Origin of the sequence: Flaviaestuariibacter flavus (assembly GCF_004337505.1) — a bacterium.
GTDB classification, from domain to species: Bacteria; Bacteroidota; Bacteroidia; order Chitinophagales; family Chitinophagaceae; genus Flavisolibacter; species Flavisolibacter flavus.
Map to the genome: position 1 here is coordinate 55,556 of NZ_SJZI01000009.1, position 47,879 is coordinate 103,434.

Below are 47,879 nucleotides of genomic sequence, written 5' to 3' on the forward strand. Positions count from 1 at the left end.
TTTATGATCCAGGTAGGCTACACCCAGTGGGCCGGCCGTCCGGATACCATCAGCACCACCGGCATTCCCCGCTCGCTCAACATCTATTTTATGCTGGCCTTCCCCTTCCGCACCAACCCGCACTGGAGCGCGGCCATTGGCGTAGGCGTTGGTTCCGATAACATTTACTTCAAGAACACGGATATCCGCATCCGCGACGTGGATACCCGGATCAAGTTCATTGACGTTTCCAACACGCAGCACTACAAGAAATACAAGCTGACCACCGATTACCTCGAGGCACCTGTGGAACTGCGTTTTTCGAGCCATCCCAACGACGACAACCGCAGCCTCAAGTTTGCGCTGGGCGCCAAGGTTGGCCTCCTGCTCAATGCCAAGACCAAGGGCAGGACCCTGCTCAACGGCAGCGGCGACACCATCAACGAATACAAGGAAAAAGAGGTCAGCAAGAAGTTCTTCAACCGACAGCGTCTCGTGGCCACCGGCCGCGTATCGTATGGTCACTTCGGCATCTTCGCCACCTACCAAGTGTCGCAGGTGTTCAAAGAGAACATGGGCCCCGACGTTCACCCCTTCACGATCGGCGTGGCGCTCTCCGGCCTCTAAAGTCCCCAAATCTCCCAATGGGGAGGCTTACAAAAGACCGGATCGCCTAGCGATCCGGTCTTTTGTTTTGAAGTACCTTCTTTAGGAATGATTCGTGCATAAAAGAATGTTAGTCCTGGGTGTCCGCCGGCTGGCGGAGCACAGGGGCTTTATATTTGTCCAATATGATCGATAAGCAGAATAAGATTGGAAAAGAAGAGCAGGCGGTGCTGGTTGGCGTGGTGCAGAAAGAGCAGAACGAAACCCAGGTGAACGAGTATCTCGACGAGCTGGCTTTCCTGGCGGAGACCGCCGGCGCGGTGACGGTAAAGCGCTTTATCCAGAAGCTGGCCCGCCCCGAGCCCAAGACCTTTGTAGGCAAGGGCAAGCTGCAGGAGATCGCCGAATATGTGCGTACCCACGGCGTGGAGCTCATCATCTTCGACGACGAGCTTACCGGCGCGCAGATCGGCAATATTGAAAAAGAAACCAAGGTGAAGGTCATCGACCGCTCCGACCTTATCCTCGACATCTTTGCCCGCCGCGCCAAAACGGCCCAGGCCAAGGCGCAGGTGGAGCTTGCCCAATACCAATACATCCTGCCCCGCCTCCGCGGTATGTGGAGCCACCTGGAACGCCTCGGTGGCGGCATCGGCACACGCGGTCCGGGTGAAACGGAGATAGAGACCGACCGACGGATTGTGCGGGAAAAGATCTCGCTGCTCCGCAACCGCCTCAAGGAGATCGACAAGCAGGCCTTTACCCAGCGCAAGGAGCGCGGCGAGCTCATCCGCGTATCGCTCGTGGGCTACACCAATGTGGGCAAGAGTACCATCATGAACCTGCTGAGCAAGAGCGAGGTGCTGGCCGAGAACAAGCTCTTCGCCACCCTCGATACCACCACGCGGAAGATCGTGTACGAAACAACGCCCTTTCTGCTCAGCGATACGGTGGGCTTTATCCGCAAGCTGCCCCACCATCTCGTGGAAAGCTTCAAAAGCACGCTCGATGAAGTGCGCGAGGCAGACATCCTGCTGCACGTGGTCGACCTGAGCCACCCTCAATACGAAGACCAAATGGGCACGGTGAACAAGACCCTCCAAGAGCTCAAGAGCTTCGAAAAGCCGACGCTGACGATCTTCAACAAGCTGGATGAATACGTGAAAAAAACTTTCGATCCCTGGCTGGAGGAAGATACGAAAGCAGAGATCCTCCGCGACCTGGAAGAGCGCTGGCAGCGCGCCACCAATGGCAACGCGCTGTTCATCTCGGCGCTGGAGCGGACCAATATCGAGAAGCTGCGCGAAGTGATCCTGAGCAAGGTGCGCGAGCTGTACCGCGTTCGCTACCCTTACAAAACGGAATTTTTCTACTGATGGCGCTGCAATGGGTGAAGATTGCCGAGGCGCCGGATGAGTTGCTGTTCAATGACCGCGACCTGGCCGAGATCGAAGCCGCCGGCCGCTCTTTCTGCATTGCCCGTCACAACGGGAAGCTCTTTGCCGTAGCACCCAAATGCCCGCATGCTTCGGGACGTTTTGTGCACGGCTTCATCGACGGCGCGGGCAACGTGGTGTGTCCGCTGCACCGCTACAAGTTTTGCCTCGCTAACGGTCGGAATATCAGCGGCGAAGGCTATTATCTCAAACACTGGCCCCTGGAAGTGCGCGAAGACGGTGTGTTTATCGGGATAGAGGGTGGTACCTTCGCATCATGGTCCTGACCCGCCGACTGGACAAGCCCCGACGCCTTTTTCCCGTTGCCGCCATTTTCTGCGCGGGCATTATCGTCCTGCTCTGGACCGCCATTTTTCAACAACAACGTTCGGCGCGCGCTGCGGCCATAGCGGCTTCCGAAGGACGGAGCGACAACCTGGCCGTTTCGCTGGAGCAGTACGCCATCCGCACCATTCACAATGCCGACGCGCTCCTGCAGCTGGTGCGGCTTGAATACACGCGGGTCAACGGTCCCGTGGACTTCGACCACCTGCGCAACGGGGGCCTTATCGACGCGGCCTTTGTACAAGGCATCGCCGTCCTCGATGCGCATGGCCGCATGGTTGCCGGCGACAGCAGCATGCGCCAAAGCATCGGTATGGACCTCTCCGACCGCGAGCATTTTACCTTTCACCGCGACCGTAAAAACGACACGCTGTTCATTGGGAAGCCGATTTTTTCGCGCACCATCAACAGGATCGTCATTCCCATCAGCCGCCGCCTGCAAACGGCCGACGGGCGCTTTGCAGGCACCGTTGCCGTGCAGATCGAGCCGCGCACCTTTACCGAGTTTTATGCCCATGCCCGCATGCGTCCCAACGATATCATGTCGCTGATCTCGCTCGATGGCATCACTTATGCGCGCCGCACCGGCACCCGCGAAAGCCAGGGTGAGGACATCAGCAAGAGCCCGCTGTTCAGCTACGTGGCGCGGCAGCCGGTGGGCAGTTATTTCGCGCGCGACGCCATCCGTGGCATCCCCACCTATTTCAGTTACCGCAAGCTCGAAAACTACCCGATGATTGCCACCGTGGGTGTTTCGGAAATCGATGTACTCGCCGAGTACCGCGTGATGTCCCGCCGCGAAAACTGGTTTGGCGCCCTGGTGAGCACGCTGGTGCTGCTCTTTACAGGGATGGTGGTGATTACCCTGCGCCAGCGCAGGTATAGCATCAATGCCATCCGCAAGGCAGCGCAGGCACACCGCCGCGAGCAGCGTCGCATGCAGCGCCAGATGACGCAGCAGATCATCGCCGCCCAGGAGCGGGAGCGGGAGGAGATCGGCCGCGAGCTGCACGACAACGTCAACCAGGTGCTTACTACGGTGAAGCTGTACCTGGAGCTGGTGCAGTCGGAGCCGGCGCAGGGCGCGCGCCTGCTGCCGCGCGCGGTGGCCTACCTGCAGCAGTGCATTTCGGGCATCCGTACCCTCTCGCGCGAGCTTTCGGCGCCTACGCTCGGCACCCGCTCCATTGTCGACTCCATCGCGGCGCTGGTGGAAATGGTGGGCGAAGGCGGGCGTCTCGATATCCGCTTCGACCACGAACATTATAAGCGGGCGATGCCCAAGGAGCAAAAGCTGGCGCTGTACCGCATACTACAGGAGCAGCTTAACAATATCCAGAAGCACGCCGGGGCAAGCGAGGTGCTCATCACCCTCGACCAGAATGCCAGCGAAACGATGCTCCGCATCCGCGACAACGGCAAGGGCTTCGACCCGACGGCGCGCCGGGCGGGCATCGGTATCAACAATATCCGCAGCCGGGCGCGGGCCCTGGGTGGCTCGCTGCGCATCGAAACGGCGCCCGGGCGGGGCTGCACCCTGCAGGTAACGCTGCCGCTGCCGGCCGAGGCCGAGGAGCCAAAAGGGAATTCAATGGCTCAACACTAAGGTTTCTCCATTAACGCGAGAAAAAAGTCATCTGTAGGGAAAACCATTTTTTTCGCATTACGTATGTTTAGTGTGGTTGCAGCAATGCGGCCGCGATCCAGATCCACGAAAAGCCGTCCGATCCTTTGAAAACCGTCCAGATCCTTTAGAAAACCAATCCGATCCTAAGAAAAACGCATCCGTATCCTGAACAAAACCATGTCCGTATCCTGAAGAACCAAAGATCCAAGCCTTAGAAAAACCAGATCCGATCCTGAAAGACCATCCTACCTTAAGGAAACCTAAAACCTGAACAAACACCGATTCCGACTCCGAAATTGATCCCCCGGCAGCGCCGGGGGATCCTTGTTTCTGGCCAGGGCCCGCTAGTGTCGCACGGCGCCGGCGCCGGCGGGCGGCCAAGTGCCTGTGGTCAAAGCTTTTAGAAAAAAAATTCTCAGCAGATGGCGTCTGTTTTTGCAGAATCCCCTATTTTTGCTGTCCCGAAACGGGAAGGCAGGCTCCACTGCCGGAACGAGGTAGGGAAATTCCTCCTTAGCTCAGTTGGTTAGAGCATCTGACTGTTAATCAGAGGGTCTCAGGTTCAAGTCCTGAAGGGGGAGCCTCACTAGACAAGCCCACATATTGTGGGCTTTTTTTATGTGTTCGTCGCCCGAAACCCGCGCCCCGCTTGCTTATCAGCGCGAAGAGGGGGTTGGAGCCTATGGTTTGAAAAGTTTTTTTCGAATAGATCAATTTTTCGGGGAACATCAAACCAATCAGCTGTTGCTTCAGGAGCAGGTTGCTCTCCACGTAGAGGTTGTCCAGGTTGGTAAAAAACTTCCCGGCGAAGGCCAGCAGGTCGGCCAGGTCGCTGTTTTCGCGCGACAGGCTGCGCAGCTGGCTTTCCAACTGGCTCACGATCGGTTCGTAGCGGTTTTTGATGGCTTTGTAGTCGGCCGGATCGATGGTGCCGTCCAATAGGAGTTGCTGGGCCTGGTTGAGGCGTTCCTTATTCTTCTCGATCTCCCCTTTCAGTTTTGCCCGCTCCTTTGCGGCACTTTGTCCGTCGCTGCCGTACAGCGAAGTGGCGAAGTATTCGATGGCATTATGGGCCACTACATTCAGCCTGATGTTCTGCAGCATTTTGGCAAAGGCCGCATTAGCCTCTTCGGCATGGAATCGCTCGCCGCACTTGGGGGTGCAGTGGTAGTAATAGTACATGCCGCCGTTTCCTTTCGAGGTGCTGCCCGTCAATTTGCGGCCGCAGCGCGCGCAAATCAGGTGCCCCCGCAGCGGAAACTCTTCCCGCGGTCGGTGTGACACAGGCCAGTTGCGCCGCTTCTTCGCCATGACGATCTGTACTTCGTCAAAGAGTTCTTCGCTGATGAGGGGTTCGTGGAGGCCCTTCACGACCATCTCCGGCTCGTCTTTGTAAGCGGGGATAACCATCCGGCCACAAAAGGTCGGGTTCTTGATCATCATGTAGAAATTCCCGCGCGAGACGCCAAGCCCTCGGCGCATCGCCTCCTTGCGCACCACCTCGCCGCTGGAGATGCCTTTGCAGATCTCTTCGAAGACCCATTGGACGATCGGTGCCTTTTCGGAGGGTACGATCACCGGTTGGTTGCGTTCGTTGCGGGTATTTCGATAACCTACGGGCGCACCACCCATCCAACGGCCTTCTTTCCGTGCCCGCCGCATGCCCGCCACGGTGTTCAGCGCCCGGCGGTCGTTCTCCACCTCGGGCGCGGCCAGGTAAAAGGCCAGCATGATTTTGTTTTCGGGGATGTTCAGGTCGAGCGGCTGCTCGATAGCCTGGGGCTCGATACCCAGCTTGTTCAGGGTATTGATCATGCCGTAGGCGTCGCCGGCATTGCGGGAGAAGCGGTCCCACTTGAGGAACAAGAGCAAGTTGGCGAGCTTCTTTTCTTTTTTGAGGCGGCCCAGGAGCTTTTGAAACTGAGGCCGCTCAAAGGTTTTGGCCGAATGGTCTTCGCGGTAGAAGTCGACCACTTCGATCTGCTGCAGGGCGCAATATTGTCGCAGGCGTTCTTCCTGGTGCTGGAGGCTGAAGCCGCGGTCAGCTTGCTCGTCGGTACTTACGCGGACGTAGAGGATGGCTTTCTTCTGTGCCATGGGTAGTATTGTTTAAGTCCACAACCGGGGCGCGGTGCCGGAAATCCAGCATGTAGAAGTCGTAGTAGATCCTGGTTAGCTTATACAGGAAGTCGCGCAGCTGCAGCAGTTCATCGTCGGTATAATCATACTCCTTTGCTTTGAACAACTTGCGGCATTGCTCTACGCTTGGCAGGCTTTCATACAGATCTTTGGATTTCGAGGCACCGGCTCCGGTTGTCATATTGTTTACAGATCTAAGTTATAAACGATTGATTATCAATTAGTATTGTGTTTTACGGGCGGGTTGTTCTCGCCCCTTTTGCATAACAACTAAATGCAAAGGCAAACCTAGAACAGCAGGAAAACTTGCTTTCCAGTTTGGGTCAGTTTATGGCTGTTTTTGCAGGATAATGTCAAAAGTTGTCAGTTTGGGAGCGAATTTTCCCTGCTTTTCCCGATTTCCGGAAACACGGAAAAGGATTGCCATAGGCACATAAAAAGCCATAATTGATGACCATCAATGATTCGGTCATGTAGCAATAATTGTGGAGGAATTGCGGAGCAATTAGGGAGGCATCGGAAAAGATTAGGGAGCATTATAAGAGCGTGCAATAATCAAGACCCAAAACAATGATTCTCCTATAAACCAGTTCGTAATCCTTTCCAAAACAGCGTTTATACAAGTCAAAAGCGCCATATTACCGGAATATTCTCAAAATTTAGCTACTTTGGCTTCCTACCAAGCCAACTGCCTCAAAGCGAAACAAACTAACTGCAATTCTTATGGCATCTTTTGTCAATGACACCCGCATCAACGTCATCCTGGAAGAAATGATTCAGGAAGCCGAAGACCTCCTGGTTCTCTATTGCCCCTATTTTAAGTTACATGATCGTCTTCGGGATAAACTTCGCCTACGCAAGGATGATGACCGGCTAAAGGTGACAATCGTATTCGGAAAAAATGAAGACGATCCATCTCGAAGCCTGAACCGGGAGGATTTTGAGTTCCTGCAGTCATTTCGCAATGTGGAGATCGCTTACGAAAAAAGACTTCATGCAAAGTATTATGCAAATGAGAAACGCGGGTTAATCACCTCATTGAACCTCCACACCTATTCACAAAACAACAATATTGAGGTAGGCGTTGAATTCAAAACCAAGAATCTTCTGAAGAAGATGACCAGTGACGTACTCGGCAACGTAACCTCAATCATCTCCGACACCGAGGACCTGGCCACAGAAGCGAGCGAGTTCTTTTACGATATCTACCAGAATGCCGAAAAGATTTTTGTACGAGAGCCTCGATATCAGAAGGGTTTATTAGGCCTCACAAAATCCTACAGCCACTCAGAAGTCATTGTTGATCGCACAGAATGGTTTTACGAGCAGGTGAAACCAAAAGAACAAATCTCCGCGCGAACACCAATCGGATTTACAACGCATCGCCAAGAGAAGCCGGAACCCATGTTGGAACGAGGGTTTTGTATCCGGACTGGCGAAAAAATTAGCTTCAATCCGGCAAGACCACTTAGCCGTGGGGCTTATCAAAGCTGGGCTAAGTACAGTAATCCGGATTTCGGAGAGCGCTTTTGTCATTCGTGTGGCAAAAAGTTTAGCACCTCCGTGCGATATCCTCTGTGTTCTGCTTGTAACTAATAGTGTATCCCGTTTTTTGACACGTAAAATGTATTTGTTGTGGTCGACCTCATTATTCCTCTAATGCTGTTCATGGCTTGGACCTTATTCAGCGTTCTCTATATACGTCGCTATAAAGCCAGCCATCTGAATCATGATCAAACTGTACAAAAAAGCTTTTGGAACAATCAATACATTTTTGATTCGATTCCACCTGTCTTTCCAACACTTGGAATATTCTGCACCGCGTTAGGAATTACTATTGGAATATGGAACTTCAAGACTGAAAATATTCAAGGAAGTATTCCTGAACTATTAAAAGGCCTGAGGCTCGCCTTCGTTGCAACAATGGCTGGAATCTTTGGACTGATTGTCTTTCAAAAAATAAACGCTGTTATTCAAAAATCAATTGATGATCACCCCTCTAGGCCAAGGAAGCAGACCGATGAGTTAACCGCCCTATCCGAACTCAGCCATTCGATGAACGAGATGAAGGTTGAAAATAGCCAGAACCTTGAAAGACTTATTGCTACTGTGTCTAATGAGTTAGAGTCCAAAGTCCAATCAATGCTATCATTAGTTCATGAAGATATTAAACAGCTGAAAATAGGGGTGTTTCAAACGAATGATGTAATTCAAAGTACCAACGTCCAAACGCATAAAATCTTATATGAGAGCTTTGACAAACTAAATGAGCAGTTAGGGTTCTTAAGAACAGAGCAGTTTAATACCGGTGAAAAAGCGAACAAGAATACCGAGCAGATTATCAAGGCAATGTCCGAGAACAATAAACTTGTGAGTAGAAAGTTTGAAGAGTTTTCCGAATTACTTGCAAAGAATAACACGGAAGCCCTAGTTGAGGTGATGAAAGCAGCAACCGAAGATTTTAACTCCCAAATGGGTGAACTCATTGATCGGTTAGTCAAAGAAAATTTTAAGGAGCTGAATGCGAGCGTTCAAACCATGAATGCATGGCAAAAAGAGAATATGGAACAAATCAGCGCTTTGACTGAAAATTTCACAAAAACAACGCAGGCGTTCTCTATTTCGGCTACTACTTTGAAAGAGGTCGCGAGCAAAACAGAACAACTCGTAAAAGAGGAAGGGAAACTTGGAAGAATTGTAACTGAGCTCGAGAAAGTCTTAATGAAAGATGGGCAACTTCAAGAGGTAACCACTAAGCTTTCGACCACTGTGGATACCTTGTCAAACACAACCGAGAAATTTGAAGAAACCACTTCTAAACTAAACGACTGGATTCGAAAAGAACGAAACTTCAAGGAGTCTGCGGATGTTCTAATCTTGAAACTGGAAGAGTTCCGTGACTTCAATGGAAATGTGTGGGATAATTATCGAATGGAAATGCAGAAGGCGGTTTCTATTGTGAAAGAAGCGAGTACACACTTGCGTGGGGATCTAGAAAACATCAATGCAGAATTCTACCAAAGGTTAAATGACACTCTGACCAATTTAGACGGCTGTATTCAAAGGTTTATGGTCGGTAACCGATAATTTATGAGCGCCAAAAAAGAAAGTTTCTGGATTCCGTACGCCGACTTGATGACGGTTCTCATGGTCATATTCATGTTTATTTCTCTTGCTTATATGGGACTAGTTCAAGTTCAAAAGAAAGAGCAAGACAAGATTTTCGAAGAATACAAAAAAACAAAAGAAGACTTGTACAATGAACTGCAGACAACATTCGCAAACGACTTCAGGAAATGGAATTTAGAACTCGACCGTGACCTGTCAATCAAATTTACTAACCCAGAAGTTCTCTTTCCATCAGGGAAATCAGATGTAACACCAAAATTCCAAGAGATTCTATCAGATTTTTTTCCGAAATACCTTTCTATTGTACTGAAGGAACGATACAAAGACAAAATTGCAGAAATTAGAATAGAAGGGCATACTGATGATGTACCGATTCATGAGAGTAACGACCCTTATATCGACAATGTGAAACTTTCGCAAGACCGATCACGGAGAGTATTGCAATTCTTAAGATCGCTAACATCTTACCGTCAATTATCACGAAACGACGAGCAGAGACTTCAATACTGGTTAACAGCGAATGGATTGTCTTTTGGTCGCACGTTAGATGACGATAAGAAATTCACTCAATTTTCAGGCAAACCTATTGACAAAGTAAAATCGAGACGGGTTGAGTTTCGTATTGTTACAACAAGTGATGTTCTCGTGGAAAAAATTATTAAAAGGATAAGCTAATATGAGCCTATACGCCTTTGAAAATCTCGCTCTTAAGCTAACCGAACTTGGCTATCCGGACGTGGAGACCTCAAGTGTTCGCATCATGCGTCGCGATTTAACTTCAGAAGAGCGTGCTGGAAACTTAAACTTTGATGTTGACGGGATTTATTTCACGATTGATGGTCAAACTTATAAAGGTTACATGTACCTCAAATTTCCTGACATCATTAGATACGGATTGCCAAAATTTCACATCACCAATTGTGCAACTATCGACAAGCAGCGCGCCAATGGCAGTTTCGACGGTCGTTATTTCTGGCATAATTCGAATGTAGTTAGTCTTGAGGACAGATCAACACATCAGGTATTTGAAGAGGTTGAACTAAGCCTTTGTGGCAACTGTCGACAGCAAGCTGGAGTGCAAGAATTTACGACAACAGGAGGCTTTTTTGATTTAAATTATGAAGAAGAGACAACGCTGAACCAAGATGTGGAAGTTGATTTATTTGGCTATGTTCTTAATTGGGAAAAAATTAGCCGAGCTTATCGTCAAGCTAAAGAGTATACCTGTGAATCTTGTGGATTACAAATAACGGTGGCGGCAGACAAGCGGTTTATCCAGACTCATCATCGTGATGGAAACAAGCTTAATAACGCACCTCTTAATTTACAGTGTTTATGTGTCTTGTGTCATTCGCAAGTCGATCAACGACACGAGGAAAACTTTCGGCGACGGCGTTCTCAGAAGGAAATCGAAAACTTCGTAAACAAATATCGAGAACAACTAACTGCATGAGGAAATCAATATATCTCTGATCTTTAAAGAAGATTTTAAATCATATGTTCGAACAAACCTTCAAAAACATCGACGACATTCTCCACAAAGACGCGGGCTGCGGCTCCGAGCTCGATTACGTGGAGCAAACCTCCTGGATTCTCTTTCTCAAATACCTCGACGACCTTGAAAAAGACCGCCGGACAAAAGCGGAACTCGCCGGAAAAGAATACTCAGAGATCATCGACAAAAAGTTCCGTTGGAGTACCTGGGCAGCACCCAAGACTAAAGATGGCAAACTGGACCACCACAAAGCCCTAGGCGGTGACGACCTGCGCGACTTCGTGAACGGGCAGCTCTTTCCCTACCTCCAGAAATTCCGGCAAACGGCTACCGGCCCCGATACCATTGAGTACAAGATCGGCGAGATCTTCACTGAGCTCAAGAACCGGCTCCAGAGCGGTTATAACCTACGCGAAGTCATTAACCTAGTGGATCAACTGCGCTTTCGCACCTCTGCTGAGAAGCACGAAATGAGCCACCTCTACGAGGGTAAGATCCAGAACATGGGCAATGCCGGCCGCAACGGCGGCGAATATTATACGCCCCGCCCGCTCATTCGCACCATTATCAAAGTGGTGGCGCCCGACCTGGGGCAGACCATTTATGACGGCGCATCCGGCTCGGCCGGCTTCCTTTGCGAAGCCTTTGAATACCTGAAGGAGCGCCACCCGAAGCGCACTGTTGCGCAGGACAAGATGCTGCAGTCCAAAACCTTTTACGGAAAGGAAAAGAAAGCACTGGCGTACGTTATCGGCACCATGAACATGATCCTCCACGGCGTGGAGGCGCCCAATATCGTGCACACCAACACGCTGAGCGAGAACCTGGCCGACATCCAGGAGAAGAATCGCTTTGACATTGTGCTGGCCAACCCGCCTTTTGGCGGAAAGGAGCGCGCCGAGGTGCAGGAAAACTTTCCCATCCGCTCCTCAGAAACGGCTTACCTTTTCCTGCAGCACTTCATTAAAATCCTTCGCGCGGGTGGCCGGGCCGGTATCGTTATCAAAAATACCTTTCTGAGTAATACCGACAACGCGTCCGTTGCCCTCCGGCGCCACCTGCTCGAAAGCTGCAACCTCCACACGATCCTCGACCTACCCGGCGGCACATTTACCGGCGCTGGTGTAAAGACGGTAGTGCTCTTCTTTGATAAGGGAGCACCCACCCGCAAGATTTGGTACTACCAGCTGGCGCCCGGCCGCAACCTGGGCAAGACCAACCCACTTAATGAAAGGGACCTGGCAGATTTTGTAAAACTGCAGCCCACGAAAGCTAGCAGCGAAAACAGTTGGACGGTGAAGATTGCCGACGTTGATACCGCGGCCTATGACCTGAGTGTGAAGAACCCGAACCGGAAAGAGGAAAAACAGTTGAGAGAGCCAAGAGAAATACTGGAGGAAATGAAATCCCTGGATGAGGAGACAAATGATATTCTTAACTCGTTAATAGAGATGATATGATGGAGGGGTGGGTTAAAGGCCGTCTATCAGACCTGTTCGAGATTAAGCCTTCGAAAAGCGAGGCAAAGGATAGTCTTTCTAATAAGGACTTTGTAAGTTTCTTACCCATGGAAGATTTGGGAGTAGCGACAAAGTCAGTAACGGCAGTCAAAGAGAAGCAACTAAAAGATGTCATAGGAAGTTATACATATTTTGCTGACGGTGACGTCCTATTGGCAAAAATCACTCCTTGCTTTGAAAATGGGAAACTTGGCATTGCTGAAGGGTTAAAAAATGGCGTTGGATTTGGATCAAGCGAATACATCGTCTTCCGTCCCAAAAGCAATGTTATTGCGGAATACCTGTTTTATTTTTTGTCGCAACCGCGATTCCGCGAAGAGGGTGCGCAAAATATGTCCGGGGCAGTAGGGCATAAAAGAGTATCGAAAGAGTTCATTGAAAACTTCGAACTACCTTATCCCCAGTCAATCAATGAACAAAAACATATCGTCGCCACCCTCGATGAAGCCTTTGCCGCCATCGACAAAGCTAAAGCCAACGTGGAAAGGAACCTGCAGAATGCGCGGGAGCTTTACAGCGTCTCGCTAAATCGCGATTTCAATGGAAGTCAGCAACTCGGCGAATTGGTTAATTTGTGTACGGGAAAACTCAACGCCAACGCTGCAAATGAGGGGGGCGAATTTCCATTTTTTACTTGCTCACGTGAGGTGTCGCGTATCGATACTTATGCTTTTGACTGTGAAGCAATATTATTGGCAGGAAATAACGCCGTAGGTGATTTCAACGTCAAGCATTATAAAGGGAAGTTTAATGCTTATCAGCGAACCTATGTGATAACTATTAAGCCGAAAGTTGAGCTTGATTATAGGTTTCTCTTTTATCAAATGGAAAGAAGCTTGGCAAATTTGAAAGAAAAATCAGTTGGTGCGGGTACAAAATTTTTAAAACTTCCTGTAATCCAATCTCTTGAAATATTGTTTCCGACTTTGAAAGAGCAGAAGGATTTCGTTAGATCATTGTACGCCATAGAAAAACATACCAAAGACCTAATTAGAGTCTATAAGACAAAGCTAGATAAGATGGAAAGTCTTAAATCTACTTTACTCAACGAAGCCTTCTCCGGCCAACTCACCACTCCCAAACTCGAACTCGCATGAACGAAGCCGAAACCCGCGCGGAACTCATCGACCCGCAGCTCAAAGAAGCCGGCTGGGACAGCAAGGCGGACCCTGAGGTGAAGGTACACCGCGAGTACCACCTTACGGCCGGAAAGATCCGCGCGGGCGGCGGGCGCGAAAAGCCACTTATAGCCGATTACCTGTTGGCGTACCGGGGCCGCAAGTTGGCCGTAGTGGAGGCCAAGAGCGATGAGCGTGTGGTGGGCGAAGGCGTGGCACAAGCAAAGGCTTATGCGCTCAAGCTGCAGCTCGATAACGCTTATGCAGCCAACGGCAAGGAGATTTACTACATCAACCTTGATTCGCCGCATGAAGGCACCGTGCCAGACTTTCATTCCCCACAGCAACTTTGGGATAAAGCCTTCCCAACCACCAACGATTGGCAGGACAAGTTCGACGAGCAGCCCGCTGAGGACAAAGGCGGTACCATGGGCGGACGCTTTTACCAGGAGCTGGCCGTGGAGCGCGCCCTTGATGCCATTGCGCAGCGTAAGGACCGCATCCTGCTCACGCTCGCCACTGGTACCGGTAAAACCTTCATCGCTTTTCAAATTGCTTGGAAACTGTTTCATACCCGCTGGAACCGCCAATACGACGGTGCCCGCCGTCCCAGAATCCTGTTCCTCGCGGACCGAAACATACTGGCCAACCAGGCCTTTAATGCCTTTTCAGCTTTCCCTGAAGATGCCCTCGTGCGCATCAAACCCAACGAGATCAAGAAGCAGGGCCGGGTGCCCATCAATGGCGCCCTCTTCTTTACCATCTTCCAGACCTTTATGAGCGGGAAGGATAAGGAAGGCAATCCTGTTCCTTACTTTGGCCAGTACCCACCCGATTATTTCGACCTCATCATCGTAGACGAATGCCACCGTGGCGGCGCCAATGACGAAAGCACCTGGCGCGCCATCCTCGAATACTTCGCGCCAGCCGTGCAGATCGGCCTCACCGCCACGCCAAAGCGCACCATCAACGCCGACACCTACAAATACTTTGGCGAACCCGTATTTATCTACTCGCTCAAAGATGGCATTAACGATGGTTTCCTGACGCCCTTCAAGGTGAAGCAGATTCGCACCTCCCTCGACGAGTACACCTATACCTCCGACGATAATATTGTCGAAGGTGAGATCGAAGAAGGCAAAACCTACACCGAAAAAGACTTTAACAGGACAATTGAGATAGTTGCCCGCGAGCGCAAGCGCGTGGAAATCTTCATGGGCCTCATCGACCGGAAAGAGAAGGCAATTATATTCTGCGCTACTCAGGAACACGCCGCCCTCGTGCGCGACCTCATTAACCAAGTCGCGAGGAACCCGAACCTGCTTTACTGCGTGCGCGTTACTGCCAACGACGGGGAGCTCGGAGAAGGTTACCTCCGCGACTTCCAGGACAACGAAAAGAATATTCCCACCATCCTCACCACTTCGCAAAAGCTTTCCACGGGTGTCGACGCCCGCAACGTGCGCAACATCGTGCTATTGCGCCCCGTCAACAACATCGTAGAGTTTAAGCAGATCGTTGGCCGGGGCACCCGTCTCTTTGACGGCAAAAACTTCTTTACTATCTACGATTTCGTGAATGCCTCTGAGCGCTTCAACGACCCGGAGTGGGATGGCGAGCCTATCGAGCCGGTAGAGATCGACCCGAAGCCAAAGCCCGACCCGGTCGAGCCTGAACCCAATGGCGTTGAAGATCCTCCGGGCGGTTACGAACCGGTGCCACGCCCTAAGAAAGTAAAAGTGAAGCTGGCTAATGGTAAAGAAGTGCAGATCAGCCATCAGGTTAGCACCACCTTCATGGGTCCAGACGGTAAGCCTATGAGCGTACAGGAATTCCTAAACAGCCTATATGGCAAGCTGCCAGAGCTGTTCAAGAGCGAAGAAGAGTTACGCCGCATCTGGAGCAACCCCATGACCCGCAAAGTGCTTCTGGGTCGCCTTGCAGAAGCCGGCTTTGACCGGGACGCCTTTGCTTCCCTGCAAAAAGCAATCGATGCGGAGCATTCAGACATTTTCGATGTGCTGGAGTTCATCTCCTATTCCCGCACACCAATTACACGCGAAGAGCGCGCTACGGCCGCTAAGACGAATATCCACGCCCTGCTTTCTCCTGAACAGCGCGAGTTCATTGATTTCGTATTGCACCAGTATGTGCAGGCCGGGGTGGACGAGTTGGACCAGGAACAGCTACCACACCTTCTGGAGCTCAAATACAATGAAGTAAGCGAGGCGGCTGAGCGCCTTGGTGGCGTGGCACGAATTCGCGAGTTGTTTGTTGGGTTTCAAAAGGAATTATATTCAAATAGAACCGCCTGATACTAAAAAAATCATTTTGATATGGCTGCTTTAAAGTCCTTAAGTGAAATATTCTCAAACACACTTTACCGTATTCCAGATTACCAACGAGGTTATGCATGGACGCCCAACCAGTTAAAGGACTTTTGGGACGATCTACACAACTTACATGAATCAAAACAGCATTACACCGGAGTATTAACGGTAAAGCTCGTACCGTCAGAAATTAGTCTCTCGGATAAATGGAATGAGGAACATTGGCTTTTGAAAGAGAGGGGCTACAAAGCATATTATGTAGTTGATGGTCAACAGCGACTGACGACGTCAATTATCTTCATTCAATCATTGGTAGAGGTAGTTGGCTCCTTGCCGCAAAACCGAGACTTGCATGAGTCGGATATTTATATTGGTTCCTATTCGATAAAGGACATTAGAGAAACTTACTTGTTGATAAGTAAGCCTCCACATAATATTATCCGGACCTATAAATTTGGATATGAAAGTGACAACCCGAGTTTTCGCTTTCTGAGATATAGAATTTTCAACGAGGACAATAGCGGAACAGTAGATGAGACGTTTTATACGCTGAACCTTGAGAATGCGAAAAAGTTTTTCAAAGAAAAGCTTCGGGGCGTTTTGACACATAGTGGCGAGGATGATGTCGTAGAGCTCTTCAGGAAAATGACTGTCAACTTCAGATTCAACGTCTATGAAATAGAAGAGGACTTTGATGTATTTGTTGCATTTGAAACAATGAATAACCGTGGGAAAAAACTATCCAACCTCGAACTGCTCAAAAATCGCCTGATTTATTTGACAACTTTATACGAACCACATGATCTGAAAGAAGACGACCGTATTTCGTTGCGAACTAAAATAGATGATGCTTGGAAGGAGGTATATTATCAATTAGGTAGGAACAAAAATTATCCATTGAACGACGATGATTTCCTCGTTGCCCATTGGATCATGTACTTCCAATACTCCAGACAGAAAGGTGACGATTATATCAATTTCTTATTGAATGACCAATTCACCCCTAAAAACATTTTTGATAAGATTGATATTCCGGTCTATGACTTGGAAGGATTTGAAGTGTTGTCGGAAACCGAAGATGACGGAGACGAAGATACTGTTGAAGATGAAGACACAGCTACAGTGCGAGGAGCGAAACTTAGGCCGAAAGAGATTGAAGACTACGTTAACAGTCTTAAATCGGCAGCAGTGCATTGGTACAACTCTTTCAATCCAGTGGGCAATAGTCAGCTTAAAGCAGATGAGCAACTGTGGATTGACAGGCTGAATCGTATAGGTATTTCTTACTTCCGCCCTCTCGTCACTTCTTCATTTTTGAATGATACAATTGAGGTAAAAGATCGGATAAAACTATTCAAAGCGATTGAACGATTAATTTTCATCGCTTTCCGCCTAAAAGGTGCTTTTTCGAATTATCGTAATAGCGAATTTTATCGCGCTGCTCGTCTGTTACGTAAAGGCGAATGGACTGTTGACGCAGTCATCAATTTGTTAGATATACGACTTGGATTCAGCTTCTATTCAAATGAGGGTGAAACAGCAAAATGGTTTGACTATGGATTTTTCAAAAAATATGTAGATAAACACTTTCAAAATGGAGGCGGATTCTATTGGTGGAATGGCCTCAGATATTTCCTTTATGAATATGAAATGGACTTAGTTCGGCATCGTGGCAGCCAAAAGATTGATTGGTCCTTATTCGTAAAGAATGAAGGTGATAAAGTATCCATCGAACATATCTTACCCCAAACGCCCACCAAATCGTGTTGGAAGGCAATTTTAAAAGGGCATACAAAAAATGAAATCAGCCGACTGCAAGGCACGCTAGGAAACCTACTACCATTGTCTCGAAGCATCAACTCGAGCCTTCAAAATGACTGCTTCGACGAAAAGAAAGTGGCGAAGTTAGATGAGAAAGGGAATCAAGTGCGGATGGGCTATCACAATGGGTCTCACAGTGAGATCGAAGTTTCGATGAAACCAATATGGTCCGCTAATGAGATAATGGAAAGAGGGATTGATATGCTCGATTTTATGGAACGCCGTTGGGACCTTCGATTTGAATCAGTTAATGATAAACTTGAACTATTAAACATCAGTTTCCTAGTCAAAGAGACTACAGAATAACAAAAAAGGCTCCTTGTAATTCTGTAGTTAATGTAAATATTCTATCAGTTCATTGGGACCTTATAAAACGTTAGATTTTGAGCATTAATCGGGCCATAGGCGGACGTATGACCCCGATATAAAATAACTTAAGACATCAAACACTGAAGATGAACGTTGGACATTACTTGCATTTTACTACGGAGTTCATAGAGAAAATAAAAAACGATCCTAAGAAAGGTCTGGTATTTAACAAGCTAGAAGAAATCCGAGCAATAGATAAACCAGAGGGGTTAAACTCTATTGACTCGTATTCAAAAGGTATACTGGTTTTAAAATTTGTAAAGGGAAATACCTGTCGAACGATTATCGAACCTCAATGGGTCGACATCAACGGATCAAAGGTCAGCGTTTACTTCGTGCGAGACTTCGTATCGAAAAAAAGCTTTGACTATTTCTGGGGCACCATCATTCATCCTCAACTCACCAGCGGCGAATGGTTATCCAAGAACCCGTTGCCATCGTTTGAAGTTGAGACCTTTAAAGCGAAATTTCAATCTCGACTCGAAGAGACACATAACCTTCCAAGTTTACCGCCTGACATAACTAGTTGGATACAGGACTTTAAGATCAAGATTGACTTTGACGTTTATGAAAGAGAAGCTTGGGTCAATTATACTAGTGATCGAACATCGGAAAACGGTCTGCAAGAGAAGTATATCCTCTTTTTCAGAGATACTATAAAAGCTGTCTTAAATAACGAAAGTGAACTATCAAAGGTCAAGATCGAATGTATTGACGACGACAATAAAGTATTTACAGCGATTCATGAACCATTTGAAATAGGTATTATATACAGCGACTTCTCCGATGTTGCCGGCAAACGCGTCGTTGTAATACATGATGGGGCAATAATAAAAGATCAGCCCCAGCGTTGGCAAAACGCCATAGAAAATATTGCGAAGAGGAAACATCCCATTCGGCCCGACCTACTTGAGATAAGCAAAGATGCATTTCGAGCATATCCGAAATGGATCATTACAAATGATAACGAAGATCTGTGGATAGCAATACAGCGCTACGAAGGCTCGCACAACCTCTCCTTGTTACCTGAACAGGTTGAATTTCTTAATAATTTCAAGTTTCCTGCATATATCAACGGACAAGCTGGAAGTGGAAAGTCGACCATGCTGTATTATCTTTTCGCTAATGTGTTCTTCTATAAGGTACTCGGCCAATTTACCGGTAACATTATTTTCTTAACTGAAAATGAGAATCTATTAGATAAGACAGCTCAGGCAATTATAGGTCTGCTAAGTAGCAACCCAGAATATAGCGTTGGTTTTACATTGGAGGAAAGGGATAACGCAAGAGCGTATTTTACATCGTTTAAAAATTATCTATTAGATATTTTACCCGAGGAAGAGCGTGAAAACTTCACCGAAAACAAATATTTAGATTTCGCGAGATTCAAAGATATATTCAACGAATCTCCATCAATATCAAAACGGTACTCAGCTGAAGAAGTATGGTTTGTTTTCTCCACATATGTTTATGGCTATTATGAGATAGAGATTGTTGACACTATAGATAAATATACCGATGACAAAAATGGCATCCCGTCTAAATTTAGAATCGTTGACAATGATAGCTTCTCAGATATTTTAAAGCTATACCATAGCTTTTTCCGCAAGCTACATGAAGATGGCTTTTGGGACAAGACGAGAATTGTAAGAAAAATTCGAACGTATTACCCGTCAAAACTTCCAAAGCAATATGTAGTCGTCTTCTGCGACGAAGCGCAGGACTTTACTCGAATCGAATTAAGATTGATTTTACAGTCGTCATTATTCACCTCATATGATTTGAGTGAAACTGATCAAATTCCTGTAGTATTTGCTGGAGATGCATTGCAGACAGTAAGCCCTACAGGATTCTCAGATACGCGTCTACATCAGATGTATTTTGACGCATTTAGTGAAGCGAAGTTCAAATATGATAAGACCAGGTCAACCTACAACCCGGAGTTCAATTACAGATCCTCACAGCCTATAGTTAGGCTTGCTAACGTAATACAGAATTTTAGAATGAAAGCACTTGGCGAAGAAAATGCCATAGCGCAAAAATCGAAAAGGGTGAATCTTAGCGCGACCATACCAATTCTTCACTCGAAGGAATGGGTTGAACAAGAACCAAACACTGAAATTTTTATAAAAAAATTCAAGTTTAAAACTTTCATAGTTCCTGTCGACTTGAATGAAGAAAATGAGTATCGACAGAGTCAAAGACTGCTTTCGAATGGAGAAATAACTGATGTGAAAAGCAGTATCGACGCCAAAGGGGCTGAATATTCTCAGGTTGTTGTATTCGGATTTGGCGAATATTTTCTTAAGGAATTTCAGACTTTGACTTGGACCGCCGAATATGTTGACTTTAAAAAGCGCTTTTTCTTCAATAAACTTTACGTAGCAATAACGAGAGCACAAAACGAACTTGTCATTATTGATTCACGCGAATCAATCGATAAGTTTTGGAAGCCCCTACTATCACCTCCAAATAACTTTGAGGCTTGGGAAATCTACGAGGAAATAAATGAGATCCTCCCGATTGAACCTCACACAGGACTTGAATCCATTTTAGAGAGTACGCCAGATGATGCGTTACTCAACGCAAAACAGGACATGGAGCAAGGAATCAGCGACTCGAATATCGGCAGACTTGTAGTTGCCTCGAACGTTTTCCTTATGTTAGGTAAAGTAAACGAGGCTAATAATTGTCTCGGGTATAAAGAAAAAATTCGGAAACAATGGATTAGAGCCGGTTCTCACTTTGAAAAGGCACAAAACTATGAAGAAGCTTCTGACTGTTATTTCCGCGGTAAATCTTGGGAAAATTTCAAAAGAACAACAAGAGTTCGGCAAGGGAACAAACAAGAGGTGAGGGCCATTATTACCAAGTTAATGGAAGATATTCCTTGGACAAAAGATGATGTTTCGAAAATTTATGAACTCAGAAATATCATAAGTGATACAATTTCAACTATAGACTGGTACAACGAGTTTAGCAACAAGTTGACGGTATGGATTTCTGGAGTAAAAAACATAGAAGAAAAAAGAAGTGTTGCATTTGTTCTGGAAAGCTTCGTGAATGAGAATGACATTCAATTGTGGAAGTTGGTAGGACAATTGTACTTTGAATCCAAACTCTACAATAACAGTATAGAAGCTTGGGAGAAGATTGTAAACGTCTCGGAAAAGCCAAATTACTTCCCTGACTATGTAAAAGCTCATTTGCTAAAAGCGGATGATGAAAATAACGAAATTGATAAAATACTTTGGTCAGGGCGCTTACTTAGCTTGAAGATTTCAGAGGGCGAATCAGTTAGTGCTAGCAAACAGATTTTGAGCGGGTTTGAACAGTCTCGTGACACGTTGTTCAGCCATCCGATAAAAACGGAGCTAATTCAGCACGTTTTCCACGCTGCAACAATTCTAAGCAACTATGATTTAATTAGCGAGATCGGGCCTCGTCTAGAAAATGAATTCAAAGATGCCCAAAGGTTGGCTGAGATCTTATCTACAATGATTTTTACCTGTCGAGACGAATTTGTTTGTGGATTTTTAAAAGAAAGGTGGGCAAAGGCAAAATACAGACAGATGATAAACGAGGCCATTGACAAAGGGCTTGCTTTAGAGCGCATTAATATTGAATTTGATAGTTTTCAATTTCCTTTTCCTCAATCGAATGGACACTGGACAATTGATGAATTAAATGAAATCCCGGATAGGATCGAGGTTTTAACCAGCTCACCGCCGCATCACTTTAAATCAATTACAATTAAAAACTTTAGACGTTTCGGGGAATTGAAGATTGCGAATATTGGCCAATTCAATATTATAGTAGGCAATAATAACAGTGGTAAAACGTCATTGCTGGAAGGGCTATTGTTTTCGCATGAACCTGATGTCTTTTTAGAAAATGCTTTATATACATTCAAACAACGAAACAATACATCAACATATGACCTTAAGGATACAAGAACTCTCCTGAATGCAATCATTAATCAAATATCAAAGAGTGAAACACTGGAATTTACTATTGCAGACGGAAGACGTTTTTGGTCATATGAGGTGAGAAATCCATCGAACCTCGAACTATCCGAAATAAAAGATATAAAAGATTCAGATCCTAGGCTTTTTATCGGTATCAAGGAAAAGAGAAGCAGAATCAAAATTAGCAGTAGAATAGATCACATTTCTTTTGACCTAAATCAAGCGTCATCGATAAGAAAGATTCCCTTTATCCCTTTTGGAAAAGGGTATTTAGATAAGCTGTCTGAAGTATACTTTGACGAGGTCGGCTCTAAACGTAGTGTAAGGGAGCATTTTGTTAGACATATGTCTACATTCATCCCAAGGATAGTAGATATATCCATCGAACCGAATAGCAAAACGATTCTTATAGGTGAAAGCGATGGAAACGTCGAAACCTCAATGCCCCTTTACGATTATGGAGAAGGAGCAAACAAGCTATTTAGAATACTTGTTCAACTATACGCAGCAAGAGACAACAAATTGATGATAGATGAAATAGACGCAGGCATTCACTATTCCAAGTTCGAAGAATACTCGCGGATCATCCTTGATGTCGCATTAGAGTTGAATGTCCAAATTTTTGCTACTACCCACAGTGAAGAATGGTTAAAAGAATTTTCAGAAAGTGTTAGGAAACATAACAACTTAAAAATTAAGGATCGAACAAGGATTATAACCTTAGAACGGCATGTCAAGAACAAAAACATAGTCCCTGTTGTACGTGAATTCTCCGGCTTCGAGTATGCTATGGATAACAATTTCGAACTTAGAGGTCATAAGCTATGAAGCAGTTAAGGATTTATGTTGAAGGAAAGGGCGATTTAATTTTTATTGGTCATCTCATTGCGGAGCAATTCAACATTAATATAACTACTGACCTAAATAAGCTTAAAGGTGTGTATTCGAATGAAGTATACGAAATAGAAATTCATACGTTCTCTCCTAACACAGGACAGGGCGGAATTAGCAATAAAAGTTTAAGAAGTCTTGTCGATACTATAATAAAACCAAATAACGAATTAGGTTTGGAAAATGTATTGATTTTAGATACCGATACACCAAACCATAAAAATCCTGCCGGTGGGTATGTAGAAAGGAAGTCCTATTTAGACCAACTTCTGAATGGTCTGGATGTGAAGTACTTTTTAATTCCAAATAATTCTGACGACGGAAATTTAGAAAGCTTATTGACTGAATGTATTAGTGATGGAGGAAAGCAGTTTTATTCATGCCTGTCCTCATATGTGTCATGTTTAGAGCAAATTGCAGAAAATAAACCGAAAGGCATCCGCGAGATTGAGTGCTTCGATAAAACAAAACTAGATTGGTATACATATATGATGCTAGGCAAAGTAAACAATAAAGAAGGCAGGGATTATCTTAAACAAGATTTGTGGGATTTAGATAGACCGTGCTTAGACAAATTGAAAGAATTTTTAAATGAAACCCTTTCTCCATGACAATTCACATTCTGGAGCCGCGGCTATATTTTTAGGTTGAAGCCTGCTCATGAAACCACAGAAAGACTTACGACAAACGCGAGGATGGATACAAAACCGTTCGAATGATTAAACCGCGTATCATATGATTTCTCCTGTACACCAAAGCGCAATCTCTAGCTTTCAAACAAGCATGTCATTGTGCGACTTCTTCCAGTTGCTCGCTAAGTAAATATTAAAGCAGAGTACGGTGATATTGCAAACTGAAAGTTAAGAGAAACTCCCGTATTCGGCTATGCAAATTGACGCTATTGCATCACTCTAGAAGGCGCACACTCCGCAATATAAATCTGGTTAAATACCATTGCAGCTTCACTGAGATCGTCTCCCTATCTATTGATGGACCGCGCAGTATAGAACAGATCAAAGGAGTATCCGATAGTGGCGATGCAGAAGGATCCTTGAGCGAACAGAAGTGTTCACCCGATTAGAGCAAACTAGTGCTACACCGACAGAAATTCTGGTTTGCCTAATTACAGAACAAGGATCTGACCATGCTGGTGTCCCAGTGGCATCAAAAGAAACGATGGACAATCAGACCTGCAGCTTGTGTCGATGTAAGCACAGGTAATCAAGATTTCCCTTGGAAAACGCTTTTACCCGCTCACTCCCTGTAATCCCGAGCTCGTCATAGTTTGTTCGGAGTAACGATTCTGAAAGAATGATTTTCCCCGAGTCTTCAAAACTGATTAGGTGTCGGTCGAATAACGCGTCATAATTCGGCGATAGCAAGATGCCGTTGTTTACGTCGAGGCGTTGGTCATTGGAAGCTTTGTTCCAAGGAACAATATGCGATGCTATCAAAATGTCCTTTTTATTATAGCCCGTCACGGCACATCGAAACTCCCAGCGGTATAATATGCTTTTCCGGTACGCACCTTGTCCCACCCGTGATGTCACCAGACCCTTGCGCTCGGTTTCATTGGGCTTATTCCAGTCTAAAGCCGCATCGTACTCGGCTGCATAGCTGCCTGCGGAAAGGTCTTTAGGGTACTCAAGCTGTTTCCCCACCCGCTGAAAAAAGAATTTGATCGCGGTTCTGTCCTCTCCATCTCGGTCTGGAGCAATAAAAAAGTCAAACTCGCGCAACTCAACCTCGGTTTCAAAGATAACGTGGCTGCGGAGGGGTGCTTCGGTAAACAGGAAAATGCGTTTTCCGCTTTTCATATGGTCACGCAGCGCCAGGTTCCCTTTTATAAACTGCATGTCGGACTGCTGCCCCTCGCCGGTATAGGAGAACACATCCCGGTTTTCCCATTGGTCTTTATAGCCGTGCTGATGCCCGGACTTTCCCGAAAAAATAAAGATATAAGGATAGCGAGCTGAAGCAGCTATGCCACCCTGCCGGTTGCCGCCGTACTGATCGTGAATCAATGAGCGTTTGTAGATTTTATGAATTTCGAATGGTCGGTCCACAATATGCCAATGGTTCGGCACCTGGAAATTAGTCAGGAAAGTTGAGAAGTGCCTTTAGATTTGAGAAGCGGATGCTGCTTTTTGTATTGATCACTTATCGCATTCAACCAGTATATAGCTAGTGCTTCTTCCTCCAGCTTGTTCTTTCATTAACACTCCTTTTCCAACCAAGTCCTGAATATCCCTCCCTGCTGTGTCCTGCGAGCACTTTGCCATCTTCGCCCATTTGGACGAAGTCATCTTGCCTTCAATACCGTTTAGCATTCTGTCCAGCATCAGGCGCTGGCGCTCATTCAGCGATATTCCAGCATACCGTTCCCAGAACCTGGCCTTCATCAGCACATTCGCCAGCAGGTCATTCGTGGCCAGCAGCGCCCGGTCGAGGCAGCCGAGAAACCATTCTAGCCAGGGCGTAATATCCAGCCCACCCTTCTGCGTGGCTTCCAGGATCGCGTAGTAATCATTCCGTTCCTTACGGATCTGCGCCGACATGGAATAAAACCGCTGCGGACTTTCATCTGCTCGGGCCAGCTGCAGGTCAGCGATTGCCCGGGCGATGCGGCCATTACCGTCTTCAAAAGGGTGAATGGTCACAAACCAGAAATGTGCGACGGCGGCTTTCAGTACCGGATCGATATCAGAAGCTCCGTTAAACCAGTCGAGAAAAAGTTTCATCTCCTGTGCCGCCTTGCTCGCTTCGGGTGCTTCGTAATGTACCTTCTCTTTTCCAATAGCACCGGATACCACCTGCATTGGGCCTTTCGCGCCCGTGCGCCATTCGCCTACCGTAATGCGGTGCATACCGCTCCTTCCCGTTGGGAAGAGTGCCGCCTGCCAGCCAAAGAGGCGTTCGTCGGTAAGTGGCGCTGACGAATTCTGCGTGGCATCCAGCATCATATCCACCACCCCTTCCACATTCCGGTCGGCCGATACAGTTCCAGCGACCTGTATTCCGAGCCGGCGAGCGATCGAAGAACGCACTTGGTCGCGGTCCAGCAATTCACCCTCGATCTCGCTGCTTTTAATCACTTCCTGGGTGAGGGCCTGCAGCATCGCCTCTTTGCGGAGCGACAAGCCGAGCGCTTCCATATGGCCAATCAGCCGGCCCTGGCGGTAGCGCACACCCGCTAACTTTTCGGCTAATGCCTGCTTATTCCACGTCAGCTTGGGCCAATTTGAGTGTTGATGGATGTACATACTCCGCACCTTATGCGGTGAATATACCGATTTTCTCTGCAAGTCGGCTGTTATTTACCGCGCCAAATGCGGAGATTAGGCTTCCTATTCGTCGAGCCCAGTAAAACTTAAAGCACGTCGAAAATGCGTAGTTATCCAAATTGAGTTGAAAGCACCTTGAAAAGATCAGTATAAACAGGCCGTTATAGTAATCCCGATTAATCGCTTAAAATTGATTAAACCTCTGACGTCTGGTTCTCTTCAACCCATTCCCAAATTATTGCTTATATCAAGTTGCTTTAAAGTGTCGCGCTTCAGCTTGCCTCGATGAAATTTTAAGATATGTGTCCTCATCCTCGGCGTTTGATGCAGATCAAAGATGCCATCTATAAATATTTGCTCATCAGGAGTTCCAAGCTTATGTCTGTGGTTCAAAAAGAATTTCACTAAGGCTTCTACTCCCTCTCGATTATTGTCATACCGAGCCATTAGCTCAAGGTCAACCAATGTCCTGTCCCCAACTTTCTTTCCTTTATGCACGATATCAATCTTATCTACTGGGTCACCAAGTAAAACCATCAAAGAAACTTTGAAATCATATTCATCATCGAAAGCTTCGAAATATGGATGTATGTGAGTAGATATGGTAAATGGCTTCTCGCCTTTATCTGCAGAATTACAATCGTGACACGAGGGCACTAAATTGTAGAAACTTAACGCTAAAAATGGGTTAGCGACTTTAGAATAAAAGTGGTCTAAATCCAAATATGCCTTATGCTTTAAAGCTTTAGATGAACTCATAGTTAGCTGCACAATTTGTACTTCCTTATCATTACAGTAAGGGCAAGTTGTGCTTTTGAATCCGACATCCAAAAATAATTGTCTACAAAAGGCCGAGCTCCGAAAGGCCTTGTAGTTAAAAATGGACCCCAAAAGAAGTGTCCCGAATGGAGTACTTTCATATTTATTGCCTTTCATAGTATAGACATCAGAAGGCTTTAATATATTATAAGCATCTGCAATCACCTGGTCCAACTGCATCGGCTTTGACATAATCAAGCGCTTAAGTTCCTTATACCTATCCGCGAGCAAATACTTGAAAAATGCCCGGTGTCTTTGTGCTTCTAACTTATCATCATGGGCATACTTCTTTACATATTCTTTATCAGTGGTCTTGTCCCGATAAAAGCGACACTTCTGTATCAAAGAGTTATCCTTGTATATTCGACCATTCGCTTGCTTCTTGTTTAAATTTTCCCAAAGCTTTGTCGCTAAGCTCTCAAGATATGCGTCCGCATCAGCCCTGTTTAAATGTTCTTGAATCCTAATCATCTCAAAGCATCTTTTCCAATTTATACCTTATAACTTCATCTCCGATTAAATCAACCAGTTGTCCAACTGTCGCTCTCTCCCTTTTATTCACTGAATCCGATTCGAGAGCAAGCACAAGTGATGATATCTTCCGGTATGCAAAATCACTCATACGTTTTCTACCTAAGAAGAAAGGCTCGGCATATAGGTCATAAAGATTGCCGCCAAAGGTTTTCATTTTTAAATGAACTCCATCCAAGGACTGACTAGTTTGGCTTGTATCCAGTATTGTAACGCACTGGTTCGGCAGATCAGATAAAAGAAAGGGCGAGTGCGATGTCAGAACAAGTTGAATTTTTCCAGAATATATTTTTGGAAGTACTAACAATAATCTATCGAAAAATTCGGTCTGCCACCGTGGATGGAGGTACAAGTCACCTTCATCAATACAAATTAAAAGGTTGGGCTGCCGAGTAAACCTAATTTCATTTCGGATCGATGAAAACAAATTCAAGTAGGCCTTTTCACCGGAACTTATCCCAACCCAGTTCACATCAACATCCTTTAATTCCCCGAACAACGCAACAAAATGTTTGATAAACTCCTTGCCATTCCGTTCATAGTGCACTCTAAAATAATCTACACTCTTAGCTCGCGCGCCCTCAGTATTATGCTCTTTTAGTATCTCCTGAACAAAGCCGGGCATATCACGTAAGAAGTCTATTTGTTTTTGAATTAAGTCGAACGCCTCACTAGATGTGAGTTCGCCAATTGAATCAGTAAGCTTTCTGATTAAATCGTTTGGCATTTTCCAAGTGATGTCTTGGATAAAATTTAGAAGTGCTTCAGTAGCCGACTCTGTCTCCCTAACAGTGATGTCAGAAACAAATTTTTTTAGACTTTCCGCAAACCCTTCCCCAAAGTTCCCCAAGCCTACAAACTTGGCCATAAAGTCCGTAAAGTATGCATACCGTAGTGTGTATACAAACTTGCCGGTATCATTAATCTTTCGTACTCTATCGCGAAGAAACCTGCGAATTTCGTCGAAGCTATCTCTTATGCTAAAATCTACATTGTAATAATCCCGCCCTGCGTACGGACGAGGCGTCCACACCTTACTTGCAAATAAAACCTCTACAGGGAGACTTATTTCTAAATCTTTAAACTCATCCGAATCGATAAATTTAATTTGCTTTTCAAAGTCTGAAATCTCTTTCTTTTTAGTTGATCTTGGTTTTCGGTTAATCGAAATGTCTGCTACTTCTTTATCAAACTCGCTCTTCCTATGATTATAAACGTTAGTAAAATATACGACCTTCAATGGGTTAATACTTTTCTCGTATTCCCTAAATATCATAGAGAAACTAGCCTTCGCTGGATCCAACCTATTCCTCAACGAATGATAGCAAATAAAGGCTCCACCATCCCTTACAATCAAAATGAAGTCTGTATTTAATGAAGTCTTCGCCCCTTTCAAAACTTTGCATATTAATTCGATAGCATTGCTTTTTCCCGAACCGTTTCGACCAATGAGTCCAGTAACCTCATCGATGGATGGACCAAAGAAAGATTGAGGCAATGGAGTTATATCAACCTTTGAGATCGTATTATCTAACGAATTGTATTGAAATTTTACAGAATTCGAGAGATTTAAATTGAAGTCCGTGAGATTACGAAACTGCTCTACCCAGATAAAACAGATCTCCATGTTTAGTTAGTTAGTGGTCGAATATTATGTAAATATTTGTGAACGGCAATAAATATTGATACATCGCTAGAGGGAGCGACATATTGACTAATTTGGAAAAGAAAACATATTCATTTACCAAGTCCATAAGCCGGTCAAACTGATCCGCTTTGGCCGGAGTAAACTGACCCTCCTTTTTGCTGGCGAACAGGTATGAGAACCAAAGTCAGATGTAAAAAGCGCTTTAAGCGTGGGCGCCACTACCTATCTTTCGCAATTACCTTGGTCCGGACACCGCTGGCAACTTCGCTTGACTTAGCATTATCCATCTTTGCTCATCAGCTGCTTGTGTGAGCCAGCCGATCATCTTTAGACTTTTCCTTTAGGAGTTTTACAATAAAGTCGTTAATACGCGCCGGTGCCAGGCTCACGTCATGAGCAAGATTTTGCGGCGACTCCTGCAGGAGCAGGGCGTAAATTTTATCCGCGATACCTGAATCAATGTGTGCCGTTTCCAGTTCTTCCAGGGCTTGGATAACAAGACCGCTGATCTCACCGCGCGTGGCGAGCTTCTTAGGCGTGGTCGGCTTAAAGCGAACCGACATCTTTCCAATGGTAAATTGGCGAGGCGTACCATTTGTCAGGTAAACTAGTTTAGTTGGCACCTGCGTGGTAAGGCCCAACCGGTGAAGGGCATAGGCGCCCGTAGGACGAATACGAACCTTTTCTTTTTGCGCGATCATCCGGGCTACTTCGTCAGCACCGGGTGTTATCTCTCCCAAAACTGGATCCTTTTTCGGCAAGTAATAAATACCAGGTGCCAACCGCTTTAGCCGCCCCTCGGTTACTAGTCTGGCCAGCGCTTTGTTGATGGCCGCCTGGGTTCCCTTCCCCCTATAATCCGTCGGAAAGACAAGTTCACCTTTCTTTTTTCGGGAAAGGGAATCGCGGATATAAGTATGGGTCGCTTCCATTGTCTCAAATTTGCAAATAATTGCGACATTATAACGACTAAAAATGTCTCAATTTTTAGAATAATTAAGACATTTTAAAAACACTATCCTGTCACCTCCTTTCCCGAAATTGTTCCAAACAGCTCCATTGCCGTTTTACACTGGGTTTCCTTCTGGCCTTCCACAACTGATTCTATTTCAGATATTTACAACTCCTTTCAAATGATAAATCCCCCGTAATTTCTCCAGCAAAAGGTTTGAGTAACACACTTCCGAGGGAGCATCAAACCGGCAACTCGCCGGTTTTTTCATGCCCGCTCCTCAAAAAAAAGAAGGCCCGCAGGCCTTCTTCGTCTTTCATATACACTTCTTTCCTTACTCTTTCAACAGCCTTACCACCGTCCGCCGCCGCCCCTGGATCATCTCGGCGAGGTACGTACCGCCGGCATAGCTGACGCCGGTGCGGATCACCTGGCCTGCCGACAGGGAAGTGTACTGCTGCACCACGCGGCCACGGAGGTCCGTGATGCGGAGCGTCACGGGTGTTCGGGCATCGTCGCTTTCCACCACCAGCGTAAACTCGCTTTGCGTGGGCACCGGGTATGCCCGCAGGCCGAAGCGCGCCGTTGCCCCGCAGGCATCGCCAACCGGGACTTTCCGCGCAAAGGTTTCTTCAACGGCTACTGCTATCGACTTAGCGGCAGTCGGCGTGGTAGCGCCCAGGCTGAAGCCGCTCTTCACCACCAGGTTACCGCCGCGTAGCCCTTTCTGGCCACTCTTGTTCAGGAGCCACTCACTCGAGTAGATCAGGTTGGCCAGCACGGCCGGGTTGGCGGTGCCTTCCACCAGCACGATCGAAATCGAATCCTGGCTGCCCGGATCACCGCGGTCGGTCATGTACACATAAAGGGTTTTGTTGCCGCCCCTGGCTACCGGCGCCAGTGGGTTGGTGACGTCGGTGAGGTTGGCCTTGGAGGAGAACTGCGCCGTCTGCAGCGCCGGGTTCGATGCATTTACGGCCAGCGACTGCAGCGAGTTGGCCTTGATCTGGTAGGTATGCAACACCCCATCATTCTCCGTGCGGCGGAACACGATGTTCATGTTGCCCTGCAGGCTTGTTCCCTTCTTGGTGTACTTCACATTAAAGCCAAAGTTGGTCTTCGTGCCTATATCCGATTTCATTGTTCCCACCGATTTATCCGGCACCACGTGGCCGCCGCCGGTGATGAAGTCACCCACCGGCTTGTACACCGTTACAACCGTATTGTCGGCGGTGCAGTCGCGGCGGTAATAGCCATAGTCCACCACGATGCCGATGCTGATCTCGCGGTCGGTTTCCGCACTGGAAAGAACCACCGTGTCGTTGAACGCAACCGTGCCGATGCGCGAGTCGCCGGCGATGAGCACCACCGGCAGCCAGCCCGACAGGGGCGTCCGGCTTTCACCGTTCACGAACATCACTTTTGCATTGCGGATATCCCCGGCTGCCTTGTCGTAGGCGGGGTCGGCGGGCACCGCGGTGATATCGAGCACCTGGGCACGCAGCTTCACAATGGCCGTTGTCGTCGTTCCCGTACTCATCAGCTGGTCGCCGGTATACTCGATGCGGGCATCTTCCTTGTCGATGGTGAAATACGGGTCGCTCAGCGTGTTATTTGCCGTGGTGAGCCCGTAGTTGCCGTTCGGGGTTTTGAACACTGCGGTGATCGTTTTGGTGCCCGGGGCCATCTGGCCGGCGACGGTTTCGAGCAGCGAAGTCGGCAGCGCGGCCACCAGGTCGGCACCGTCGATGCTGAATACCACTGTCCCCATGACCTGGGTACCCACCTTAAAGATGACGCTGTCGGCGGCCCCGGCCGTGTTGGCAAATTTCGGAGCCCCGCCGATGATACGCGCGCGGAAGGTCACCGTGTCGCTGTATTGCCGGCGCGCAGGGACGGGCACGCCGAAATAAGTGGTGATGCTTGCTGCATTGATGCGGAAGGTGGCTCCCCTATAGGTCAGCGTATAATTGCTGTTGAGCGCCACGCTTCCCTGCAGGATCGCATAATTGTCCACATTTTCACCAGCCACCCTTTCCAGGCTACCGCTGAAGGTATCGTTGAATGCAAGCGAGCCGTTGGTGATCTGGTAAGTCAGCACAGGGTCGGGAGCGCCGTAACTTTTGGCTTTTGCATCCGCCGTGATACAAACAGGACGTTTGTCGATGACAAAGTTGCTGCCTGCGAACACAATGGCGTAGTTGCCGGTATGATCAACGCTGCCTTCCTTGATGACAAGGCCGCCGATTCCGATTGGGTAGGTGCCGGCGCTCTCGCCCGCATCCCGCGACAGGCCGCCGGAGAAGGCATCCCAGGAAGCGAGGCTTTGACCGGCTCCGAGTGTATATGCGAACGCCGGGTCGGCATTACCATAGGTCTTGTGCTGCCCGGCAGTCACATTGATATTGAGCGCGCGCTTTCGGATCCTGAAGCTGTCTTGTTCAAAGGTCTCCGCATAGTTGCCGCCATAGGTATAGGTGCCTTTCGTGATCACGTAAGCGCCCACATCCTCGCCGGCCGCACGGATCAATGTGCCCGAGGCGCCATCGCCCGCCACAATGCTGCCCGATGTCACTTTCGCTTTGAGCACGCTGTCGGCATCGCCATAGATCTTGCCGGCCGCGTTGGCAGTGAGCGTAATGGCGCGCGGGCCAATTGAGAAACTGTCTTCAACAAAAGTCTCGAGGTAATTGCTACCGTAGGAATACGTGCCCTGCCGGATGACATAACGTCCCACGTTTTCGCCGGGTGCCCGGTTCAATGCCCCGGTGGGCGCATCGTTTCCGGCAATCGTGCCCGTTGTTACCCGGGCGGTCAACGGCGGGTCGGGATCACCATACGTTTTGCTCTTCGCATCCGCTGTTATTGTAATGGCGCGCCGTTCGATGGCAAAATCGCTTCCATTAAAACTGATCGCATAGTTGCCCGTATGGTCCACGCTGCCCTCTTTGATTGAAAGCCCTGCCTGCCGGATGGGATAATTGCCCACCTGCTCGCCCGCATCGCGGCTAAGGTTGCCGCTGAATGCATCCCATGAAGCAAGATGCTCTCCGGCGCCGAGGGTGTATGCGAAGGAAGCCGGATCGGCGTTGCCATAGGTTTTGTGCTGCCCATCGTTAACGTTGATGCTGATGGGGCGCTTACTGATGCGGAAGCTGTCCTCCACGAAGTTTTCCGAATAATTCCCTCCATACGAATAGCTGCCCCGGGTGATAACATAGGCTCCTACGCCTTCCCCGGTCGCGCGAACTAAGGTACCCGAGGGGGCATCGCCCGGCACGATACTGCCCGACGTCACCTTCGCCTTGAGCACGCTGTCGGCATCTCCATAAACTTTGCCGGCCGCGTTGGCGGTAATTGTGATGGCCCGCTGGCCGATACTGAAGCTGTCTTTCACAAATGTTTCCGCATAATTGCCACCGTAGGAATACGTACCCTGCCGGATCGCATAGCGGCCGACATTTTCGCCCGCGTCGCGCGTCAGTGTTCCGCTGGCCGCGTCGGTGCCAATCGTGTTCCCCGAAGTCACCTTCGCGGTGAACTGCGGGTCGCTATCACCATAGGTTTTGTTCTTTGGATCGGCCGTGATGGTGATCGGTCGCGGACTGATGGTAAGGCTGTCTTCAACGTAGGTCTCCACGTAGTTCGCACCGTAGGTATAGGTGCCCTGTTTGATGGCATAACGACCGGCGTTCTTGCCGCCGGTGCGGGCCAGGGCGCCGCTGGGCATATCGGGGCCGATGATGCTGCCTGCCGTTACCTGCGCCGTCAGCGGCGGGTCGTCCTCGCCATACACCTTGCTCTTCGCATCCGCGGTAATCGTGATGGCTCTTGCGGCCACAGTCAGCAGGGCCGTCTCGTCGGTGGTATCGGCGCCGCAGCTGTTGCTTACGATGCAGCGGTACCTGCGTCCGCTCGCGGCTACGCCGGGCGTATCGATGCTGAGTGTGCCTGTGGCGGCGCCGTGGTAGTCATTGTTATCAAGCACATTGTTCCACGACGAAATATACTCCTGCCACTGGTAGTTCGGCGCCGGTGTGCCGCCTGCGGCAACCGTAAACGAGGCATTGTTGCCGTAGGTGACCGACTGTGGCAGGGGCTCGCTGCTAACAACGGCAGCCGTATTCATACTGATGGCGAGCGAGCGGGCGTTGCTGGTGCCGCAGACGTTCGTCGCCTTGACAGTAATGGAGCCTGCCGTATTGCCGAAGTTGACCGTGATGGCGTTCTGGCCATCGCCCGTGGCTACAGAGGCGCCCGTGGGCACGGTCCATACGTAGCTGGTAGCACCGGCAACGGAACCTGTCGAATACGATACGCCCTTCGCGCCGCTGCACACTGTCGTCAGCCCGCTGATGGGGCCCGGGGTTGCGGGCATAGCCGGGAGCGTAGCGATGGAAACGATGTTGGAGTAGCCACTGAAGCCGCCGCCGTTACCAGCGCGCAACCTGTAGAAATACGTATTGCCGGCAGTAAGGCCGGTGATGACGAACGAGCTCACCGCACCAAGGGAAGAATCTTTATAATTCCCCACGATCGCGCCCGTGCTGAAGCCGTTGTTGCGCGCCACATCCAGGAAATAGCCGGTAGCGCCCGCAACCTGGTTCCAGCTTACCGAAACCTGCGTGCAGCCCGCATCGGTGCCGGCATTGGCCGTGGGTGCCGACGGGGCCTGCGGAAGGGTTCCGTAGGTAATGACATTGGAAACCGCCGCCGTACCGCAGCTGTTGGAGGCCCGCACACGGTAGTAATAGGTAGTGTTGGCGTTAAGCCCGGTAACGGTATACGTCGTTACGTTGCCCACATCGAAGCTGTTATAGGTTTTACCACCCGCTGTAATAAAGGTGGCGAAGCCGGCATCCTGCGATACGTCGAGCAGGTACTTCGTGGCATTCGCCGACGCGCTCCAGTTGGCCGTGATGGCGGAAGCGGTAGCCCCGCTGCCGCTATTGGCGGTTGCAGCTGCCGTAAGCGGGCTCACCACGACATTCAGCGAGCGCGTGGCAGGACCCGTGCACAGGGATGCCGTTACGCTGAAGGTAACGGTAGCCGTTCCGCTAAAACCGGCGGCCCACGTTACCGTGGCGCTTCCGTTCACAAATGAAATAGTATTACCCGTACCGCTGACGGTCCAGTTGAAGCCCGACACATCACCGTAGGTAACACTATAGGAGCTCGTCCCGGCACCCTGGCAACGGCTGGCAGGACCGCTGATCGCCGAAAGGTTGCAGGCAGGTTGTGGCGCGTCGGTGAAGATGGCCTCGGCATGCAGCCCGGAACTGTTGCCGTTGGCGCTGGCAATGAGCGTCGCCCACTCGGCATCACCATCGAGTGGGACAGTCCAATAAGTAACAAAGCTGCCCGAAGAGTCGGCGATCACCGTCCAGGGCTGGTGGTACTGCGGGTCGGATCCGACAGAATCCGCATCATTATGCAGCACTTGAAGAGTCACTGTTTCTCCGGGGAGAAATCCCGTGCCCGTGAGCGTTACAACGGCGCCGGGCGGGTAGTCGGGAAGGCAGCGTCACTGCGCATCCCACGGCAATGCCTTTTGTGAAGCGTTCTTCCCCCGGTGGCGGTCACCGGGTTTTTGGGACGGTTTTGCCTCAACCGGCGCGTCTCGAAGCAAAGCACGGTATCGTGCCACTGCCGGAAAAAAGGAAACTCCGGTGAAAACCGGAGTCGTCAATAAACCAACTAAACTGCTCTTGAGGAGCGTTTAAGTTCGGGCAAGGTACAGCGTTTTGCCAGACCCGGGCCGCCTTTTCTTGCCCGGAGGCGGGCGCAGGCACGTGCAAATCCGCCCCGGGAGCGGATTTGCACGTTTTCAAACAAATAAAACGCCGGAGCCTAACCTGGAAGCCTGCTCAGGGTTGCGCAGCGGGCACCGCCTTTTCCAGCTGCCCGACGCGCTGCCACGACGGGTCGGCATGGAGCACCACCGCGATGCGGAGGTCGTTGCGGGTGTCGTACACGGAAGCGGTGCCGCCCTGCAGCACACCGTTCATTTCTGCCGTCTACCAGCACCCGCGCCTTGGCGGGGTCGCTGTCGATGACCACACCCTAGTTCGGGCCGTGGATGATGAGGGCGCAGCCGGGGCCGGCAGCAAGCGCAAGAAAAAGTAAAGCAAGGGGAAAATGTTTTCGCATAGCAGTCGGTTCATGGTATAAATAACAAGATAAGCAATGCGTTCCACCCGCGCAGCGCCGGGCTGGAACGGCTTTTTCTATACTGTACGCCAACAGAAAGGCACCACACATGAACGGAACGATGATCCAGCTTTTTCATTGGTACTCCCCCGCCGACGGCACGTATTGGAACTGGGTGCGCGAACAGGCACCCTTCCTCGCGTCGCTCGGCATCACCGCCGCCTGGCTGCCGCCGGCCTGCAAGGCCACCGATGGCGCCAACTCGGTAGGCTACGATGTGTACGATCTCTACGACCTCGGCGAGTTTGACCAGAAAGGCTCGGTGCGTACCCGCTACGGCACGCGCGACGAATATGCAGCCGCCGTGAAAGCCCTCCAGGAGCAGGGCATCCAGGCCATCGCCGACATCGTGCTCAACCACCTGGGGGGCGGCGATGAAACCGAAACCGTAATGGCCATCCCCGTCGACCCCGAGCACCGGATCACCCCCGTTGGCGAGCCGCGCGAGATCGAAGCCTACACCCTTTTTAAATACCCGGCGCGTGGTGGCAAGTACTCCGAATTCGTGTGGACGCACCAGTGCTTCAGCGGTGTCGACTGGGATGCACGCACCGGCGAAACCGGCATCTACAGCATCCTCCAGGAATGGGGCGACGACTGGGAAGAGATGATTTCCGACGAAAAAGGCAACTACGATTACCTGATGTTCAACGACGTGGAGTTTCGCAATCCCGCGGTGCGCGAGGAACTGTACCGCTGGGGCCGCTGGTACCACCACGCCATCGGCTTCGACGGTGTGCGGCTTGACGCGGTGAAGCACATCTCCCCGCGCTTCTACAACGAGTGGCTCGACCGCCTTCGCGCCGACGCCGACAACACTCTTTTCGCCGTGGGTGAATACTGGGCACCCGGCAACCTTGAGCTGCTGCTCCGCTACCTCGAGGCCACCGGCGACCGTATGAGCCTCTTCGACTCGGCCCTGCACCACCGCCTGCACGAAGCCAGCAAGAGCGGCAACGCCTACAACCTCGCGGGCATCCTCAACGACTCGCTGATGAAGGCGCGTCCCGACAAAGCCGTAACCGTGGTGGAGAACCACGACACGCAGCCGCTGCAGGCGCTCGAGGCGCCCGTGGAGCCCTGGTTCAAGCCGCTTGCCTACGCGCTGATCTTACTGCGCGAAGAAGGCTATCCCTGCATCTTCGCGCCCGACCTCTGGGGCGCCTCCTATAAAGACACGGGCCGCGACGGGGCCGAGCACGAGATTTTCCTGCCGAAGATCGAGGCGCTGCCCAAACTGCTGCAGGCCCGCCGCGACCATGCCTGGGGCCTCCAGCGCGAATGGTTCGATCATCCCAACTGCGTGGGCTGGACCCGCGGGGGCGACGAGCAGCACAGCGGTTGCGCGGTGGTGCTCTCCAACGGCGACACCGGCTTCAAGCATATGGAGATCGGCGCCCGCTACGCCGGCCAAACCTTCCGCGACCTGCTGGGCCACCACGACGGTGCAGTGGTGATCGATGAGGCCGGCTGGGCGGAATTCCCGGTGAGTGCGGGGTCGGTGAGTGTGTGGGTGGCGTAAAGCCTTGAAGACGGAAGAGCAAACGTTCGATTATCGGCAGTGCTGTTGGCAGCGCATTGACCCAAAGGGGCAACGGTCCGATCGTCGAATGCGAGGATGATTAGTAGCTATAACCGTTGGTAGCGCATTGCGACAAAGAGACAACAGATCAATCGTCTGGTGCAACAACAGTTGCGGCTACACCTGTTGGTAGCGCATTGCCCCGGAGGGGCAACGGCTTTATAGCCCCGGGCGTCAGCCCGGGGTAACGAGCGATATACAGAAAACCGCGCCCCGGAGGGGCGCCGCAAATCGCAATAAGGGTTGCCGTAATACCTCGGGCTATCCGTCCTTCGGCTCCGTAAACAAATATTCCGGTTTCCATTCGATGCCGGCGGCATCCAATATCCCGGTGATTTCATTACGGAAACTCTGTCGCTTGTGATGCTCCCGCTGCCGGCCGATATAACCTGCCACACGGCCAACGATATCGGGGCTGACGCTTATGGCCGCATATCCTTCCTGCCATGCAAAGGGCCGTTCGGTAAATCCCTCCCGGTTGATCCATACGGTACAATTGGATTTCCAGTCCCGCATCAGGTCGGGTAAGGGATCGGAGGGCCAATGGCCGAGCAGCAGGTGAAGGTGGTCTTCTATTGAATTGATGGCAATAACCTTATGGCGGCGGCCTTCGAGCGCGCTGATGCTGTATTGGTGAAGGCGCGGGCGCCACGTATCCAGGATGAGGGCACGGCGGTATTCAACGGCGAATACGATGTGCAGGTAAATCTGTTTGTACGACATGGATGCAAACTGCAAAACGAGGACGTAGTGGCCATGTGGTGAGATACAGGAACGGATGTTATTTTTCCCGTTGGGTATAGGTGTTTTTATCACCCGGTTTGCGATGCAAACCACCCCGGCCAGCGGCGCCCCTCCGGGGCGCTTTGCTACCAACAATTCTCAGCCAACCAATTAGCGCGTCCCCCCTCTGTAAGCAACCGGAGGCCCTCGTTTACTGTCCCGTTAGGCCTGGTTTTATTACAGACCCCGACACGAATTTTACCATGAGCAACACCACACCCGGCGGGCTCCAGGATCCCCGCGAAAAATACCCCAAGCCGCCTTTTAAAGAACAATCACAACCCTGGCCGGGACTTGCCTCGAAGATGGACCCCAGGCCCGACCACGGCGAGGAAAGCTATAAAGGATCGGGGCGCCTTGCCGGCCGCAAGGCCCTCATCACCGGTGGCGACTCGGGCATGGGACGCGCCGCCGCCATCGCCTATGCCCGCGAAGGCGCCGACGTGGCCATCAACTACCACCCCGACGAAGAGCCCGATGCCCGCGAGGTGATCACCCTCATCGAAAAAGAAGGCCGCAAGGCCGTGGCCCTGCCCGCCGACATCCGCACCGAAGAAGCCTGCACCCGCCTCGTGGCCGACGCACTCCAGGCCCTCGACGGGCTCGACATCCTCGTGAGCAACGCCGCGTACCAGCAAACGAAAGAATCCATCCTCGACGTCTCCTCGGAGCAGTTCGACCGCACGATGAAAACCAATATCTACGCGCCCTTCTGGATCATCAAAGCCGCGCTGCCGCACCTGGAGCCCGGCTCGGTCATCATCGCCACCACCTCGGAGCAGGCCCTGCAGCCCTCCGCCGAGCTTTACGACTACGCACAAACGAAAGCCGCCACCAGCAACTTCGTGTACTCACTGGCAAAGCAGCTGGCCGGAAAAGGCATCCGTGTCAACGGCGTGGCACCGGGCCCGATCTGGACACCCCTGCAGGTCAGCGGCGGCGCTACGATGGAAAAACTGAAAGAGTTCGGCGGACAAACACCATTGAAGCGCCCCGGCCAACCTGCCGAGCTCGCCTCCATCTATGTGCAACTCGCGGCCAACGACGCCTCCTACACAACCGGGCAGGTATATGGGGCCATGGGCGGCGGCGGCTTGCCGTAAGGCGCAAGGCCTTGGGTGATACAAATACGGGTAAAGAATGAAGCTGGAATACTTCCCTTGAAGATTCTGACTGTGCGGCCAGGGCAACGCATTTAAGACATTCCCGTCGAAGACGCCCTGCGGCTGCGCAGCGCCAGGCGCCGGTTCAGCTCGCCCTGCATGCTGGTCAGCGCTTCCGCCACCTGCAGCACCCACTTCAGGGCGCTGCCCTTGCTGCGCAGCAACTGGTATTCTTCGGTGCTGGCCCGGATGGCCTCGCGCAGCTCGTTGTCGGTAAAGCTTTGATACATGGCGAATGGTGTTAGTAGGTTTCTCTTACCCTACCTAAGGCAAAGCCTGTGCCGTATCTGCCTTTTTAAAGCCAGGCCCCCTAAAAATGCCGGTCGACCCGTTGGAAATACCCTACCTTGTCCCCGCCTCCCCACGATCATCCTTAACCACAAGCTCCCGCAATGGGAAAACTCGTCTTTCACTTATATGTGGCCGGCCGCTCACCCCGCAACGAGCAGTTGCTTTCCCTTTTCCGGGAGGCCTGCACCGGTGCGCTCGGAAACCGCCCCTATAGTGTGGAGCTTGTCGACCTGGGCAAAGACCCCGGCCTCGGCGAAGAGCGCAAGATCCTCGCACTCCCCACCATCGCCCGTGTAACGCCGGGTCCGGAAAAGCGCATCATCGGCAACCTCAACGCCGAAGGCGCCGCCAGGGCCGTAGAATTTTTAACCGAAGACATCCCCCTGCCATGACCAGAAAAACCGTCAAAGCACCGGCCCGCAGGCCGGCGCCTCTTCATAAAGTACCCACGGGCATCGACGGCTTCGACGAAATCGCCTACGGCGGCCTCCCCCGCGGCCGCGCCACCCTCCTCTCCGGCTCTTCGGGCAGCGGCAAGACCATTTTCGCCACGCAGTTTCTCTATGAAGGCGCACTGGCCGGCGAGCCCGGCGTATTCGTCACCTTCGAAGAGGTGGCCACCGACCTGAAGCGCAACGTCCGCTCCTTCGGTTGGGACATCGAAGCCCTGGAGAAAAAAGAGCTCTGGCGTTATGTAGACGCCTCCACGCCTTTTGAAAACGACACCCGCATCCTCGGCGACTACAACCTTGAAGGCCTCACCCTGCGCGTGCTCGACGTGGTACGCACCATCGGCGCCAGGCGCGTGGTGCTCGACTCCATCGGCTCACTCTTTCACTACCTGCAGGATCCCAACACGATCCGCCACGAGCTGCACAAGCTGCTCACCCAGCTGAAGAAAAAAAACCTCGCTATTATCCTTACTTCCGAACGCCTCGAAGAGTACGGCAACGTATCGCGCTTTGGGGTGGAAGAATACCTCGCCGACAACGTGCTCATCCTGCGCAACGTGCTGGAAAGCGAGAAGCGCCGCCGCACCATCGAGATCCTCAAGTACCGCGGCTCGGCGCACAGCGCCGGCGAGCAGCCCTTCGTCATCCACGCCGAAAGCGGCCTCCGCGTCATCCCGCTCACCCGCCTCGCGCTTACGCAACAGTCTTCCGAAGCACGCGTTTCCTCCGGCAATGCCCCGCTCGACGCCATGTGCGGCGGCGGCTTTTTCAAAGACTCCATCGTATTGGTATCAGGCGCTACCGGAACCGGCAAGACGCTCATGGTCACCGAGTTCATCAAGGGTGGCTACGAGTCGGGCGAGCGCGTGCTCTTCCTGGCTTACGAGGAAAGCCGCGCGCAGCTGGGCCGCAATGCCGCCGGCTGGGGCGTCGACTTCGGTAAGATGGAACGTTCGGGCCGCCTGCACATCGAAGTGCTTTACCCCGAGACGATGCCCCTCGAAGAGCACCTGGTACACATCCAGGGTCTCGTTGAAAAATACAAGCCCGCCCGCTTCGCGCTCGATTCGCTCTCGGCCATCGAGCGTGGCTCTTCAAAAAAGAATTTCCGGGAGTTCCTCATCGCGCTTACTTCCTTCCTCAAGAAGAAAGAGATCATGGCCATCTTCACCTCCACCAGCGCCAACATCATCGGCGGCACCTCGGTTACCGACAGCCATATCTCCACGATCACCGACACCATCATCCTGCTGCGCTATGCCGAGCTGCGCGGGCGCATCTACCGCGTGGTGACGGTGCTCAAGATGCGCGGCTCGCGCCACACCAAGAGCATTTATGAATTCGATATTGATAGCTCCGGCATGCATATTTCAGATTCCGAATTCAGCCGCATCAGCGGCATCCTCGGTGGCATGCCGATGCCTGCCGGTAACGAAAACGATGAGCAAGACTGACCCAGCATGACCGGCGCCGAAAACATATTGGAACATTTGCTGGACGCTGTGCTGGTGGTGGATGCCACCGACACGATCGTGTACGCCAACCGGGCGGCCGGTGAGCTGTTTCGCCGGCCGGCGGAAGCCTTGCTGGGCCAGCCTTTCGGACGCACCACCGAGCCGGGTGTCATCCAGGAGATTACCCTGTTGCGCAACGGCCGCATGCAAACCGCCGAGATGCTGGTGTCGGCCATTGAATGGAACGGCGCACCCGCCTCGTTGCTGGCACTCCGCGACGTCACGGCCGCACGCGCCGCGTCGGCCGAACTGGAACGGCAGCGCCATGAGCTCGAGCGCAGCAACGAAGAGAATGCCCGCTTCGCCTCCTTTGTATCGCACGACCTGCGGCAGCCGGTGCGCAAGATCATCTTCAACGCGGGGTTGCTGCTCGACGGCACCGGCATCGCCGACGGCGCGCGCAAGCGCGTGGAAGCCATCCAGGCCTCGGCCATCCGGATGCGCGGCCTTATCAACGGCATCGAGCAGATCTCCAATGTAGGTCACCAGCGCCCGCCCTTCGAGCCCGTTGACCTCAACAACGTACTGCGCGAGGTGCGCGCCGACCTGGAGTTATTGCTATTGGAAAAAGACGGCCGCCTCGAGTCCGACACGCTCCCGGTGATCGACGCGGTGCCCGGCGAAATGTACCAGCTGCTTCTCAACCTGGTGGGCAATGCCCTCAAGTACAGCCGCCCCGATGTGGCACCCGTGGTGCGCGTGCACGAAGTAGCGGGCGCCGGCGCCGACTGGTGCTGCATCGCCTGCAGCGACAACGGCATGGGCTTCCCCGAAAGCGTCGGCCCGCGGCTCTTCCAGCCCTTCGAGCGGCACCACCGCGAAGGCATCGAAGGCATGGGCGTGGGCCTGGCGCTTTGCCAGAAGATCGTAGACGCCCACGGCGGCACCATCCGTGCCGAAGGCACCGAGGGCGCCGGCGCCACCTTTACCTTCTGCCTCCCGCGCCGCCAGGAAACACCCCACCACGATCCTTCCTCCGGCAACCGCCACCGCTGACAGCGGCACTACTCTTCCCATCTTTTCCGAAGCACGTTTTTGGCACGATCTTGTGATTAATGTGGATACGGGGCACCCTTAACCATACGGAACCGCCCCGAGGCTAACCTGTGAAAACGAAACACGTGCGGCTTGATGGTTCAGCCGCTTCAGCAATGAACGTCGAGGCCCCCATTTCGGGGGCCTTTTCGTTTGATGCGCACAACCGGAATCAAAAGGCCGATGCCTGATGTTAGAACAGCGCAGCATCTGCCGCCTGCAACCTCTTCTCTTCACTTCGATATTCGCTATTCCTTGTTCGATATTCGATATTCAACTCCCCGCTCCTCCGGAAAGGGGCCAGGGGGTGAGGTCAGGCCCTGTTTTTGCGCCCTTTCTTACGCACTCAAAAAACACCATGGCTACACAATCCTCCAGGAAATACGCACTCATCACCGGCGGCACCAGCGACATCGGCTACGAGCTGGCGCGTCTCTTTGCCAAAGACGGCTACAACCTCATCATCGTGGCCCGCACCATCAGCGACCTGTACAAGCGCGCCCACGCTCTCGAAGAAGACTTCGGCGTCAACGTGTTGTCCGTTGCCAAAGACCTCTTCCAGCCCAACGCCCCCTTTGAGCTTTACGAGGATATCAAAGGCCGCGGCCTCGTTATCGACGCCCTCGTAAATGACGCCGGCCAAGTCCAGTACGGCCTCTTCGCCGAAAGCAACATCCACCGCCAGCTCGATATCATCCAGCTCAACGTGTCGGCCCTCACCGCGCTCACCTACCTCTTTCTCCAGGGTATGATCGCCCGCAACTCGGGCAAGATCCTCAACCTCGCCTCCATCGCCTCGCAGATGCCCGCCCCCCGGCTGGCCGTATACCACGCCACCAAGGCCTACGTGCGCTCCTTCACCGAGGCCCTCCGCTTCGAGCTCGCCGACACCGCCATCCACGTCACCGCCCTGCAGCCCGGCGCCACCGAAACCGATTTCTTCAACAAGGCCGACACGAACGACTCCCGGATCCTCGACGGCGGCCTCTCCGATCCCGCACAGGTAGCCGCCGACGGCTACCGGGCCCTCCTCGCCGACAAAGACAAAGGAATCTCCGGCGCCAAAAACAAGCTGATGGCCGGCATCGGCAATATCCTCCCCGAAGACAGGGTAGCCGACCAGATGAAGAAAATGCAGGAACCGAAACAGGATGGCTGATGGCGGATGGCGGATGTCTGATGTCTGATTTGGCTGACGCGCGCTATCGGCTGACGCACGTTGGTAGGACGCGAAGCGATCGCGCAGCGGTCATTGCGAGCGTAGCGAAGCAAACTCCCTGACCTTAAGACTGGTCGGCGCCTGAGGAGACTTCAATACGCAAAGTCTCCGCCGACGAACACCATGCGTAACGCCGGAGTTTGCTGCGCTCCGCTCGCAATGACGGGCTAACGCCCGTCGCTTCGCCACCTACCAACAACACCCAACTTCTCCGCTGCTTGCAGCCGCTCTCGCTCTCTCGGTTATAGAACATCGTGAGACCTATAAGACAATCTCCAAAAAACGTTAATCGGAGAACGAGCCTTTGTGAACTCTGCGAAACGCTCCGTGCCCTCTGCGAGAAATTTCCTCTGCGAGAAATCTTCCCCTGCCAGGAAAAACCCTGGGGGCAACCCGTACTACTTCAACACCCCTTCACCACTCTCCTTCTCCCGCCCATCGCCCTCCGGGCGCCGGTCCGTCAATGCCAGCGGCAGCGACACCACGAACAGCGCTCCTTCTCCCGGCATGCCCTGCGCGGAGATGTGCCCGCCATGCCGCTGCACGATCTTGCGGCACAGCGCCAGGCCGAGGCCCGTGCCTTCGTAGCGGTCTTTGGAATGCAGGCGGGTAAAGGTTTCGAAGATGTGCTCGGCGTAGTCGGGCTCGAAGCCGATGCCGTTGTCGCGCACCTCGATGCGCGTCCAGCCGGGCAGGCGGTCGGGGTGCCGGCTGATGTCGATGCGGGGCGCCACGCCTTCGCGGGTAAACTTCAGCGCGTTGTTCACCAGGTTGTAAAAGAGCTGGTACAGCAGCACCGGCGAGCCCTCCAGCACCGGCAGGCGGCCGCATACCACGGTGGCGCCTTTCTGCCGGATGGGCACCTCCAGGTCTTCGAGTATGGAGGCCAGCAGCTCGTTGAGCGGCACCGGCTGCCATTCGGGTTCCGAGGCGGTGATGGTCGAATACGAAAGCACCCCGTTGATCATCGTCAGCATGCGGTCGGTGGCGCTCTTGATGCGCTGCAGGTAGCCCTTGCTGCGCTCCGACAGGTGGTTGTCGGCGTCTTCGGACAACATGCTCGTAAAGGTCTTCACCTTGCGCACCGGCTCTTTGAGGTCGTGCGAGGTAACGTGGGCAAACTGCTGCAGGTCTTCGTTGGAGCGTTGCAGTTCGCTGGTGCGCTCGCGCACCAGCGACTCCAGCAGGGTGGCCGTCTCGCGCCGCTCGGTAACGTCAATGGCGATGCCCGAGAAGCCCGACAGGGTGCCATCGCTGGCATAGCGCGGGCCTACCGTAAACTGGAACCAGCGGTAGATGCCGTCGTGGCGCCGCAGGCGCAGCTCGTGGGTCACCGTTTCCTGGCGCGCCACGGCGCCGTTGTAGACGGCGATGGCCTCCGCCACGTCGTCGGGGTGGGCGGCAACGCGCCAGCCCTTGTCGTGCGACTCGGTAGCGGAAAGCCCCGTGTAGTTCAGCCAGAATTTATTCCAGTAGGTGGCGTTGTCGGGCGCCGTCATGAACACGATCACGGGCACCTGGTCGGCGAGGGTGCGGAACAGCTCCTCGCTTTTTTCCACGGCGGCGGCCATCTGGCGGAAGTGCTCCCAATAGGCCTCGAGTTGAGCTTTGGCGCGCATCTCTTCGGCCTCCCGGTCTTCGGTGTAGGCCAGGAAGGCGGTGAGGGTGGTGGCCAGCAGCCCGTAGAAGGCGCGGTAGGCTTCGTTGAGCGTGAGGCGCGGCGACACGCCCGCCACGGCAAAGGCGGCGGGGCCGGAGTAGCCGGGCGGCGTGATGGGCAGGATGAAGGCCCGCTGCGGCAGCTCGGGGTAGGGCCCCACGGGTACCGCGCCGAGTCGGTCGCCGATCATCACCTCGAAAGGCCCGCCGCTTTTCAGGGCCATTTCGAAGGGCCAGTCGGCCCCATCGGCCACCGTGGGCGGCACGTTGTGGCTGATGTGGTCTTCGTTGAAGCCGGCATGCGACACCAGCTCCACGCCATTGTCGCGGGTGCGGTAAAGGAGCAGGAAGGGCAGATCGAGGTCGAAGGGCGCCAGGGTGGCAGCAGCCAGCTGCAGGGCACCCTGTACCGTGCGGGCCTCGCCGTTGCGGCTGGCGAGGGCCACCAGGGCGCGGCGACGGCGGATGGAAAGCACCTTGGCCGTTTGCCCGGCCACGGTCATGAAGATGCCCGCCACGTGGTGCTGCTCGTCGTGCACCGGGCTGAACGAAAAGTTGAAGAACGACTCCTCGTAGTAGCCGTTGTGGTCGAAGAGCACCGGCTGATTTTCCACGCAGGACCCTTCGCCGTGCGCGGCCCGGTTGAAGGCGGCGCGGATGGCCGGCCACCCCGGCGGGTGGCTGCGCCGGAAGTCGAGGCCCAGGATGTGCGGATGGCGGCTGCCGCACAGCATGCGGTAGCTGTCGTTGTACAGCAGGATGCGGTGCGGGCCCCAGGCCAGGGCCATCGGCTCGTTGGAAGGCAACATAAGGGCAAGCGCGCTGCATAGGTTTTCGGGCCAGTCATCAAGAGGGCCGAGGGCCGTTTTCGACCAGTCGCGGACCGCGATGGCGCGCCCCATTTCGCCGCCTTCAGACAGGAAGGCTGGCCGTGCAGTCGGAGGTAGTTGGCGTTTCATAGTCAGCTTAAGGAGGTTTCTCAAAAATGAGATGCGGGTGTTGCCCATAAGTTACGACAAAGCCTTCTGCCTTTGCATGGCTGGGGTTTAAAAAAAGGGAGGGCGGAGGTGGGCGATCGGATGAGCGCGGGATGGAAAAACTGAAGGCAGATTACATGAGTACAGGAGCAAATGATTACATGAGCCGGGGAGGGAATGGCTGATGTCTGATGTGGGATGTCTGATTTGTTTGTAGATGAAAAGATCTCCAGCTTAAATCCGACATCCGGAGTATGCTCAATAAAGTGTGTCAATTTAAAACTGATTAAATTGATATACGATGGAAAAGAAATCATTTGATTTTGATGCTTTTGTAAAGGAGGCTGGTGAGCAGCTTCGCTCCGGCAAGCCTTTAGTTGGAGCGGAAGGTGTTTTTACGCCGCTTTTAAAGCGCGTTATTGAAGCTTCTTTAGAAGGTGAGATGGACGAGCACCTTAAGGAGAAGAAAAGGCCGGGCGGCAACCGGCGCAACGGCCACACACAAAAAAATATACAAAGCTCGTTGGGCGGCTTTGATATTTTTTCTCCCCGCGACCGCGACGCCTCCTTCGAGCCACAGACAGTGGCCAAGCGTCAGCGGGTCATCTCCGAGGATATGGACCAGAAGATCCTGAGCCTGTATGGCATGGGCCTGTCTTATTCAGACATTCAGAAGCACCTGAAGGAGATTTATGACTTCGACATCTCGGATGGCACGCTGACGGCCATTACCGACCGGATCATCCCGGCGATCAAGGAGTGGCAGAACCGGGTACTGGAGAGCGTTTACCCGGTGGTGTGGCTCGATGCCATCCACTTCAAAGTCCGACAGGACGGCGTTGTCAAGACCCGCGCCATCTACTCCATACTGGCCGTTTCCACAGAGGGGCAAAAGGAAGTGATCGGTATTTACTTCGGTGAAAATGAAGGCGCTGCCTTCTGGCGCTCGGTGCTCGCCGACCTGAGACACCGGGGTGTCCAGGACAT

General features: G+C 51.5%; 32 protein-coding genes and 1 tRNA gene (1 of these 33 cut by a window edge). 22 read left to right on the forward strand and 11 right to left on the reverse strand.

Translation table 11 applies throughout. The annotated features are described in order from the left end of the window. The 5 genes from EPD60_RS07025 to EPD60_RS07045 all read left to right on the forward strand — a co-directional run. On the forward strand, positions 1–606 hold the 3' portion of the coding sequence (locus EPD60_RS07025) for an outer membrane beta-barrel protein (protein WP_131448265.1). 123 nt of this gene lie to the left of the window's left edge; only the last 606 of its 729 coding nucleotides appear in the window; its start codon lies off the left edge, out of view; its stop codon occupies positions 604–606. A gap of 164 nt (positions 607–770) precedes the next feature. Further along, complete coding sequence (hflX, locus tag EPD60_RS07030) at positions 771–1,961, forward strand: GTPase HflX (RefSeq protein ID WP_131448267.1); 1,191 nt, start codon at positions 771–773, stop codon at positions 1,959–1,961. Next, positions 1,961–2,308: a Rieske (2Fe-2S) protein gene (locus tag EPD60_RS07035; protein WP_131448269.1), complete on the forward strand. Its 348-nt coding sequence runs from the start codon at positions 1,961–1,963 to the stop codon at positions 2,306–2,308. The genes hflX and EPD60_RS07035 overlap by 1 nt, the downstream gene beginning before the upstream one ends. Further along, on the forward strand, positions 2,299–3,972 hold the full coding sequence (locus EPD60_RS07040; protein ID WP_131448271.1) for a cache domain-containing sensor histidine kinase: 1,674 nt from the start codon (positions 2,299–2,301) through the stop codon (positions 3,970–3,972). Before EPD60_RS07035 ends, EPD60_RS07040 begins: the two co-directional genes overlap by 10 nt. A 528-nt stretch (positions 3,973–4,500) precedes the next feature. Then, positions 4,501–4,574, forward strand: a tRNA-Asn gene (locus tag EPD60_RS07045). Here the strand turns inward: EPD60_RS07045 and EPD60_RS07050 are convergent. Beyond that, on the reverse strand, positions 4,540–6,090 hold the full coding sequence (locus EPD60_RS07050; RefSeq protein ID WP_131448273.1) for a recombinase family protein: 1,551 nt from the start codon (positions 6,088–6,090) through the stop codon (positions 4,540–4,542). The two genes, EPD60_RS07045 and EPD60_RS07050, sit on opposite strands and share 35 nt — an antisense overlap. A 765-nt stretch (positions 6,091–6,855) precedes the next feature. Here EPD60_RS07050 and EPD60_RS07055 point away from each other — a divergent pair. The 10 genes from EPD60_RS07055 (at position 6,856) to EPD60_RS07100 (ending at position 23,384) form a co-directional block, all read left to right on the forward strand. Further along, positions 6,856–7,728: a phospholipase D family protein gene (locus EPD60_RS07055; protein ID WP_131448275.1), complete on the forward strand. Its 873-nt coding sequence runs from the start codon at positions 6,856–6,858 to the stop codon at positions 7,726–7,728. Between the two features lie 39 nt (positions 7,729–7,767). Continuing rightward, positions 7,768–9,219, forward strand: coding sequence for a MotA/TolQ/ExbB proton channel family protein (locus tag EPD60_RS07060; RefSeq protein WP_131448277.1), 1,452 nt, complete (start codon positions 7,768–7,770; stop codon positions 9,217–9,219). 3 nt (positions 9,220–9,222) lie between these two features. Beyond that, complete coding sequence (locus EPD60_RS07065) at positions 9,223–9,936, forward strand: OmpA/MotB family protein (protein ID WP_131448279.1); 714 nt, start codon at positions 9,223–9,225, stop codon at positions 9,934–9,936. Position 9,937: 1 nt separating this feature from the next. Continuing rightward, positions 9,938–10,714: an HNH endonuclease signature motif containing protein gene (locus EPD60_RS07070; protein WP_131448281.1), complete on the forward strand. Its 777-nt coding sequence runs from the start codon at positions 9,938–9,940 to the stop codon at positions 10,712–10,714. A gap of 44 nt (positions 10,715–10,758) precedes the next feature. Then, positions 10,759–12,216, forward strand: coding sequence for a type I restriction-modification system subunit M (locus EPD60_RS07075; RefSeq protein WP_131448283.1), 1,458 nt, complete (start codon positions 10,759–10,761; stop codon positions 12,214–12,216). Then, positions 12,213–13,373, forward strand: a complete 1,161-nt coding sequence (locus EPD60_RS07080; protein WP_131448285.1) for a restriction endonuclease subunit S — start codon at positions 12,213–12,215, stop codon at positions 13,371–13,373. The genes EPD60_RS07075 and EPD60_RS07080 overlap by 4 nt, the downstream gene beginning before the upstream one ends. Further along, positions 13,370–15,709, forward strand: a complete 2,340-nt coding sequence (gene hsdR / locus EPD60_RS07085) for an EcoAI/FtnUII family type I restriction enzme subunit R (protein ID WP_131448287.1) — start codon at positions 13,370–13,372, stop codon at positions 15,707–15,709. The genes EPD60_RS07080 and hsdR overlap by 4 nt, the downstream gene beginning before the upstream one ends. A gap of 21 nt (positions 15,710–15,730) precedes the next feature. After that, positions 15,731–17,851 carry a DUF262 domain-containing protein gene (locus EPD60_RS07090; protein WP_131448289.1) on the forward strand — a complete coding sequence of 707 codons (2,121 nt, stop codon included), beginning with the start codon at positions 15,731–15,733 and terminating at the stop codon, positions 17,849–17,851. Between the two features lie 149 nt (positions 17,852–18,000). Next, positions 18,001–22,710, forward strand: a complete 4,710-nt coding sequence (locus EPD60_RS07095; RefSeq protein ID WP_131448291.1) for an AAA family ATPase — start codon at positions 18,001–18,003, stop codon at positions 22,708–22,710. After that, complete coding sequence (locus tag EPD60_RS07100) at positions 22,707–23,384, forward strand: DUF3226 domain-containing protein (protein ID WP_131448293.1); 678 nt, start codon at positions 22,707–22,709, stop codon at positions 23,382–23,384. The genes EPD60_RS07095 and EPD60_RS07100 overlap by 4 nt, the downstream gene beginning before the upstream one ends. A 573-nt stretch (positions 23,385–23,957) precedes the next feature. On the opposite strand, the gene EPD60_RS07105 is transcribed toward EPD60_RS07100, so the two are convergent. From EPD60_RS07105 to EPD60_RS16890, 7 genes are all read right to left on the reverse strand, one after another. Next, positions 23,958–24,839 (reverse strand): HNH endonuclease, encoded by an 882-nt coding sequence (locus tag EPD60_RS07105; RefSeq protein ID WP_131448295.1) that lies wholly within the window; start codon positions 24,837–24,839, stop codon positions 23,958–23,960. A gap of 90 nt (positions 24,840–24,929) precedes the next feature. Continuing rightward, positions 24,930–26,036, reverse strand: a complete 1,107-nt coding sequence (locus EPD60_RS07110) for a Fic family protein (protein WP_131448297.1) — start codon at positions 26,034–26,036, stop codon at positions 24,930–24,932. 240 nt (positions 26,037–26,276) lie between these two features. After that, the gene (locus tag EPD60_RS07115; RefSeq protein WP_131448299.1) at positions 26,277–27,347 is read right to left on the reverse strand and encodes a hypothetical protein; all 1,071 of its coding nucleotides are present in this window, start codon (positions 27,345–27,347) and stop codon (positions 26,277–26,279) included. Between the two features lies 1 nt (position 27,348). Continuing rightward, positions 27,349–29,034, reverse strand: coding sequence for an AAA family ATPase (locus tag EPD60_RS07120; protein WP_131448301.1), 1,686 nt, complete (start codon positions 29,032–29,034; stop codon positions 27,349–27,351). Between the two features lie 317 nt (positions 29,035–29,351). After that, entirely contained in the window at positions 29,352–29,987 is a 636-nt protein-coding gene (locus EPD60_RS07125; RefSeq protein ID WP_131448303.1) for a DUF6088 family protein, read from the reverse strand. A gap of 354 nt (positions 29,988–30,341) precedes the next feature. Next, positions 30,342–35,447, reverse strand: coding sequence for an MBG domain-containing protein (locus EPD60_RS07130; protein ID WP_165871451.1), 5,106 nt, complete (start codon positions 35,445–35,447; stop codon positions 30,342–30,344). Positions 35,448–35,874: 427 nt separating this feature from the next. Then, on the reverse strand, positions 35,875–36,015 hold the full coding sequence (locus tag EPD60_RS16890) for a hypothetical protein (RefSeq protein ID WP_165871452.1): 141 nt from the start codon (positions 36,013–36,015) through the stop codon (positions 35,875–35,877). A gap of 251 nt (positions 36,016–36,266) precedes the next feature. Here EPD60_RS16890 and EPD60_RS07135 point away from each other — a divergent pair, with 251 nt between their 5' ends. After that, positions 36,267–37,739, forward strand: coding sequence for an alpha-amylase (locus EPD60_RS07135; protein ID WP_131448307.1), 1,473 nt, complete (start codon positions 36,267–36,269; stop codon positions 37,737–37,739). Between the two features lie 321 nt (positions 37,740–38,060). Here the strand turns inward: EPD60_RS07135 and EPD60_RS07140 are convergent, their stop codons facing one another. Further along, positions 38,061–38,522 carry a transposase gene (locus tag EPD60_RS07140; protein WP_131448309.1) on the reverse strand — a complete coding sequence of 154 codons (462 nt, stop codon included), beginning with the start codon at positions 38,520–38,522 and terminating at the stop codon, positions 38,061–38,063. A 263-nt stretch (positions 38,523–38,785) separates the two neighbouring features. Between EPD60_RS07140 and EPD60_RS07145 the strand changes: the two genes are divergently transcribed. Then, positions 38,786–39,685: an SDR family oxidoreductase gene (locus EPD60_RS07145; protein ID WP_131448311.1), complete on the forward strand. Its 900-nt coding sequence runs from the start codon at positions 38,786–38,788 to the stop codon at positions 39,683–39,685. A 92-nt stretch (positions 39,686–39,777) separates the two neighbouring features. Here EPD60_RS07145 and EPD60_RS07150 read toward each other — a convergent pair whose 3' ends face one another. After that, on the reverse strand, positions 39,778–39,975 hold the full coding sequence (locus EPD60_RS07150) for a hypothetical protein (RefSeq protein WP_131448313.1): 198 nt from the start codon (positions 39,973–39,975) through the stop codon (positions 39,778–39,780). Between the two features lie 162 nt (positions 39,976–40,137). Between EPD60_RS07150 and EPD60_RS07155 the strand changes: the two genes are divergently transcribed. From EPD60_RS07155 to EPD60_RS07170, 4 genes are all read left to right on the forward strand, one after another. Further along, positions 40,138–40,428 (forward strand): circadian clock KaiB family protein, encoded by a 291-nt coding sequence (locus EPD60_RS07155; protein WP_131448315.1) that lies wholly within the window; start codon positions 40,138–40,140, stop codon positions 40,426–40,428. Then, complete coding sequence (gene kaiC / locus EPD60_RS07160) at positions 40,425–41,942, forward strand: circadian clock protein KaiC (RefSeq protein WP_131448317.1); 1,518 nt, start codon at positions 40,425–40,427, stop codon at positions 41,940–41,942. Before EPD60_RS07155 ends, kaiC begins: the two co-directional genes overlap by 4 nt. Before the next feature lie 27 nt (positions 41,943–41,969). Further along, positions 41,970–42,998 (forward strand): ATP-binding protein, encoded by a 1,029-nt coding sequence (locus EPD60_RS07165; RefSeq protein WP_165871453.1) that lies wholly within the window; start codon positions 41,970–41,972, stop codon positions 42,996–42,998. 397 nt (positions 42,999–43,395) lie between these two features. Then, positions 43,396–44,196: an SDR family NAD(P)-dependent oxidoreductase gene (locus EPD60_RS07170; protein ID WP_131448321.1), complete on the forward strand. Its 801-nt coding sequence runs from the start codon at positions 43,396–43,398 to the stop codon at positions 44,194–44,196. 458 nt (positions 44,197–44,654) lie between these two features. On the opposite strand, the gene EPD60_RS07175 is transcribed toward EPD60_RS07170, so the two are convergent. Then, the gene (locus tag EPD60_RS07175) at positions 44,655–46,874 is read right to left on the reverse strand and encodes a sensor histidine kinase (RefSeq protein WP_165871454.1); all 2,220 of its coding nucleotides are present in this window, start codon (positions 46,872–46,874) and stop codon (positions 44,655–44,657) included. 319 nt (positions 46,875–47,193) lie between these two features. Between EPD60_RS07175 and EPD60_RS07180 the strand changes: the two genes are divergently transcribed. Further along, the coding region (locus EPD60_RS07180; RefSeq protein WP_207896557.1) for an IS256 family transposase at positions 47,194–47,879 on the forward strand (686 nt) is incomplete at its 3' end.

Coding starts and splice junctions, on each gene's coding strand:
- EPD60_RS07145 (WP_131448311.1), top strand. CDS start 38,786: ATGAGCAACACCACACCCGGCGGGCTCCAGGATCCCCGCGAAAAATAC.
- EPD60_RS07150 (WP_131448313.1), bottom strand. CDS start 39,975: ATGTATCAAAGCTTTACCGACAACGAGCTGCGCGAGGCCATCCGGGCC.
- EPD60_RS07065 (WP_131448279.1), top strand. CDS start 9,223: ATGAGCGCCAAAAAAGAAAGTTTCTGGATTCCGTACGCCGACTTGATG.
- hsdR (WP_131448287.1), top strand. CDS start 13,370: ATGAACGAAGCCGAAACCCGCGCGGAACTCATCGACCCGCAGCTCAAA.
- EPD60_RS07135 (WP_131448307.1), top strand. CDS start 36,267: ATGAACGGAACGATGATCCAGCTTTTTCATTGGTACTCCCCCGCCGAC.
- EPD60_RS16890 (WP_165871452.1), bottom strand. CDS start 36,015: ATGAACGGTGTGCTGCAGGGCGGCACCGCTTCCGTGTACGACACCCGC.
- EPD60_RS07170 (WP_131448321.1), top strand. CDS start 43,396: ATGGCTACACAATCCTCCAGGAAATACGCACTCATCACCGGCGGCACC.
- EPD60_RS07100 (WP_131448293.1), top strand. CDS start 22,707: ATGAAGCAGTTAAGGATTTATGTTGAAGGAAAGGGCGATTTAATTTTT.
- EPD60_RS07055 (WP_131448275.1), top strand. CDS start 6,856: ATGGCATCTTTTGTCAATGACACCCGCATCAACGTCATCCTGGAAGAA.
- EPD60_RS07095 (WP_131448291.1), top strand. CDS start 18,001: ATGAACGTTGGACATTACTTGCATTTTACTACGGAGTTCATAGAGAAA.
- EPD60_RS07050 (WP_131448273.1), bottom strand. CDS start 6,090: ATGGCACAGAAGAAAGCCATCCTCTACGTCCGCGTAAGTACCGACGAG.
- EPD60_RS07090 (WP_131448289.1), top strand. CDS start 15,731: ATGGCTGCTTTAAAGTCCTTAAGTGAAATATTCTCAAACACACTTTAC.
- kaiC (WP_131448317.1), top strand. CDS start 40,425: ATGACCAGAAAAACCGTCAAAGCACCGGCCCGCAGGCCGGCGCCTCTT.
- EPD60_RS07125 (WP_131448303.1), bottom strand. CDS start 29,987: ATGGAAGCGACCCATACTTATATCCGCGATTCCCTTTCCCGAAAAAAG.
- EPD60_RS07070 (WP_131448281.1), top strand. CDS start 9,938: ATGAGCCTATACGCCTTTGAAAATCTCGCTCTTAAGCTAACCGAACTT.
- EPD60_RS07080 (WP_131448285.1), top strand. CDS start 12,213: ATGATGGAGGGGTGGGTTAAAGGCCGTCTATCAGACCTGTTCGAGATT.
- EPD60_RS07175 (WP_165871454.1), bottom strand. CDS start 46,874: ATGAAACGCCAACTACCTCCGACTGCACGGCCAGCCTTCCTGTCTGAA.
- EPD60_RS07110 (WP_131448297.1), bottom strand. CDS start 26,036: ATGTACATCCATCAACACTCAAATTGGCCCAAGCTGACGTGGAATAAG.
- EPD60_RS07035 (WP_131448269.1), top strand. CDS start 1,961: ATGGCGCTGCAATGGGTGAAGATTGCCGAGGCGCCGGATGAGTTGCTG.
- EPD60_RS07120 (WP_131448301.1), bottom strand. CDS start 29,034: ATGGAGATCTGTTTTATCTGGGTAGAGCAGTTTCGTAATCTCACGGAC.
- hflX (WP_131448267.1), top strand. CDS start 771: ATGATCGATAAGCAGAATAAGATTGGAAAAGAAGAGCAGGCGGTGCTG.
- EPD60_RS07075 (WP_131448283.1), top strand. CDS start 10,759: ATGTTCGAACAAACCTTCAAAAACATCGACGACATTCTCCACAAAGAC.
- EPD60_RS07040 (WP_131448271.1), top strand. CDS start 2,299: ATGGTCCTGACCCGCCGACTGGACAAGCCCCGACGCCTTTTTCCCGTT.
- EPD60_RS07115 (WP_131448299.1), bottom strand. CDS start 27,347: ATGATTAGGATTCAAGAACATTTAAACAGGGCTGATGCGGACGCATAT.
- EPD60_RS07155 (WP_131448315.1), top strand. CDS start 40,138: ATGGGAAAACTCGTCTTTCACTTATATGTGGCCGGCCGCTCACCCCGC.
- EPD60_RS07140 (WP_131448309.1), bottom strand. CDS start 38,522: ATGTCGTACAAACAGATTTACCTGCACATCGTATTCGCCGTTGAATAC.